Below are 57671 nucleotides of genomic sequence, written 5' to 3' on the forward strand. Positions count from 1 at the left end.
GCTTGTTGAACACTTCGTGTGTCAGGAAAGTACTTGTTCTGTTTAATCCTTGTGGATAATTGATTTGTGTTGCCAAAGCAGTAACGGTTACCGTTTCTTTGCCTGCAGCTTCTGCAAAAATAGCCAGGATTGTATTGATATCACTGATGCTCGTTGTTTCGTTGAAAGCAATAGCGATAGTATCATTGTCAATATAGTAGAAATTGAATTCATTGCGCTCTGCGATAGCTTTTACCTTTACAGCATCTGCTTTTACTACGATTGTATCGAAGAAAGCCGTGTTCGTTTGGTAAACGCCCAATTGATTCAGTGCTTCAGCAGTCGTAACGGCAGAAGCATGTACTTTATCCGCAATATATTCCAATCCTTTTGGACCGTGATATACAGCATACATTCCAGCCATAACGGCTAAAAGTACTTGTGCAGTACAGATATTTGAAGTTGCTTTTTCGCGTTTGATATGTTGCTCACGGGTTTGCAATGCCATACGAAGGGCACGGTTTCCGTTGGTATCAACTGTTACCCCGATGATTCTTCCTGGCATGCTTCGTTTGTATTCTTCTTTGGTAGCGAAGAAAGCAGCGTGTGGTCCGCCATAACCCATTGGGATTCCAAAGCGTTGTGTGGTACCTACTACTACAGCAGCACCCATTTCTCCTGGAGAGGTTAATTTTACCAAACTTAAAATATCTGCAGCAACAGCTACCTTGATTTCATTAGTATTGGCTTTTGAAATAAATCCGGCATAATCGAATACCTGGCCGTATTTACCCGGATATTGTAATATTGCTCCGAAGAAATCAGCACCAAAGGCAAAATCTTCATGGTTTCCTACAACTAGTTCCACCCCGATTGGCGTAGAGCGCGTTTGTAAAACCGATAGGGTTTGTGGCAGTATTTCTTCTGAAACGAAAAATTTATTAACGTTGTTTTTTTTCTGGTCACGTGTCCTTACGTCAAATAGTAAAGCCATCGCTTCAGCAGCAGCAGTACCTTCATCCAAAAGGGATGCATTCGCGATCTCCATTCCGGACAGTTCGATTACGGTAGTTTGGTAGTTCAATAACGCTTCCAGACGCCCTTGTGCAATTTCTGCCTGATAAGGGGTGTAAGCAGTATACCATCCTGGGTTTTCAAAAACATTTCTTTGAATAGCTGCAGGAACAATAGCAGGGTGGTACCCCAAACCGATATAGGATTTGAATACTTTATTTTTATTTCCCAACTGTTGGATATGGTTTAAAAACTCATATTCCGTTAAGGCAGGTTCAAGATTTAGAGGCGCTTTCAGACGGATATCATCCGGAAGGGTTTCATAAATTAATTGTTCTATCGACTCGGCGCCAATAGTATTCAACATATGTTGTAAGTCATTTTCTCTCGGACCTATGTGTCTTAAAGCAAAAGCATCTGTTTTCATTGAAAATTTGAATAAAGTTGTGTTTTAAAGAGTGCGAAATTAATTATAAATCTTAAATTTAATGGTTTTTTTAACAGTGATTTTTGGGAAATTTTCAACTGTAAGGGCTAGTTGTTAACAGTTTGATTATTTTTGCAACTATGAGGGCGATAAAATCGATTTTTGACTTTTATTTACATGGCAGTATTCACGTAGCTATGGCTGTTTTGGCGTTGGTTTTAATGACCAACCACATGTTTCAGAACCCTTTTGACTACGCTATGGCAGGCTTTGCTTTTTTTGGGACTATTTTCGGATATAACTTTGTGAAATACGAGAGCCTGTTCCGCCTTAAAAAGCCAGGCCGAAAACAGTTACAGGCCATTTTGGGGATCAGCCTTTTGTCGATGTTGGCCAGCGCCTTTTGTTTTTTAGCCCTGCACCGAAACACACAGATCACTGCTGTCATTTTCTTCGGGCTTACATTTTTATATACCGTTCCTGTATTTTCAAACACTAAAAACATACGGAACTGGAGTGGGGTCAAAATTTATATGGTCGCTTTTTGCTGGGCGGGCGTCACGACCTTGTTGCCCTTAATCGAGGCTGGAACTACAATTATATCCGATGTTATCCTGAAGTTCGGGCAACGGTTTTTACTGGTAATTATATTGATCCTGATTTTTGAAATCATAGATCTTAAAAATGACGATCCAACCCTGATGACAGTGCCACAGAAAATAGGCGTTCGGAAAACGAAAATGCTGGGCCTTTTTTTACTACTTCCTTTTTATGTATTGGAATTTTTGAAAAGTACTGTTGATATAACGCAATTATGGATCAACATTGTATTGGTTATTGTGACTGCTTTATTTACCATTTTTGCAACTCCGGAACGCTCCAAATATTACACTTCTTTTTGGGTGGAAAGCATCCCGGTTTTCTGGCTGCTACTGGTTTGGCTTTTCAGCTAATTCTTTTAAAACCGTATTGCGCTTTTGAAGAAATCCATAAAGGTATTTCCGAAGCACTAACCGATCGAATAGCGCACCGAATACCCCAAAAGGCATTTCATAATACAGGGTGTCGGTCATCAGTGTGATACCGTTGTCATAGTGGAAACGATGTTCGTGCCGGAAGGATTTAAAATGGCCTTTGGTCATGACATCGACAAAGTAGTCCGGATAATCGAGTATCGGAATATGGCTGGTGTGATAGCGGATAATTCCAAAATGCCGGCCGCTCCAGATTACCGTTTCTCCAAGCCCGATAAGCCCCGAAGTCGTACCCGAAATAGCCTGTTCACCGGTTTGAGTGGCAGATAGGATATGGATGTCGATATTGCGGGAAAGATCAAAAATAATTTCTTTTGGGGCGCGGATATGCGTTTGTAGTGTGAGTAGCGTCATTTTATAAGTTTTTTAGAGCAGTTTCCAATGTGCCAAATTGAAATTCAAAACCATTTTCCAGCAAACGTTTGGGAATCACATTCCTGCTTTTTAATACCAGCTCGGTCTCCGTGCCAATTAACGCTGCGCCAAAACGCAGCAATGGTGCTCCAATGGGGATACCTGTTTTCACGGAAAGGCTATGGCGCAATTTTTTCATGAAGTTACTGTTTCGGATTGGTTTAGGAGAAACTACATTGACCACACCACTGATTTGGTTTTCGATAATATATGCTATAGCCCTGGCAAAATCATGCTCATGAATCCAGCTGACAAATTGTTTACCATCACCTTGTTTGCCTCCAAATCCCAGTTTGGTTAAGTTTTTAAGGGGCAGATAGGCTCCTCCATTTTTTCCTAATACGATAGAAGTGCGCAGCGCAGTCTTGATTGTTTTAGGTGTTTCAACTGTAAAAAAGCTTTTTTCCCAGGCTTTCGCCACATTCATAGAAAAATCATCACCTATCTCACCGCGTTCTTCATCCATCTCCCGATCAGTAGCATGTCGGTAAATTGTAGCAGTAGAAGAATTCAGCCAGTGCAGTGGTGGATGCTGGCATTGTAATACTGCCTGGTTCAAAACAGCAGTACTGTCGATACGGGAGGCAAGGATTTCTTTTTTATTGGATTCCGTATAACGGCAATCGACAGATTTTCCGGCGAGGTTGATGAGTACCGTTGCATTTTCGAGTTCTTTTTCCCAACCCGTTAATGTTTTGGCGTCCCAGTATACAAAATGAACATTCTCCTGATTGGGAATCGGGTTTCGGGTAAGGATGGTTACGGTATCAAATTGGCTTTTAAAATGAGCAACCAATACCTGTCCCAGGAATCCGGTGCCGGCAGCAATGATTAATTTTTTCATGATTATAGATTTAAAATGATAAGAAGTGCAATAATCCTATAGGCTATCCAGGTATAGCAGAGATAATGTGGAAGTCCCAATAATTGTATCCTGCGATAGTGTTCCGTGAACATCAGGATGACAGTAATGCCGAACCATCCCAGTAATATGGACTGAGGTACTATCATAAGCATGTGCAACAGCAATAGTGGAAGGAGCAACAAAGAACCCATCACCGAAACAGTCATCAGGTTACCAAAATAGGTAGTGATGGTTTTAAAATCAAATTTTAAAAGGAAAATAGCCTGAAAACATAATTGTCCAAAAGCTAAAAACAATTCCCTGCCGAAATTACTTTTTGGAAGTACCGTAAGATTATTGGAAAAAGAAAATAGGGTAACAGCTGTACATAGTACTGCAAAAAGAATATAAAAATAGCGGTATTTGTAATTGAAAGCCGGGATGCATTGTAAGGTCTTTTCGGTTGTTGCCTGACCTGGAATAATTACTTTCCGGTTGTAGGAAATAAAAGAATAGATTTTTTGCAGCAGATAGTGAATGGGTTTTATATTTCCTATCCTTTGCAGCAGGGGAAAGGAATAACCGATGATGTGTAAAAGGCTGTCAATGCCATAACGCACGGTTTTATTTTCAGTATCTACCAGTGCAATTTCATTAATGGCACGATTACAATCAACAAATTGCTGTTCTTCAGCACTCATCGCTGTAAAAGGTTTTTTACCATTGTGATCCAGCATTCCTGCTTGCACAAAACCAGAAGTGTAGGCTTTGCAGAGCGGGCAGTCTTCATCGTACAGTAAGATTTGGTTGTGGAGTGTTTTCATTGGTCAGGAATGTTTTGTTTTTATATTGAAGTTTCAGAAAAAAATGAAACTTCTGTTTAAATTTTTTTATTTCATGATTTTTAGAACAAGGCGCCCTAACCAGTTGTCTTTGAATTCTGTTACTTTATCCAGCATGTTATCAGCTTTCAATACAAAATCATACAATTTGCCTGTCTGTTCTACAAAATGACGGGTTTCGATTGACTTACTGGCATCAATAGAAGAAACATCTTTTAAGACTTTAAGTGCAGGTTTGATTTCACGCTTGCTTCTTTCCTGGGCAATTTTTACAGCCAGTTCATCCAGGTTTTTTTCTGCAGTGAAAAATTCTTTACGTTCTCCGGATTTGTATTCCTTGTAGACAATGCCCCAGTCCATTAGCGCCCGTAGATTCATACTGGCATTACCACGGGAAATTAATAATTCCGCCATAATATCTTCCATAGAAAGAGGTTCTGGAGCAATCATCAATAAGGCATGAATTTGTGCCATCGTCTTATTGATACCCCATTGAGAGCCTAAAGCGCCCCAACTTTGAATGAATTTATTTTTAGCTTCTTTGAATTCCATAGTTCAAATGTATGTAATGTTTTTAAACTTTCAAAAAATAATGAAACATATTTTAAGATTTATGTTGAGGTTCTTTATTTAGGTAACAAACAATAGCCTATAAAAAAACCGGAAGTGCTTTCGCTTCCGGTTTTCTCAATATTAGTTTGGTCGGTTGAGGTATACCCAACCGGTACGGGCTTCGCCATTTTTGAAGCGGATGTAATAATAATAAGTTGCGCTCGGGAGCAGTTTACCGTTGAAACTTTGCCCGTGCCATTGATCTTCATAATTATCCTGTTCGAAGACTTCGCGACCGTATCGGTTGAATATTTTCAGTTTGAGGATATCCATACCGCTCAGGTCAAAATTATCATTCTGATTATCATCATTTGGAGATAGGCCTTTTGGGATTTTACAAAGGCTTTTTTTGACATAAAGTTGCTGAGTGACGGTACAACCGTTTTCCATAGTAACCTCAACGGTATACATCCCAGCCTCCATGCCAGTAATGTCAATTGACGCTGCGGTACTGTAAAAGTTGTTGGGGCCACTCCATAAATAGGACGCTGTATTTGGATCGTAAGAGTTATTGATTGGGAATACCGAAAGGCTATAATAATCATTGTTGCATTTGGCTTGCATCCCAATTTCGAATACTGCTGTATTCGGTGATGCGGTAATTGTTTGCCGGCTACTGCAACCATTATAAGAGACAATGACTTCATAGGTGCCGGTTTCAAAAACTTCAATAATAGCACTGTCTAATCCATCGGTAAGTACCCCTTCGTAGTACCAGGAAAAGTGCGCCAGTGCAGGGTCAAAGTTTTCAGCAACAATAGTAATGATACCACTTTGTCCATTACAAAAGGAAACGGTTTCCGATTCAAAATGGAAGGCAGGATTAGGCTGTACCACGATAGTGACTGAAACCATTTCAGAAGGGCAGTTTCCAGTAGTTACTACGAGATTATAAGTTCCGCTCATTTCAGGCGTTACAGGCTGAAGTACAGGATTTGGGAGTGTAGAAGTAAAGCCATTAGGCCCCGTCCAGGAGAATCCCATGCCAATGGCAGTCATATCCTGGATGGTAAGCGGTAAAGAGCCACCACTGCAAACCGAATCGGGTGCGATGATTACAGGAGTAGGAGTTGGAGGGCTAAGTGTAATACGGATAATGGCTTCATCGCTACTGCCACAAAAGCCATCAACATGGTATTTGAAATCATAACTTCCAAAAGGGGTAGTTTCAGGATTCCAGACATTTCCGGATAATGTGCCGCCCGGTGTTAGTTGTTCCCAGCTTCCGCCAGCGGTATAGTTACCACTGAGCGAACTGATGAGGTTGACTGTGCTCAGAGTGCCACAAATTTGGGTTTCATTATCGGCACCGGCATTGGGTAAGGCATCGGCGGAAATTTCATAAGTCAGTACCTGGTTCAGGCAGGAATTTAGGTTGGCAGGGTAGCGAATGGCAACATGATAGATGCCGGCAGCCGTAACAGTATTCAGTGGGGTAAATTGTAATGTTGCAGTTGTGCTTAGAATTGTATTTGGAGCAGTATCACGATACCATTGGTATTCCAGATAAGGAAAATCGGTAACGGACAGCGTACTGTTTTGTCCCTCACATAAAGTTGGAATGATACTTAAAACGTAGGGTACAGAGACGTCATGGAGTAAATTGGTAATATTTCCACAACTGTCTTCAATCTGGAAATTATACACTCCGGTGGCGAGATTACTAAAAAGGGGATTATCTCCATTGTCCATCGGAAATGGCTCTCCATCCTTTGTGGTAATCCTGAAAATAAGGGTGCCATTGCCTGTCGCGTCAAGCAATACATCGGAAGCTCCGGAAGTACAGGCGAAATTAAGGGCATCATTAATGATTGGTTTGCCGCCCACACGAAACTCCTTTAGGATATGATAGCACGGTAAAAGTGATGTTGTAATACCATTATCATAAAGTTTGGAAACGGTAATGATCCTGTACAAGCCTTCTCCTCCAACATTAAAATTAGTCATGGTGTTGATTAAGACTGTTGAGTTTATCGCTGTTGGGATGGTATTTTCGGGATAGGGCATGCCGGTAGAAGGATCTGTCCATTCATTGGTAAGTTCATTTTTCTTTTGCAGCCAAAAGCCGTAATTCTCCAGGGAATTATTGTTAGTGTGTTCCAGAAACAAATCAAAAGAGGAACAATGATCAGTTACGGTCGTTTCGGTGTAGCCGGAGTAACTTCCAATAAAAAGAGTTAGGACTAATTGGGTGTTACACCGGTCTATCGTTTGCAGTTGGTATATCCCTGCAGGTAATGAATTCATGCTGAAGGTACCATTGGCAATATTATAGGTAACATCATGTGGATAACTATGAGCATACGACTGAGGACCTGAGAGTAGTATTGCAGAGGTTAGAAAAACCGTTCCACTGCCTATCTGCACCGATCCGAAAGTACCATCACAGCCGCCAAGGTATTTTATTCCCGGGGTCTGAGGGGCATAATTACCAACATTCAGGGTTCTGACATAGGAATTGCCACAAATATCGACTAACGTTACATTATAGGAGCCGCTGACCAATATGCCTTCCATTGCAACAGTGCCATTAGAAATATAGGCTGACGCATCAAAAGGATAAGGGTAAGGCATTCCGGAAGGTCCGGAATTGAATACGATCGAAGCGATAGGTGTGCCATCGACTGAGGCGGTAAAGAGTGTTCCGGTACAATCGGGATAAGAAGCGCCCATTCGAACCTCGGAACCATTCTCCACCACAATCTGGCTTGTGGCTACCCTGCCACAAGCGTCGGTAACTTTGATATTATATAATCCTTCGGGTACCGTATGCTCCGGAGTTCCGTATTTCACAATGCCCGTAGCCCCGGGGACTGAAAAATTGGGATGTAATGGATTAAAATCAGTAGGGATAAAGCCCGCTGGTGCAGTAAGAAATTCAACCTGTACCGGCATCATGAGGTTTGTGGCATTTATGGTTATCATTTTGCCACCGCAAAGTCCCACCATTACAGCAGCGTTAGCCCGGAAGGGCTGGTTTACAATGTTGTTATTTCGGACATATGCAGTACCACAGGCATCTGTAATCACCATATTATAAGTATAGGTACCTTCAAAATAAGGGATAGTACTCGAATAGGGACCCTGTCCGTAGGGAGGTGTAATGCCGCCTGACAGATGATACCCTGAAGTGCCGTTGATAACAGAAGTAGTAATTACTGGAGCACCTCCACCAGGAGGAAAAGCGGTAAAGGTACAGGTGAGCGGATAAACCATATAATATCCCGGCTCAACATCAATCCTGAAATCGGCAATAATGCGGTCACATTGAGGAAGGAATTGCATGGAAAATTGAGGTTCCAGGATCGCAAAGCCGTCAGGGGAAAGGTTCGGGGCCATAATGGAAAATGATCTTACAAGCGCATCTCCACAGGCGTCAAATACACGTACCAGATAATTACCAGCAACTAAATTATTGAAAACACCAGTAGGCTGAAGTGGCCTGATTACCGGACCTGAGAAAATCTCGTAACTCACAGGATTCCCTGAAACAGGTACGGTGCTGATAGAGCCATTATTGCCACAAATAGCATCGCTCCCGGTTACTGTAAAATTCAGCGTACTGATCTGGCTGGTGATAGTCACGTCTTTTTGTTGGCTACTACTTTGGCTGCCGAGGGTCTGGGTGGCTACAATCCTGTAATTTCCGGAAGTTTGCCCGGATAAAAGTGCTGCAGATAGGGTGGCTATTGGCACTGTAGTATTGGGTAATTTATATACTGAATATACAATTGTTGCTCCGGGTTGGGTTCCGGATGTCGTAAAGCTGAGTGTCCCATTACCCGCGCAGGTTTCGGGTGTAACCGTAACGTTCAGTGTAAAATTGGGAAGCTGTGCTAATCCCGATATGGTATAAAAAAAGAACAGAACGATAATAATAATCTTGGGGTAGTTTTTTATCATAGTCAGGGGAACTTGTTTTCAAATATATATAAAATTTAAAAATACTATAAGAAAATTCCGAATTGTTTTAAGATTAAAGGCTTGATTTACTAAAAACTAAGCATTAATCGTACTGATGGATATCACAAAAAAAAGGATTGCCTGATAGTATCAAGCAATCCTTTAGTATGAAGGGATAAAAAATTAAAGCAGTCCGGCGCGTTTCAACAAAGCATCGGGTTGTGGCTCCTGTCCACGGAAGCGTTTGTATAATACCATAGGATGTTCTGTTCCGCCTTTGGATAAAATATGCTCCCGGAATTTAGCCGCGACTTCCGTATTAAAGATGCCCTGTTCCTGAAAATATTCAAAGGCATCGGCGTCGAGTACCTCAGCCCATTTGTAACTGTAATACCCGGAAGAATAACCACCCTGAAAGATATGGGAAAAGGAAGTACTCATCGCATTTTCTTTTACATCCGGATAAAGCGCTGTATTGGCGAATTGTTCCGTTTCAAAGGCTTTTAGGTCGGTGATGCCATTGGGATCCTGGCCGTGCCAAGCCATATCCAGCAATCCGAAACTCAGTTGGCGCATCGTAGCGATACCTTCCTGGAAACTGGCACTTTCTTTAATCTTCTGGATGTATTCGATGGGGATGATTGCTCCGGTTTCATAATGGTGTGCAAATAATGCCAGTGCTTCCGGCTCATAACACCAGTTTTCTAATACCTGGCTTGGAAGTTCCACAAAGTCCCAATAGACGCTGGTTCCCGATAAACTCGGATAGGTAGTGTCGGCAAGCATACCATGTAAGGCATGGCCGAATTCGTGGAATAAGGTGGTAACCTCATTAAACGTTAATAAGGATGGTTTGGTTTCTGTCGGTTTGGTAAAATTACAAACGATAGAAATATGTGGACGTTCGTTGGTGCCGTTTTCGACAAACTGTGACTTGAACGATGTCATCCAGGCTCCGTTTCTTTTGCCTTTGCGCGGAAAGAAATCGGCATAGAAGATGGCGACAAGTTTGCCATCTGCATCGTTTACCTCATAGGTTTTTACATCCGCATGGTATTTGTCAATTCCAGTGACTTCAGTAAAGTGCAGTCCAAATAGGCGTTGTGCTACCGTAAAGGCTCCATTTAATACATTCTCAAGCTTGAAATAAGGTTTTAGCTTTTCATCGTCCAGGTTGAATAATTCCTGTTTTAGTTTTTCGGAATAATAGGCGCCGTCCCACTTTTCGAGTTGTTCGATGCCATCTGTTTTTTTAGCGAATGCGGCCAGTTGTGCAAATTCTTTTGTGGCTGCCGGTTTGGCTTTTTCCAAAAGGTCATTCAGGAAACGGTTTACTTTCTCAGGACTTTCGGCCATACGTTCTTCCAATACAAAATGGGCATGCGAATTATACCCTAATAATTGGGCTCTTTCAAAACGCAGCTGTGCGATTCGCAATACAATTTTCTGGTTGTCGTATTCATTGTTGCCAAATCCTTTGGCGCCAAAAGCAATGGCCATTTTTTTGCGCAGTTCCCGATTGTCAGCATAGGTGACAAACGGAATATAACTTGGATAGTCCAGGGTGAAAACCCAACCTTCTTTTTCGAGGCTGGCCGCCAATTCTTTTGCAGCTTCGATAGTACCTTCCGGAAGTCCGGACAGGTCTTTGGCATCGGTGATGTGAAGTTGGAAAGCGTGGGTTTCGGAAAGGACATTCTCTCCAAATTCCAGGCTGATTTTAGAAAGTTCTTTATCAATTTCCCGCAATTGATTTTTCTTGTCTTCAGAAAGGTTGGCCCCGTTTCGGGAGAAACTTTTATATTGTTTGTCCAGTAATGTGATTTGTTCTGCTGTCAGGTCCAGTGTCTTCTTTTGGTCATACACCGCTTTGACACGTGCAAATAATTTTTCATTCAGGCGGATATCGTTGCCAAACTCTGATAAAAGTGGAGAAACTTCCTGGGCTATTTTTTGCAGCTCATCATTGGTTTCTGCCGAATGCAGGTTGAAAAATAACGATGATATACGATCCAGTGTGGCACCGCTATAAGCCATGGCTTCGATCGTATTTTTAAAATTTGGTTTTTCGGGGTTAGCGATGATGCTGTCGACTTCTTTTTTTGCGGAAGCGATTGCTGCCTGAAATGCCGGAAGATAGTCTTCATTTTTGATTTGCGAAAAGGGGGCAGTATCGTGCTTGGTGTTGAATTTGTTGTTGAGAATGCTCATTTGTAGTATACTTTGATTTTATAATTCGGTATGGTTTTTAGGCCTTACACGTTGGATTAACATACAATAAATTGTGGATAGCAGCGTGCTGAAAAAACAGGAAACTATCGTGCTGATCAAAGTTAAGGAAATTTGGAAAGCGGCTGATAGGGTTTGGGATTAATTTATCGACCTTGTCGGAAGTTGGCACTGTTTTTTTGCGGAAGCATCAAAAGGGGAGATGCAAAAAATCCTTTTAACCGATTCCCCCGAATGATCATTGGGACAATAGGTAAAAGGATTTTGGTCTTGTAGTGGTGATCCTACGGTATTATTTCAGGTTTTCGGATGCTTTGATTACCGCTTGCTTCAGGGATTCCTTGTAAGCGATGATACGATCCAGTACAGGTTTATTTTGGCTGCCGATAATTTGAGCCGCTAATATTCCGGCATTTTTAGCACCATTCAGGGCTACGGTAGCTACAGGAACACCGCCCGGCATTTGTAAAATGGATAAAACACTATCCCAGCCATCGATAGAATTACTGGATTTTACCGGAACACCAATTACCGGCAGTGGAGACATGGAAGCGACCATACCCGGAAGGTGTGCGGCACCACCAGCACCAGCAATAATTACAGTGATACCACGGGTATGTGCATTTTTGCTGAAATCAAATAATTTTTCAGGAGTACGGTGTGCCGAAACGATATCCACTTCGGTTTCAATGTTGAATTCTTTTAAGATGTCAATGGCATCCTGCATCACAGGCATATCTGAGATACTGCCCATTATTATGGCTACTTTCATAGTTGTTGTGTTAGCGTATGTAAATTGCTGTCCTTAGCGGCAAGCAGGCTTTTTTATTTTAATGTACAGATCACACGAATCGCATTTTTAACTTCTTCGGCTATAGTACGGGCTTTGGCGATATCTTCATTTACTATAGTGACATGTCCCATTTTCCGGAAGGGACGGGTTTCTCTTTTGCCGTAGATGTGTGGTGTTACGCCGTCAATCGCAAGAATTTTTTCGATATTTTCATAAACGACATCACCGGAATACCCTTCGGCACCAACAAGGTTTACCATGATTCCCGCGGCTTTACTATCTGTATTACCTAAAGGAAGGTCCAATATGGCTCTCAGGTGTTGCTCGAACTGTGAAGTATAACTGGCTTCAATAGAATAGTGACCCGAATTGTGCGGCCTTGGAGCAACTTCATTGATCAGGATCTGGTCGTCATGTGTCTGGAACATTTCGACAGCTAATAATCCCACGTGGTTGAAGTGTTCTGATACTTTCAGGGCTATGGCACGTGCAGTATTGGCTACAGCCGAATCAATACGTGCCGGGCAGATAACATATTCTACCTGGTTGGCTTCGGGATGGAATTCCATTTCAACCACCGGATAGGTTTTAATTTCTCCTGAAGGGCTGCGTGCAACAATTACGGCAAGCTCATTTTTAAACGGTACCATTGTTTCAGCGATACATTCCACATCCGGAAGCCCGTTGAGGTCTTCGGCGGTACGAATGATCTTTACGCCATTGCCATCATAGCCAAACTGGGCACTTTTCCATACAAAAGGAAAGGTGTTCGGGTACTGTTGCAATTCGGCAATAGAATTGAATCTCTGATGTGGTGCAGTCGGGATATTATGGGTAACATAAAAATCTTTTTGTTTCCCTTTATGCTGTATCTGTTGTAATGTTTTTGGAGACGGATATACTTTTATGCCTTCTGATTCCAATTTTTCGAGGGCTTCAATGTTAACCAGTTCGATTTCAAAGGTCAGCACATCTACTTGTTTTCCAAAATTGTAGACAGTATCAAAATCCATCAGGTCGCCCACGAAGAATTGATTGCATGCCATACGGCCGGGAGCTTCCGGGCTGGGGTCTAAAACATAGGTTTGGATATCAAATTTACGGGTTTCGGACAACAGCATTTTGCCAAGCTGTCCACCACCTAATATGCCGAGTTTAAAATCGGATGAGAAGTAATTCATGTTGTTGTGTTTGTGCAAAGATAGTCAACTGGGATACAATTTGAAAATAGGACTATTGGAAATTGAAATGCCTCTTGTGGATCGTATCAAATTGTACAGGGCAATGTAGCCACTATCGTAGCGGCCTTTTGCTGTAGTTGTCCAAAGCGAAAGCGGTATTGCCGATACAGGAGAGTACAAAAGCTCCGGCTGCACTGCTGAATACGGAAAAGTCTAAAGGAACTTTTACGGATAAGGATAGAGTCATGGTGAGTCCAAAAGCAAGTAAAAGTATTCCGGTTGCGAATGCAGTGCGCTTTGTTTTATAACCTGTTACTAACAGTAATCCCAGGAGAATTTCCAATGCAGTGGCTATGGTTCCCAGTACAGTGGCAACTGAAAGGCTTACAAAATAATTAAGCTGGTGGGTATACGCAATAAAATTTTCCCAGTTTCCCCAGGCTACATTGGGAGTTCCATAAGTGCCCCAAAGGCCAAACCGGTCCGCTACGGCGGAGAGCATGGCAATTCCTAAGGCCAAACGCAATGCGGTTCCGGCGTAGGGAGTGAAGTCTTTTTTCATGCCCTAAAATTATGCAATAAAAATAGTTTTTGGTTCTTGGGTTACTTGTTTTTTTGCACGTTGATAAAAATCCCATTATAAAAATAAAATCAGGAGGGAATACAATAATTTATATATTTGTGTAAATGTTTACGTAAATATATACTTAAATGGAAAATGTAATAACAGGATTAGGATCTTTTGCGATTGGGACACGGTTGCGTCGGTTGCATGAATCGTTGTGGAGTGATATGACACTTATTTACAAAGAGCATGGATTGCCGTTGGAAGCCAAGGATTTTATCCTCTATTATGTGCTGAGTACCAGAAGCAGTATGAGTATTTCTGACGTTGCACGGGAACTGAACCTGACCCATCCTGCGATCATCCATATTGCCAAAAGCCTGGAAAAGATGGGCTATGTTGATTCTGAAAAGTCCCCTACCGATAGCAGGAAGCGGATGCTGAAGCTAACGGCCAAAGGGCAGGAACACCTGGTGCACTATAAAGTGCTCTGGGATGATATTTCGGGCCTGAACCGGGAACTGTTTGAGGAGCAGGTACAGCTTTTGCAGCAAATAGAGAAACTCGAAGCATTGCTAAAAGAAAAGAATTATTACCAAAGGTACCATAGCATACAGCTGGCTAAAGCAACCGAAAAATAAGATTTTAATACACTTATATTATGAAAACTCATTTATTGGATAATCCGATCTGGAATGCTTTGGAAACGGTACATCAGGCATTTGCAACAGGGACGTCAATGGTACAGAAATATGCAGACGACAGGCTTCCTTTTATGGCAATGCAATACTACGATGGATTGCACTTAGCCGCTATAGCACCGTATTGCCGAAGGGATGAAATTATTTTTATAAAAGATGCGTTAACGACCATTCCGGCCGATTGGGCTATTGTCGATCGCATCAATTGCCTGCAGATGGTGTATACTCCCGAAGCTGCTGTTCTATTGCCTGCTGTGGAAGAGGAGGTACGGCTGACGGCTGCAGATCAGGAGGAGTTGTTTGAATTGGTACAGCTGGTACAGCCCGGATTCTTTAAGCGCAATACCGTTGAACTGGGTAATTATTATGGTATCCGTAGTGGGGGAAAACTGGTTGCAGTAGCCGGAGAACGATTTAAATTGGACGGATTTACGGAACTGAGTGCCATATGTACCCATCCGGAATATACCGGGAAAAGGTATGCGCAACGGCTGATAACGGTATTGTGTACTGAAATTTTAAATCAGGGCGCTGTTCCTTTTTTGCATGTGGTTGATTCCAATACCCGGGCGATACAAATTTATGAACGGATGGGGTTTCAAAAACGAATTGATTTCCCGTTATTAAAACTACGCTATTTGGGTACTGGTGGGTGAAAGGCTTGCTAAAAGAAACGCTTTTAAAATTTATGATAAGAATGGGCGTAGGCACAATGATGCCTGCGCCCAGATTTTATATTGCCAGTTTTTTAGAGAAATAAATACGGTCATGCCCTTGTGGGAAGTTTTTTAGGGTACCTACCACTTCATAGCCATTTTTGGTATAGAAGTTGGCTGCCTGGAAATCAAAAGTGTCCAGCATGGCAATTGTTGCTCCTTTTGCCGCAGCGGTATTCTCTACATGCTGTAGCAATTGCCTTCCAATGCCTTTATTGCGATGGGCTTCGTCTACCCAAAGGATTCTTATTTCCAGCCCGTTCCAGTAGCCAATCCCGGACAATAGTCCTCCAATCACTACACCATCGTCATCTGTCGCAACATAATCCAATGGTGTCCAGGTAGCGGCTAAGGCGGCTACTTTGCTGAGGTTGTAGTCATTGGTACCTTCAATGATTGTTTTTATGTTTTCCTTTTCGCAGGGTATGATGGTCATGTTATTGGTTGTTTTGGAGGTTGTGGGTAGGATTTAAACTTATGGTGTTATGGGGTTTAGTCTGTATATTCCAATATATCTGCGGGCTGGCATTCCAGCACTTTGCAGATGGCTTCGAGTGTGCTAAACCGGATCGCTTTTGCTTTTCCGGTTTTCAGTATGGAAAGGTTTGCGAGTGTCAAGCCTACTTTGTCGGAAAGCTCGTTCAGTGACATTTTCCTTTTGACCATCATCACATCTAAATTTACGATTATCGGCATAGTTTATATGGTTAGTTCATTTTCGGTTTGCAATTCTATTCCCCTGTTGAATACCTGTGCTACAATAAAGAGTATGGCGGCCATCAGTATAAATTCGGTACCGCCTTCCAAATATTGCTGTAGGTTGTTTAAAACGATACCTTTTTCCATCAGCCATTTGCTGTACTCTTTGGCTAATACAATGAGTATCCCGGTTCCGAAAGCAATGTAGCTAATTTTTGCTATTATTGCAGCGATATCGGGGCTAAAGGGATGCACGAAATTGATCTTTAAAAAGATGCGAATAACCAAATAGGTAAGGTAAGCCCGTAATGCATATTGCAAAATGAGTGCGCCTACCATAAGGACATAGTGGGTGGTGCTGGATTCATAAAGATCGGATAAATTAAGTCCGAGATACAGATTTTTAGCAGCGAGCGGATTAGTGAAGAGGCTCATAAAAAAGGTGAACAGCAGTGCGCCAGTTTGCATGCAGCAGCCAATGAATACAATCCACGTGAGTATATTCATGGTTGCTAATGCTTTTTTGGTTTTTGTTTTCATGATACGTTGTTTTAAAATTATATATCAAATATAGATAAATATTTATTGTTTTTCAATAAATAAGTATTCCTTAGCGATAAATTTAAAATGATGGGGTTATGGGCGCGAAAACGAATTGATGAATTTGTATTCCTATAAGCCAATAGGAGGTGTGATACAATTCTAGAAGCCTTAGTCTATTTAGGGTTCTGATTATCAGCAGGCATGGTTTTTCTGCTGATAAAAAAATAAAAATTGCTTTTGGGTATCGAAAAATAATAGTAGATTTGGACTCCTGAATGCCCAAGTGGCGAAATTGGTAGACGCACTACGTTCAGGTCGTAGCGCCTTCGGGTGTGCTGGTTCGAGTCCAGTCTTGGGCACCAAAAACCTCTTCAGCAATGAAGAGGTTTTTTTGTTTCTAAAATTACCTCTTTTAATCCTTTGGTTTGTGGGTGTGAGGTTTCAGCCCGGGGTGCTTTGGCTGATTTGGTGGGTTGACTCGTCTTCTTTCATCCGGTGTTCCATCTGGTGTTTTTGGTTTTGGCCCTGGTTTAATGGCTTCGGTTTTTTCCATACTATAGTTATTAGTTCATAATTTATTTCATAGGTTTTTTAAAACGCTATGTATTGTAAACAAATAACGCCAACAAAAACATCATTGCATTACGGAAAAACAGAATCATCAAATTTTTTATGCGAAAATGAAGCAACTCGTTTACAATAGATAGGATGTATTACTATATGCAAAAGACAGCTGTACACGGTATAGCTGTCTTTTTTTCGGGAAATCGATTGTTTTAATTCGGAACTCCGGAAGGTTTTTTAGGTAGTTCTGCTTCGGCCAATAGCAGGGGTTTCTGTGCGCCGGGATTGCTTTTCGGGATTGCGGTGTCAATGACATTCTTTAGAAAGGCTTTGTCATTTCTTAGATCTTCTACTTCGCGTTCCAGCAATTCAATCATGTGGTTCTTGGCTTCAACGAGCCAGTCCGGTGCGCGGTCGTAAACAGGCTCAAAATCCTGGGAAAAGAAATTTTCACTGATATTAAACTCTTTCTCATAAGTTGTGCCTTCAATGAAATAATAAACGGATTTGTTTGCTGCATGTGCTAATTCGATTAAAAAACTAACACTAATATCTTTTCTTTTAAACCTATTCTGCAGGCTCTGAGGCTTAATGTTCAGTCGTTCGGCTAAGATTTTCATCTTAATGTCCGCCTTTTTTACCTTTTCTTTTAAAATTTTTCCATTCATACGAAAACAAATTTGTTTATTATAAATAAATTGATTTACTTTGTGGGGTAGAAATTTTATCGTCGAATGGGATAGGCTTCCAGAAAAACGAGAGTACTAATATATGAAAAATATTTGTACTATAGGTGTTTATTGATTTTTTATTACTAAAGCTGCTTTTTAAGTTTTGTGAAAAGCAGTGTCAAATTAATGTTGAGTAAATAAAAATGATGTTTATTGTGGGATCATAAACACCAAAAATAGGTACTGGAAGGAGGAAAGATGTATTGTAGGTTGGAGTTTTGTTCCGTCTTCTTCCAGTTACCTATTTTAAAAATTAAGACACGGTAAGAATGATTTTACCAATGTGTGTACTGCTCTCCATCAGGCGATGTGCTTCGGCAGCTTCGGCCAATGGAAAAGTTTTATAAAGTATTGGTTTTATTTTGCCATCAGCTACGAGTGGCCATATAATGCGCTCGATTTCTTCGGCCAGTTCGGCTTTGAAATTGACATTCTGCGGTTTTAGCATACTGGCGGTAATTTGTAGCCTTTTGCTCATCATCACCCGGATATCAATCTCTGATTTGGATCCCTGCATACTGGCAATAAAGGCAAGGCGCCCGTCCATATTGAGGACATCCAGGTTCTTTGGGGTATTGTCCCCACCGGTCATATCTAATATTGCATCAATGCCTATGGGTTTTAATTCGGCTACAAAATCTTCGGTTTTATAGTTGACGGCTTTTGTAGCACCCAACGCTTCGCAAAACCTGCATTTCTCATCACTTCCGGCAGTAGCATAGGCTTTTCCTCCTAATGCAGTCACCATTTGTATGGCAGTTACCCCAATGCCACTGGTGCCTCCATGGATCAGGAAATGTTCCATTGCTTTAAAGGAGGAACGCTTGAAGACATTGTACCAGACGGTAAAGATGGTTTCGGGCAGGCAGGCGGCTTCTTCAAAACTGAACCCGGCTGGAATGGGCAGGCATAAACGCTCGTCTACGGTTTTATATTCGGCATAGCCACCACCGGCTATCAGGGCGCAAACGCTGTCGCCTACTTTCCACCGTTCGGCTTCGGGGCCTACGGCTTCTATGACTCCGGCTACTTCAAGCCCGGGGATTTCATTTGGAATTTCGGCGCCATAGGTAGCACTGCTTCGGGAATGAATGTCGCTGCGGTTGACTCCGGCAGCATGTACTTTGATTAAAACCTGATTACCTATTGGGGTTGGTTTGGGTACGTCCAGGAGTTGTAATACTTCGGGACCGCCACGTTTGGTAATTGCAATTGCTTTCATAGTATCTGTATATTGGTTCGTTACTGGGTTTGGGCCATATCTGGCAACGGTCACTGGGTTGTTGCCGAAAACAGGGGCTTTACCCAAAGATACGGATTATAAAATAACGGCTATAGTGGCCGGAGTGGTTTCGATAGGGTATTTTTCTTTTTCGAAAGGATAGGAATTATCGTTGAAAGGAAATGTTATACTATCGACAGAGCAAGGTTTTATTTCGAAAGTATCTGTGTTGTTTTCGATGGCTTTAGGGTTACTATCGACAGCATAAGATTCTATATTGAGAGTATCTATATTCTTATCGAAAGGGTAAGATCATTTAGCGAAAGCCTAAGGTCGTTCTTCGGTAGGTTGAGTAATGTTATTGATAGGGCAAGGTTGGATGTAGAAGTAATAAGATCATCTATAGTTCGGATGGGGTTCGCTATCGATAGGGTAGTAGAGGATATCGCTATGCTATAAATGGATTTGAATTTGCAGAAGCGGTATTCCATCCTGTGCTGTATTTGTTTTGAGGGTATAAAGAAGCCTGCCGTAAAGGGAGATTCGTTCTTTTATAACTCCATACTGCAGGGTAAACAATGTTAAATCCTGGAAGGGCCGGTGCCATAGGCTTTTTTAAAGGCAAAAGAGAAATGGGAGAGGTCCTCAAACCCGACTTCAAGATAGACTTCCTTCGGTTTCATCTTCTTTTCCTGTAACAAATAATGGGCTTCTTCGAGCCGCTTTTTCTGCAACCATTTGTTGGGTGTGGTATGAAATATTTTGTGGAAGTCACGCTTAAAGGTCGCGAGGCTACGGCCACTGAGGTAGGCGAAACGGTCGAGGTGGACGTTGAACCGGAAGTTGTGCTGCATGAATTCTTCGAGGTCTATTTTTCCGGGCTGGCTGAAGTCGAACAATAGATTACGCATGTCGGTATCCAGGTGGAGTAAGAGCAGAATACCTTCTTCGATCTTCAGGTGGATCAAGGCTTCGGATGCGCTACCTTCTTCATAAAATCCGAGGGAATCAAAATAGCCTTTGAGCATGGCATTCGCCGGGAGTACCTGTATGGTGGGGATGCTGTGGCTTTTTGCGGCAGCAGTATTGGGATGAGCCATACTGAACTGGCGTAAGGTTTCCTGGCTGAGCCGGACGGAGATCGAGCGGAATTCGCCATCGGCACCCAAATTCTTGGCGGCTTTGGTAAACTGGTTGCGGCCTACAAAATAATAATCCCCTTCCTGACAACTCACTTTATGCCCGGCCAATTGAAATTCCATCGTGCCTGACACTACATGACCCAAAACATGGTCTTCGACAAAATGTTCGGATTTGGTGTATTCGCTTCGGTAACAGGAATAGGTAATGGGTTGTGGTGCAGCGGCAGTTTTCATAAAAAAGGCTTTTAAGCAGTACAAATATCGGAATAAAAGAACTGGTTTATACCGGAGTGCTGGCTGATTTACGAAGGCGAATTTATTTTACAGCTTGCTCCCGGATGCATCTCAACCGGAAATAAAAAAAAAGGACAGTACGTTTTAAGCGGGTGATTTTCGGAAAAGATTTTTATATTAGTGGTTCTTTAATTTTAGGGCTGATGCTACTATGTCAGTAACTAAATACCACAATGTCAATTGTCGGTCCCCAATAATTGTACTGGTATCGGAAACTAAATCCAAATACAGTATGACCAAAATACTTAGAAAATACCATTGTAAAGATGTGGACCTGTTGGTCGCATCGGCTATTGTACTCGAAAATGCAATGACCCATAAAACGACCCTGCAATCCCGGCGTTCCAATTGGGCAGATCCATTTTTTGATGATCTCCTCGCGGAAGTTGACTTGGCGATGCAATCCCTTTTAGGGGTCGATTCTGCCAAAAACTTGCGTGCGGCTACGACGGAAATCCGACGGCTGCAGGAGGATTCGCTCCGGATCCTCGCTCTTGTCAAAGTACAGTTAGACGTTGACTTTAAGCCGGATCCCCTGCGTCGCAGGGCTTTGCTAAAAGAACTGGGCTTTGGGAATCTCAGGCAGGCCCGCAATGGAAGCCAGGAAGCGCTGATCCAGTTGCTGCATCAATTTCGCCTGACCCTTACTCCGGCACTGCAACAGGAAATTGTAGCCAAAGGTACTGCAGCCGATTTGCTGGAAACGTTAGGGCAAAATGCGGATGCACTCGTGGCACAAAATATACTCCAGGAAACCCATAAAGGATTCCGAATTGCCCAAACAGCGGAAAGAACGGCAGCCTTCAATGCTCTTTACGAAAAGATTATCGGGATCTGTAAAGTGGCACATGCTTTTTTTAAAGGCAATCGGGTGGTACAGCAGCAATTTAGTTTTAGCAAAATAGTATCGGGATTAAAGACCTAATTATGGCAGCATCAAAATATACGAATAGCAACATACGGCTTCAAACGTGGGATTATCGGTCACAGGCGGCCTATTTTATTACGATCTGTACTCAAAATAGGATACCGCATTTTGGTACAATCAGGAATGGGAAGATGGAGCTGTCTCCAATTGGATCATTGGCAGAACGGTTTTGGCTTGAAATTCCAAATCATTTTCCGAATGTCATTTTGGATGCGTTTGTCATCATGCCGGATCATATGCATGGAATACTCATTCTTGGAAAACGATTGGAATGCACTGAATATACCGAGGATTATAAGAAATCGAGACGGGTAGGCACTGGGGAATTAAGCGGTCTGAATAAAGTCCTGTCCGACAGGTCGCCCAAAGGCGGATCGGTATCGGTGATCATTCGGTCGTATAAATCGGTGGTATCTAAAAATGCACGCCTTATTGATCCGGGATTTCAATGGCATAAATTATTCTATGATGTGATTATCCGCGATCAGCATCATTTTGAAAATGTGCGGAATTATATTGTGCGGAATCCGGAGAATTGGAAGCGATAATTTTATCATATTGCACGGGGGTCTGTTGCAGTGCAACAGACGTACGATAAATTTTATGCGTGATATATACATTGCACGCGTCATTTTTATATTGTTTGCATCAAAAATTCGGCATAGAAATCGGGGATATCGCTTTTCCGGATTGCTTCGATTACGGCTGTAACGGGATAGGGAATCTGGATGATCTCAGGGCGGATACCTTCTTCGTCGATCTCCAATATTAGGTAACTGGCCAAAGGCTGCCCTTCTCTCGACCTGCCCACGGAACCGCAATTGATGGCCATTCCACCTTTGGAATCTGCGGTTGCGGGAACTGTCCGGATATAGGATTTGTGGGTGTGTCCCATAATCACCATATCGGCCTGGCTATCATTCAGCATCTTCCGGATATCATCGATATCATGCTCTTCATAGATATATTCGTTATTGCTCCGTGTGCTCCCATGCACCAACAGGATATCGGTCTCTTTTCCGGATTGGCTGATTGTAAGGCGCAGGTGTTCCGGGAGTTGGGACAGGTATTCTTTACAGTCGGGGGCAATGCTTTGTTTGCTGTAGTTGATCGCGGCATTTCGGGCAGCGGCTTCTGTGGGATTGTGCTTCAGCAATGGTGTGATGTCCAGGTTAAAGGCGATGCGTTCGTCGTGGTTCCCCATCAGGCAGGGAATCCCGAGATCGCGGATGGTCCGGATGACTTCATTATGCCAGGGGGCGAAGTCGATCAGGTCGCCAAGGCAATACAATTGATTGATATTTCGGTTTCGGATGTCGGCCAATACGGTTTCCAATGCGGGAAGGTTGCCGTGTACATCACTAAATATAGCTATGGTATTCATTTAGGTGTTGCGTTTTGAAAATAGTACAATCAGCAGTGCGATGCCGCTCCACAATAATAGTTGCCAGGTAGAAAGATCCCATTGCCCCAGTTTCCAACTGAGCAACCCGAAATAGGTTCCAATGGCTGCCCCAATAAAATAGGTCGTCATGTAGATTGTATTCAACCGGCTGTGGGCTTCTTCATGCAGGCTGTAGATGCGCGTAAAGTTAGTAATCTGTGTGGCTTGTACACCAATATCCAGGAAGAAAATACTAATGACCAGTACGGGAATGGAATACGGAAAGAGTTTAATGAGCAGGATGCTTCCAATGATCATCGATACGGTAATCAGCAGGGAACGCTGTACATTGCCTTTGTCGGCAAGCTTCCCGAAATAGGGTGCTACCAGTGCGCCTCCGATGGCGATCAGTCCAAAGAGGCCGATGGTTCCGGTGTGGTAACTGAGCGGCGGGCTGCTGAGGTGAAAGGTGAGGGTGGTCCAGAAGGAACAGAAAACGCCAAAGGTAAAAGAGCCCAACAATGCGGCCTGGCGCAGTACGCGGTATTCTTTGACCAGTGCCAACGTGGATTTTAGCAAATGGAAATAATTGCCTTTAAATTTAGGCGGTACTTCGGGCAGGTATAATTTTAAAAGTACCGTGACGATGAGTACCATCCCGGCTGAAATACCAAAGACATACCGCCAGCCGAAAGCTTCGGTGATGAGTCCGCTGATGACGCGGGCGCCCAGGATACCGACTAATATCCCACTAAAGACAATACCGACATTCTTTCCCCGGTTGTCTTTCCCCAGTGTGGCGGCCATCGGTAAGATGATTTGCGCAGGCACGGAAAAGAGGCCTACGAAAAAACTCAATACATATAAGACGGACAGCGAATGGGTACAGGCGACGAGCATGAGGGTTATCGTCAGTAAGACACATAAGGTCAGGATCAGGTTTTTGCGGTTGAGTTTGTCTCCTAATGGTAGCAGGAAAAACATGCCGAGTCCGTAACCGAGTTGGGAGAGCATGGCGATCTTGCCAATCTGGCTTTCGGTTACCTGTAGGGAGAGGGCAATTTCTTTTAAAATAGGCTGGTTGTAATAGATGTTGGCAACGATTACTCCGGCGGAAACGGCCATCAACGGAATGATTGCGGGACTGTATTGGGATTGACGCTCGGTCATGGGGTGTATTTTTTTGGCAAAGCTACTGTAGGGATCAGACTAAAAATTGTACATTTAAACTGTATTTTTGTAAAAACCATCACATGGAACGTTTTATTCAGCATGACCCTCTTTTTATCCGGCATTTTACAACGGAAGTGTGGCCTTTTCCGGTACACAACCACAATCATTTTGAACTGGTATTCATCCATTCGGGCAGTGGTTTGCATCAATTGAATGGGAAGGAAATCCGGTACCAGGGACCTTGCCTGTTTTTACTGGCTCCTGCGGATTACCATCTTTTTGTGATCGAACAGGAAACGGAATTCAGTGTGCTGAAGTTCAATAACCGCTATCTGGATGGAATGGCTTCGAATGTGCTGCTGTACGAATGGAACAAGCTGATCGACCAATTGGTGGTGGTGGGTAATGCTTTTGGTACGGAGCTGGTGCAGTCACCCGAAGAACTGGACCGGATTCATCACCTGATGCGCATGATTGTCCGGGAATGGGAGGGTAGTGCGGGTAGTTCTAATGAGGTGCTGTTGTACCTGATCCGGAGTGTCTTTGCTATTATCAAACGGAACGCATTCCAGATTGTAAGCCCCGATCAGATGGTGACTGAAAACCGTTTGGTCACGATCATGAATTACATCCATACCGTCATCAGGGCACCGGAATTGTTAAGCCTCAAAGCACTCTCAGCTCACTTTAATACGACTCCCAGCCAGCTGAGCAGCCTTTTTAAGCGGCAGATGGGTATTTCCATCAAGCAATACACTGACGATTATAAGTTTAAACTGATTGAAAACCGATTAAAATTTAGCGATGTTCTACTGAAGGAAATCAGTAATGATTTTGGTTTTACTGACCTGAGCCATTTTAATAAGTTCCTGAAAAACCATACCGGGAAGAATCCGAAGGTATTTCGGAAGGAGGTTTGAAACCACTACTTTTTATAGCATTATTTTATATTTTTTCTTCCACAACAACCCAACTCTCTTTTTTGGTTATGGTTACGCCATTATTGGTTAAATGTCTGCTCATAGATTTGTGGTAAGTGTACAATAAAAAACAGATATTGTTAAATTTTTCAATTTCCCTATTATTGGGGATAGTATGGTGTGAGATATTTCGTTTATTTTGACATAGTTTTAGAGGTAGAACGTATTGAATGCGAGTTTGTTAGTACGGAAAACCGAAATTTGAGGTAAGAATTATAAGATCAGGACATTGGAAAACGATAATGAGATGACAGAACTACAAAGTACTACGGGAATTCCGGTTCCCAAAAGAAAACCTGCTGCACCGGTAGCTACTACGAACCTGGCGAAAGTAGCGGTGAAAAATTGGTATGAAACAGAACTCCGTAAACTACAGGAGCGTCAAAAGCAGGATTTGCCACCGGTAACCGGTGTACTGCCAGGCTTGTCTCCGGAACAATCGGCCAATTAAAAGACAGGCCAAAATCTTTGGAATCCTAAGAGATACCACTACTTATTAGGCTTGCTGCCATTAGTGCAATTCCCGTTTTATTCTGTGATATATATTTTCTTACTGGGAATGTCGATGGTCAGGACTTTGCCTAGCCAATCGATACTGGTTTTACCTTCATAAATCAGGCCGTCCACAAAGGCTACGTCTAAGCCATCCTGTTTACACAATTTATTAACTGTACTTAATTTGGATAACTTACCGATGTAATAGTTATTCTCCTTATTGAAATCGCTTTTCACAGGAACGGTTTTAAAATCTGCTTTATTCAATGCCAGCGGATCCATCAGTTTAGAGCTGAACCAAAATGAATTCTTTCCTGCTCCACTATCCAATATGGCCTGGATCTTTACTGTATCATTCAATTCGATGTAGGTAAAAATGTCAATAGCTTTTCCGGCGTAATCGGCTATTTGGATGTCGATGCTTTTTTCGTTTTTTGTGGACTTATTGAAAAGAATCTTTTTGTTGGTATAGTCAATAGTAATAGGGGTGTTCCTGAAAGGCTGTAATGAAATAAGCCCATCGATGTCTCCGAATTCAAGGTCTACAATAGCGTATTGCTGGTTTTTAAATTCTTTGTTATTGATTTCGATACTGGTAGCGTTATAGAGATCCAGATTTAATTCTTCACCAGTAGCCCGGTGCCCTACAAAAAAATTATTGGTTTTTTCGGGTGTGATTTTTTTAGAGAACTTAGTAAAAATGGCATTCAGTCCCGCTCCGGTGTCTAAAATAAACTTTCCTTCTACATTATTTATTTTTGCTTTGATGATGATATGGCCACTTTCATTGATTTCAAAAGGAATTTGGGCATTTGTTATTGAGGTGGAAAATAAAAATATAAAAAATAGGGCTGCTGAAAATAATTTTTTTGTCATCGTCGTTTTTTTTATCTCTGCTAACGTGGAGCAGATAGGGGTTTGTTTAGGATTTATGGAGATAGTCCTCGCTGACTACCAAAAACGAAGTTATAAAAAATAATGGCTAAAACAAGATTAAAAATAGTTTCAGGCCTGGCTTTTTTTGGGTTTATTTTTAGTGTATGGATTTTTTATCAATATTCTTTATCAGTTTTTATAGGTTTCCATGAGGAGGCTGTTAACGCTGCGCAGTATCGTTATGATAGATCGGAAATAATTTTATAAATTTACGCTTATATATGACAGTTGAAATACTAAAAAACAAAGAAGACTATGAAAATTTATAAGGCTAATAAAAGAGGGTTTCTACTGGTAATTGCACTTTTTCTTTTGATTCCTTTTGTCGTTTTTTGGTTTTTAGAAACGAATCGATTTCTTACTTTACTGATTCTCTCGATCCCCCTCTTTTTATTGCTTTGGATTTATTTTGACACCAGTTATAAAATTGACGGCACTACCTTATTATACCGCTCTGCATTTATAAGAGGTAAAATAGATATTCATTCCATCCATCAAATTACGGTTGGAAAAACGATGTGGTCCGGGATTAAGCCGGCTTTGGCCAAAAACGGATTGATCCTAAAGTATAATGCCTACGACGAAATTTATATTGCACCAGTAAGTAATGCCGAATTGGTTGCTGACCTTCTGGTTATAAATCCGCAGATCAAAATTATTGAGACCACTTTAATTAGTGGCTGATCCCTTTTCTACATTTAATATAGTAAAAGGGCTGGCTTTCATCGATTTCGGTGATTTCAAATAATCCGGCATTGCCAAATTCTGCTGTTATGGATTCGGTATCATAAAAGAACATTTTGACACCATCAAATATTTCGTACCGATCGGCACTGATATAGTTCCCCTGCCCATACGTTTTGGCTTTTTTCGAAATGGCCGTGAAGACCATCCAGGCATTTTCAGACAGTTGATTGTAGCAGTCACGAATTAGTTTTTCCCTTTCACTGCTGTCCAATAAATGAATCAGGCCATAACAAAACAGGCCATCATAGTGGTGGTTGTCAAATGGCATATCAGTTACAGCGCCGTGGTAGATCACCATATCGGTTCCGTAATGTTTCCGGGCCATTTCGATAGCTGTTTTTGAAATTTCAATCCCGGTTACTGTGATGCCATTTTCTTTAAAAATTTGAGCATTCCGGCCATAGCCTATCCCTGGTATCAGGATGTTTGTTACGGATTCCCGTACAAAAAAATCTTTGGTCAGGACAGCTGATTTTGCGGGTTCAAATCCCCACATTTCCTGCTTTTCGCCAAAGGCTGATTCCCAAAATTCGGTTTGTCCCGTTTTATTTTTCATACTATTTCCGGATCTTATTGAAAGCACAAGGTAGAAAGAAATACCGGATTACGATAAAATAGAGCTACAGTATTAAATGTACGCTATGTTTAGTTTTCTTCGTATCCGATGGAGTACAACTCGGTCTTTTGATTTTTTATTTTCAGGTGTATCGTTTCTTTTTGCACTTCCACCTGATCGTACTTCAGCTCCCGGAGCACTTTGTTGTGCTGGCTGATGATCCCGTATTTGCCGTTGGCTTTTGCAATAAATGTAGTGGCATTAAACAGCGGCTGTAAATCGTCGTAGGCGGGTTGGATCAGGATTTCATTGTTCGAATTGAGCATGCCCCAGTATGTCCCGTCACTGAAGATCTGGTTTTTTGACTGCCGCATTCCATACCCCCATTCCTGTTTTTTGAAAGTGATGTTATCGGGTAAATAAACGTTCTTTGAAAGATCAGTGTAGTGCAGGAGCTGGGCTTTACCATCTTTGGTACAGAAGATAACAGTTCCGTCAATGGTATAAAAACGATAGGCTTCGGGAACAACTGGTTTGGCATCGTAATCATAGATTCCATCCAGGTCATTGGCATTAGTTACATAAAAATAGGTATAGGTAGGGTCGGAATGTATGTTTTTGTACTGTACCGGTAATATGGTTTTGTTGTTGTTATCCAGTAGGCCATATTGCTGTTTTGTAGCTACCAGGAAGCGATTGTTGGGATAGGCTACGACCAGGTCATAGTCGAATGGCGTGACGATAGCATTGTCGTAGGACAAGAGGCCATATTTGTTTTTCTGTTTGGCGATTATCTTGTCATTGGCGAGTTCGAGTTCGTCATAGGTACATGGAATTGAAAATTGCCCTTTGTTATTGACTAATCCTATTTTATGGGTTTTGCGGTTTTGAATGGTGCAATAGCCGTTTTTATAGCTGGTGATGGTATGATTGGGAATGGGAGGAAAAGCGAGTTTACCGTCCGGAGCCATAATACTGGTCGATTTATTGGGTAACTCCACCATCGCATAGCCATTATAGAAACGTTCGATATTGGTATAATTGAATTCGGTTATCTTTTGCCCACGGGTATCAAAAATAGCTTCCAGATTGTTTTGGGTGACAATAAAACGGTTTTCATTGGCCTCGGTAATATGACTGTATTTCATTGGGATAACCAGTATGTTCAGGGAATCTATGACACCATATTTATTACCCAGCCCTACAACGGAATACCCATTATAAAAACTGCTGACATCATCATATTGAATTGGGATAATGACTTTGCCCTTTCGGTTGATAAAGCCTCTTTTCATAATGCCTTTAATGGTATAGCCGGCTTCAATCCTCAGGCTGTCCCTACGATTAATATGTATGTAATTGTAAATTGGAGGTACGAGTTCATTACCCAGGCTATCGACAATACCGTTTTTGTTTTTGGCATCCCGAACAATCGCCAGGCCATTTTCGAGTCCGGATACATAGGTGTATTTTTGGTTCAGGCTTTCTTTAATTCCTGTTGACATTTGTGCTAATGCGGGAGTAGCCATCAGTAGTAAGAGATAGGTTTTCAGTTGGTTCATGCTGTAGTAGGATTTAGGACATACTTCCAAATATACGGAACTCTCCCGAAGTTGTATCGCTGGAAATAGCCAAATAGTTATTAAAAAAGCCCCTTGCGGAGCTTTGATAGATTAACTAGATCGGTAAAAAAATATTATTGTTTTTCAAAGGTGGATTCGGTACCATCAGCAGCGATAATGCCATTGAAGAGTACCAGTGTTTTTCCGGACAGGTTGGCCAGTTGTTTTTCCCCTTTGTTAAAAGTAATGCTATAATTGGCTTTGGTGTTGTTAACGGGGACATCCTGTTCCGGTGCCAGGACAAAAGTACCGCTATCGACTTTTTTACCATCGCTGTATTTTTCGAATGTTTCCCCCTCAAATTTGTAGGTGTTGCCATTTCCGGCTTTGAAATCAGGATTGACTCCGGCGACCTGTATTCCGGCCACATGGCGGAGTTCCCAGGTTCCGTTCAATTGAGAGGCTTCGGTTTTCTTCTCACAGCTGATCAGGCTAAAAAGAATAATTGTGCTGAGTGTTAGTTTCAAAATGCTTTTCATCGTTTTTTGTATAATGGTTAGGGTTGGTATGCTGTTGCAGACGAAGTTACACAAAATAAGAGTTATCCGGTTGGTCGTTCGTATAATTTCGGGAGGAATGAAATGCGCAAGCCACGCTTGATAATACTAATTTATAAATCAGGTATTAGTACGTGGTATAGGGATAGGGCATAAAGGTAGCTTTGAAACTTAACCTTTAAATAAAAAGAGATGAGTTTTTTAGATAATGCAATTAGTTCAATTGGGCAGGGACTTGCCATTACGGCAGCTCAGTCGATATCCGATTCTACGGGTGTTGATGTTGGTGGTACCTTGGGATTTTTATTTGGAGGTGGCCAAAAAGCCGGTGGAGAAAATATTGGTACACTTGAAGCAACCATCCAATCTGTGTTTGGAGGTGGAGGTAGCAGTCCTGATGCAACAGTATTGGCTCAGTTGTCGAGTACCCTGAGCCAACAACAACAGGCAATAGCCAATTTAGGTGTCCAGATTACCGGGATCGCAAATGCATTGAGCCACTTAGAAGGTGAGATTGCAGGGATTGAATCCATGTTGACAAAAATCAGTCAGCACCAGCTTTTTACGGATTGGAATACCATTGATATCCAACTTACCGAATATATAAAAGCAATTGATTCCTGTTACATGGAATATGGTATGTATGTGAGCCAATATGCGACCACTCCTGTGAATGAAGTAACGTATTTGGTTCAGGCTATTTTCGACCCTAATACCGGTCCATTGGTAGGTATGAAAACCATCAATGCACTACTTATGGGTGGCGGTGGCCAATCCAAAGGTGCGCTTCAATTGTGGTCTATAATGGTGACACCCTTAATTCAGGATGGTACTTTAGATTATCGCCTTGCAGTGGAGCAGTATTTTCAATATTATCAAAAATTAGCATATGCTGAACTTAAAGCCGCTAATTTATTGATGGAGGCTTATATTTATAATGGCGATAAAACCAGTGCGGATAATATCTGGTCAGTTTACCAATTGCAGTTGATCCAACAAGAAGATATTTTTATCAATGGGCTTATTCCATTGGTTTATAGCGGAATAGTGGGCGGCAGTGCTGTAGGACAATATAAAGGAAAGAATTTTACCTTTTTTGGAGCTGCAATGGAACTCAATCCAGGAGTGCAACAGGTGGTTGGAGATAGTGATCCGGGTAATGCATTTTATGCACCATCGAATATTTTTCAACTGGCGGAACAGTTACTGGCTAATTTATCCGTTACTGCTGCGACCAGTCGTCGTATTGTAGTGCATATGCTTTATTCATCGGGAGTAGGTATTCCAACATTGCTTTCGGGGCTGCAGCTCTCACTTAGTGCTGGAAATTCAGGAACTACTATTACGCCTATTTCGGACACCGTACTGGGTGGGCCATTTGATTTTCCTAATGGAGCCGGTGGTTATATCATATATCCAGATGTTAATTTCTATACCGGTGCCGGTTTTTATGTGAAACGTTATGTGTATAATGAAACTACGCAAAGTGGACTTGCCGATACGGGCACTTATACGCTTAGTAATTTAAACGGGCATGATGGCCTCTTACCGATACAAACGTATGCTTCCCAAATAACGCCTTTTCAGGAGAATTCTGTAATTGCATATAATCTGGAGGTTAATCCTGTATCAAAATTCGATTTTATGAACTTCATGGCTTATAGTGTGCCTATGACTGTGGTGCCGATATGGTAATTTTAAATTATGGTAATCAGAATGTGTAGATGAGCATAAGACCCAAACGATTGCTGATTTCCGGCTTATATGTACCAGGATCTGGATTAACCAATGTGATTTCAGTGCTGATGCGTGAACTAAGTGCCCACTACGAACTTCGCGGCCTGGGTTTTCAGTTTTTGGATTTTCCCGCCAGTAGCGATAGTATTGTTGAGGGTTGCCCGATGCACATTACCGGATCGCAGTTTCGTGTCTTTATGCCAGATCCGGGATGGTTGGAAAACTGTATGCATAATTTTAGGCCGGAAGGCATCGTAGTAATAGGGCCACCTTTTTTAACCCTGCACTTTTTAGGGCAATTGCAGGATTACAGGACACAATGTCCCATTATATTGTATTTGCCTTTGGAAGGTAAGATTGTGAACCCGGATATTATTGGCACTTTAAAGTTGGTAGATCACTGTATACTGTATACTGAGTATGCACGATTGAATATGATTGCTTTATGTGAAACGGCCGTAAAAGCAGGGGTAGATTTTCGCAGGCCTGTATTTAGTGTGGTGGGTCATGGTGTAGATACGGCTGACTTTTTTCCAATTTCGGAGCGTATTGATGCTGGAGGGAAGCAAAAAGCAAATAGTGCACTAAAAGAACAGCTTTTTCCCGGGCAGCCGGAACTTCATGATTCTTTTATTATACTGAATGCTAACCGAGCGTACTACAGGAAGCGGCTCGATCTCACGATAGCAGGTTTTGCGCTATTTGCAAAGGAGCATCCGAAAGCTTATTTGTATTTGCACACGGGAACTACTGCTCTTAAGGAGCGTATCCATTTGCAGGAGCTTATCGATAATTCAGGTGCTAGCAAACAGATTTTACTGAATGTACTGAATCCTGAAGGAGAGAAAGTATCTACCAGCCGATTGAATTTGCTGTACAATCTCTGTGATGTAGGTATAACCACTGCTATGGGAGAGGGGTGGGGGCTTGCGAGTTTTGAGCATGCCGCAACCGGAGCACCACAGATTGTACCCGATCATACCAGCTTCAGTGAAAACTGGACAGGAAAGGGAATTCTATTGGATATCAGTAGTACGGAATATGTGTTTTATGAACTGGCAGACATGTATGTCGTTGCTCCAGAGTCTGTTGCGGAGGCTTTGGCATTAGTGTGTACAAATCGGATGCATTATGACCAAATGGCGAAGGCAGGGTATGATTATGCTAAAGCACCCTCATTGGCATGGTCAGCTGTGGCACTTAAGTTTACAGAAATACTGGAAATAGCTTTAATTTGAGAGTCGAAATTCAACCAACTCAAATCGGCTGTCTTGAAAAAGGCAGCCGATTTGTTTTTAATAGCCCTGTTTATATATATAGTGTAAATAGAACACGAAAAATCTGAAAAAGTATGTGAATCTAGATCATCCCATGCTGGTTGGCAATTGCGACCAGTTCGGCTACATTTTTAGCCTTGCATTTTTGTAATATATTCTTGCGGTGGGTGTCTACGGTGAGGGCACTCAGGCAAAGCTCTTCTGCAATCTTGATACTGGTTTTCCCTTCGCCCAATAGTTTTAAAATTTCGGATTCCCTTTTTGTCAGTTTCGGGAATTCCTGGATTTCATTTTTTAAGGGTTTGCTGATGATGACTTTGACCTCGTTGCAAAACGCAATATTCCCCATGCTGACCTGTTTGATCCCATTGCTGAGTTCTTCCAGTGATGCATTTTTGAGCATGTAGCCACTGGCACCATTTTGTAAGGATTGCATGATCATACTCCGTTCCGATCGATTGCTGAGCATGAGTACTGAAGTGGCGGGAGAAATCTCTTTAATGATCTGGCACAACTCAATTCCATTGGTATCGGGTAGTGTGATATCGAGTAATACGACTTCTACCGGATTGGTTTTGACATAGGATACAATTCCGTTTCCGTCCACAAAGCAGGCGATGATACTGAGGTCTTTTTCATTTGCCAGTAACTGCCTGAGGCCCTCAATTACAATAGGGTGGTCGTCGACAATAGCGATGGTAATACTTTTAGGCGTTTCCATGAGTATGTAATTCGATGTTAATAGTCGTTCCTTCTCCCGGTTGGGAGTTGATTTCCAGTTTTCCTTTCAGGTATTCCACCCGGTTCCTGACATTGTGCATTCCCATTCCTTTTTTATCGCGAATGTCTTCCCAACGGAATCCAATTCCATTATCTTCTACCGTAATAAAAAACGTATCATCACTCTGGCTGCATTGCAACAGGATGTTGGTGGATTTGCCATGTTTAATGCTGTTGGAGAGTAATTCCTGTACGATACGATACAGGTTGAGTTGCACTGCAAGGGGAATTCCGGGCTGGATATTATACGTTTGAAGGTCGATGGTCAGCCGGTCGTCCATATAAAATTCACAAAGGTCTTTTAAGGCCGTTTCCAGTCCGAATTTTAGTAGGGATTCCGGCATCAGGTTCCGGGCCACACTTCGTAATTCGCCTACGGAGCGGTCGAGCTGCTGGGTGATTTTATCAAAATCATTTCTTTTTTCCTCGGTCAGGTTTTTGGACGCCCAGCCGGAGAAGTTGATCTTTACACCTGCCAGCATCCCACCAAGCCCATCGTGTAAGTCTTTTGCGATCCTTTCCCGTTCGGTTTCTTCTCCTTCGAGCATGGCTTTGGCAATCTTCAGTTGTTCCTCATGTTCGCGTTTTTGGATTTCCTGCTTGTGGTTGATTTCCTTCTGGCGGATTAATTTTTTATTATTTAGGGAATAACTATAGGAGAATAAAGCGATGATGAGCAGCAGGCAGCAGATACCGCCCAATAGCCAGGAATATTTCCTATTGGTACTGGCAGCAAGAGCCTGTTCGGCTTTCTCGGTTTGTAATGTGCCAATTTCCTTTTCGCTTTCGACATTACGGTACTTGGCTTCCAATGCAGATACGGTTTCCTGTAACCGGACTCCGGAAAGGCTATCACTGAGCGTGCTGTACTTTTTCAACCATTGGTAAGCGGCATCTTTATCACCAATCAGCTCATTTATTTTCATCAGTTCGGCATAGATGGTTTTGGAATTATTGGCATCCTTGGTAATCGTACCTTCCTGTAGCAAATCCATCAGTAGTTTTCGTGCTTCTAGATAGCGTTTTTGGTGCATAAAAGCTTCGTATTTACGAAAGTACAGCATTTGCAGCATTTGCGCCTGATTGTTTTTACGGGCCAGGGCAATACCCCGGTCGGCACTTTTTAAAGCAGCTTCAAAGTTAGCTTTTGAAATAGCATACTGGCATTCGGTAAGTTCATAAAAAGCATAATTGACTGATTCGGGATAAGGAGCCAGGATGGCTTTTGCCCCATCCAGCATTTTTCGGGCTACATCTTTTTTATTGGCATAAATGAGATTGGTCGCTGCCCCGATATACGCCAACAGTAAAGTCGATGATCTCGGGAAATCTTTTTCGAGCAGGTCAATGGCTTTTTGGTTATAATCTTCTGCCTCTTCAAATTTAGCGTTGTACATCAGGATCGTCCCGAATTGGGAATAGTAATGGGCTAATCTTTCTTTGTTACCGGACCTTTGTGCTAATGGAATGGTTTTTTCGGTTAATATTTTCATCACAAAAGGATAGCCTTCTTTGTCTTTGGACATGATTGCATAGTTGTACCATGCCGATGCCTGAAGTACTAAGGCGGCTTTGGTATTGAATTTCGCAAGGGCGATCTGTGCTTTTTTATAGGAAGCTGCGGCTTTTTCTTTGTTCCGGGTCGTATAAAATTGCCCTTCGTAGAAAAAATATTCCGCATTCAGGTAAGGCGAATTCCCGCTGTATTTTTTGGCTTGCTGCAGGTAATAGCGGCCTTTGATGGTGTCTCTAACCCGCCAGTAATCGGCTAACAAATATTGAGCATCTGCTTTCAGGCTGTCGGAAACCTGTGTTTTGATACTGCGGTTTAAACTATCGATATAGGATTTTTCATTGAGGGGTAACATTTGCTGTGCCTGTATGGGTAACGCCTGTAGTACTGTAAAACAAAGAATAAGAAGAAATCGAATGTGCATGTTGCGGATCGTAAATATTTAAGCCACTAAAATAGAGATAGTCTGCCAGAAAAAAAATACCTAAAAACAGGTAGTGCTTTTTACTCCTTTATCGGTATTGTACACAAAGGTAGAAATGGCAATCTTTGAAAATAGAAAGTAATGCCTTACGAAATGGCTCATGCCATCGACTTTTGCTTCTATGGAAGTAGCGGTAGCAGTAGCAGTTTGTAGTGTATAAAAATTGTATAATTAAAAAAGAAAAGCAAAATGAAAAAAGCAGTAAACAAAAAATCAATGATGCAGAAAATGGCACTTTTATTCTGTACTATTTTATTTGGAACCCTTGCAGGTTGCAGTAGTGATGATAGTGGTGACCCTACTGTTACACTTCCAGAAGGTAAAAATATAAAACTGACCCTGACAATGACAGGGGTAACGACAGATGATTTTATTTCTTTTGTGGCTGCCGGTGGTACTCATAACCCGAACCAGACTACAGTCTGGAAATTAAACGGTGTTTCACAACCGGGAGAAACGGCCATAAGCCTGAATAAAAATAGTTTTACAGGTGGTACGACAACGTATGTACTGGAATCAGAAGTACCCATGGCTGCTGTTGCGGTTGGGATGCAGTTTATCGCTACCGCAAATCCTACTCACAGTTTTACCTTCAGTTATAAAGCGGAAGTAAATGGAGTTGTAGTAAAAGAGGAAAATAATGTAACTGTAGCGCCTAATGCCGATTATAGCCACAATTATTCTTATTAATTTACCGTTGTGACACTAAAGTGTTACTGCAGAAAGCCCTGTAAATGTTTATTTACAGGGCTTTTTTAGGTTAGGCTTTTGTTGGTTATTCTTTGTGCAACAGGAATTCACGACCGGATTGTTTCAATGTCATTGATTGGTCGGCATGGAATTCCATTTCGAGCTGGATCGAAGGTTTACTGAATTTGTTTGGGCCGGTTGCCTGCAGTTCAAAAGCAGTTTGCCCGGACGCCTGTGCAGTTAACTTAGTTCCGGATGTGGCAATTTTTATTTTTAGAGGCATGCCTGTGCCGCTGTAAGTTCCTTCAAGGACGGTAAAGGTTCCGGGATCAGGTGTATAGGTGGTATTGAAACTTGGATAGGTATACGGTTGATCATACAGGACATTTAAAACGGCAATAAGATATTGGCTGCTTGTCATTTCCTGGCCATTGAGTATCAGGGTGACTCCCAATTGGTCTTTGGGATTATAGGCTACAATCGTGTGGCTGCCATACGTGTCACCTCCATGACCGTAAAAAGTCTGTTCCATAAAAGGGAATTGCATCTGTCCGCTCCCGAATCGGTTTTTGGCTACCGGCTGCATAATGGCGAGGCTTTTGGCACTAATCAGTTTGTTGGAATACAGCGCCTGCATAAACGTATTCATATCTTCGGGCGTAGATACCACATCACCCACTCCGGCCACATTGGGGAAATAGAATTCTTTGATTTCTTCCCAGGCCATTCCGTATCGGAAGGATTTTGCTACCCCTTTGTTAGAATCGCCTACGGCTATTGACCGGGTATGCTGAAGGTGTAAAGGTTTTATAATTTGTTGTTCCAGGATGGCTTTGTAGCTTTTGCGGTATTTTTTTTCCAATATTTTGGTAAGCAGAAAATACCCTGTGTTGGAATAACGGACACTATCACCGGGTTGAAAAGCGACGCCCTGTCTTTTGATCTCACTGAAAATTGCACTTTCGGTAACAGGCTCTGTAAGCCAATACATCAGGCTGTCATTTTTGAAAACATAATCTTTTAAACCGCTTTTGTGCGATAGCAAATCGATAATGCTGATGTTTTTTGCATTAGGAACCTCCGGGAAATAATTCGCGATTTTCTCGTCCAGTTGTAGTTTTTTGGCATCTACCAGTTGGTAGATCAGAGTAGCGGTCAGCATTTTGGTTACTGATCCGATATGATAATTCACAGGCGTTTGGTCTTCCGGTTTAAGTTTCTTTTGTCCAAATTGTTTAGAGTAGATTGTTGTACCGCCTTTTGCGATGGTAATATTTCCGATGCCCTGGTTGTTTTTTTCAAGATAGCTGATCAGACTGTCTATTTTTTTGGTGTTGTTATCCTGGCTGTAAGTAGTTAGTGTGAGTAAGCTCAGTACAAAAAGGAAGAATTGATTTTTCATTGGATTTGATTTTTGATTGATTGATGATTGCGTTACCTAGTATAACGATGTTTGAGGCTAATTTTTTTTACTTGAGGTATTGTCTTTTGAGGCGAAGCCCGAAAGTTATGGCAAAATAGAGGACAATAACTGTGAGTAGCATTACCGGGATAAACCAGTTGCCAAGCATTTCGTTTACATTTGGATTTTCTGTTGTGGCAGTAGTATTGTAGCCAAAATAGAAGAAACGTGATTCTTTATAAAACATCCCTACCCTTTTAGGATCGAACAGTTTGGCCCCTATCAAAAAAATAAATGCGAAGAGCATCAGGTACAATATACTGAAGATCAAATAGGAAATTCCATTGGTGATATTGAGTGCCAATGCTTTAAAAACATGCACCGGATTGAAGGTTTTGGTGGCCTGATTGAGTTTCCGGCGGGCTACCATTGGTAATAATACCTGTTCCGGAGCACCAAGATTTTGTAATATGGCTAACAGTCGGTCGGTTTCAGCTTCGTTGGTCGGCTGCTGTAACGATTCATAGATATGGCTGTTGAATTCCATCAGTATGTCATTCCGGTCTTCGGCAGAAAGGCTGGTTGTCATCCGTTCAATACGCCTGATATAATCCTCGTAAATTTTTGAGGCCGTTTTGTTTTTAAAGGTTATTCGTTTCATTTTGTTATTTTTTGAATGGATGCACCGAGTTCGTTCCAGAATATCTTCATTTCCGCTAACGTTTTTTCTCCTGTGCTGGTGAGTGTATAATATTTTCTCGGGATACCGGAGGGTTGTTCTACCCATTTGGAAGTGACTAACTCATCATCTTTCAGCCGGTTTAGCAAGGGATACAAAGTACCTTCTGCTATGGTCAGTGTGGTGTGCCGGGTAACCTGTTCAATGAGTTCATAACCATAAAACTCATTGTCTTTTAACAGGTTGAGCAGGATAAAAGCCAATGTGCCTTTTTTGACCTGCGATTTCCATTTTTGTACAAATTCGTTGTTCATGGGACAAATATAACTAAATACATAGTATAACAATGTACTTAGTTTACAGATTTATTTATTTTTTATTAAAATGTAGCGCTTGTAATTTTATCTGATGCCATAATGATATTGTAATAGAGTGTATTATGGTTTTATATAGCTAATAAATGGTTTAGAAATTTATCTATAATAAATAACCTTTATAGTGGGATAATTAATTAAACAAGTAATTAGTTGTTTAATTGAAGCTAATGCTTAATTTTGCCCTCGATAAACGGAATCAAGTGCTGTTTATCACTATAGTTTTAGTGTAACATGTGATCCTAATATCCTGAATATGCCATTTGAAAAGCCCATATCCGAAATCCATCCTATCGGCGATCCGCCCTGCAACAATCCTGTTTATTTGATTCCGTACTGGAATGTACTTTGGAAACCTTACTTATAGGATGAAGCAATCGCTGTCGTTTTTCCGGCACCTGATCCTATTCCCCATTTAGAACTATCGAAATTGTTTTTTAAGACTCCCAGCCAGGATACCTGGATTGTGGAGCGGGGATATGCATGCGTAAAATTTAAATCATTCAATATTTTTTTACAGATGAAACAGCAAGATTACTAACACATTACAGTAGGTACATACTACCGATACGTCCCAAGTGGGGATATAATTTTAATAAATAAATACATAATGAAAAATACTATTATGACAGCACTCCTGGGAGGAGTGTTATGTATGGTTTCCTGTGAATCCAAGAAAACAATGCCGGCAGAAAGTCCCGGTACTTATCCCGTACTGACTTTAAGTCCGCAAAGTGCGGCACTGTCAATCGAATATCCGGCCACTTTGGAAGGAGCAAACGGTAGAAATCCGTTCTAAAGTGGATGGTTATATCGAAGCGGTATATATTGAGGAAGGTGCACTCGTAAAAAAAGGACAGCCTTTATTTAAAATAGATGCCAATAGTTTTCAACAAGATGTTTACCATAAAAAAGCTGCGGTAGCTGCAGCAGAAGCCGGTTTAGAAACCGCCAGTATCCAGGCACAACGTACGGCAGTGCTGGCAGCTCAAAAGATTGTCAACTCTTTTGAACTTACAGCTGCAAAAAATACGGAACGCATGAAAAAAGCAGAACTGAGCCAGGCCAGGGCAGAACTTTCTGCAGCCCAATCAAAACTGGCGTTTACCAATATCGTGAGCCCTATCAATGGTGTAGTGGGAAGTTTACCCTATAAAATAGGTAGCCTGGTCAGCAGTACTTCACCCAACGCGCTGACTACCGTGGCCAATACGCAACGGATCTATGCCTATTTTTCCCTGAGCCAGCAACAGTTGAATGCTTTTTTACAGCAATACCAGGGCAACCAGGTACACGATAAGTTTAAAAACATGCCAGAAGTATCCCTGATTTTAGGGCAAGGAGAGCCGTATGCCATGAAAGGTAAAATACAAACCTTAAGTGGAGTGCTGAATGCCAGTACGGGATCGGCCAATTTTAAAGCGGTATTCCCTAATCCGGATGGATTGTTATGGAGCGGTGCCAGTGCTACGATCCAGATTCCTACCCAATTTTCTGCTGCCTTGTTGATTCCTAAAAAAGCAGTGTTTGAACTGCAGGGCAAATATTTTGTCTTTACAACAGATGCAGCCAACAAAGTGCATACTACTGAAATAATAATTATGGAAACGGCTACCGAAAAAGACTATGTAATCCGGGAAGGACTGAAGGCTGGTGACCGTATTGTGACCGAAGGCCTGGGTAATTTAAGAGACGGTATGGTTATCAATCTACAAGTTACTTCATCAAATAAATAAAGACATGTTAAAAAAATTCATTGAAAATCCGGTTTTGTCTACGGTCATATCGGTCATCATAGTGATTCTCGGATTGTTGGGATTATTCTCGTTGCCGGTTTCACAATATCCGGAAATCGCACCACCCACTGTTGTTGTAACGGCTGCCTATCAGGGTGCCAATGCGGATGTAGTGATGAAAAGTGTAATCGTTCCGTTGGAAGAGCAGATCAATGGGGTCGAGAACATGACCTACATGACCTCAACCGCAAGTAATAATGGTAGTGCAGCAATTACCATCTTCTTTAAACAGGGCACTGATCCCGATATGGCAGCGGTAAATGTCCAGAATCGGGTAACCAAAGCCACAAGCCTGTTGCCCGCCGAAGTCATTAAAGCCGGAATTACAACGAGCAAGCAGCTCAGTAGTACAGCATTTAGTTTTTTGATCTATAGTACTGATGGGAAATACGACCAGAAGTTCCTCGATAATTATTTGCGGATCAATATCATGCCGCAGATGAAACGTGTGGAAGGCGTAGGAGGAACCGAGATTTATGGTACTCAGGAATATTCGATGCGGATCTGGCTGAAACCGGATGCTATGGCCAGCCATGGACTGATTCCTGCCGATATTATTGCAGCACTGCAGGAACAGAATATCGAAGCAGCTCCTGGAAAAATAGGAGAGAACAGCCGGGAGTCGGTACAGTATGCCTTAAAGTTTACCGGGCGTCTGGAAGACCCCACTCAGTTTGAAAATATCATATTACGTAGTGGTAAGCAGGGGAATTTACTCCGCCTGAAAGATGTTGCCCAGATTGAATTTGGTGCTTTAGATTACACCAGTTCACTGATTACACAGGGGAAAGTATCGACCGGTGGCTCTGTGAGCCAGATTTCTGGTTCCAATGCACGGGAGCTGATTATTGCCTGTGAAACGATACTAAAAGAAGCCGCGGTAGATTTTCCACCCGGAGTGGAATACCATACTTTTTTGAGTGCGAATGATTTCCTGGATGCTTCGATCGAAAAAGTAATCCATACGATTATTGAAGCCTTTATATTGGTTTTTATCGTTGTCTTTATTTTCCTTCAGGACTTACGATCAACACTGATTCCGGCTATTGCAGTACCGGTAGCGATTATTGGAACGTTCTTTTTTCTGAAACTTTTTGGCTTTACGATCAATCTGTTAACGCTTTTTGCTTTGGTGCTGGCGATCGGGATTGTCGTGGATGATGCCATTGTGGTAGTGGAAGCGGTACATGCGAAACTCGACCAGGGGGCACAATCGGCTAAAAAAGCAACCATGCACGCTATGAGTGAAATCAGTGGGGCTATCATTTCCATTACGCTGATTATGTCTGCTGTATTTATTCCGGTAACTTTTATCACCGGTTCTGCGGGTGTATTTTACAAGCAGTTTGGACTGACCTTAGCCGTAGCGATTGTTATCTCGGCAGTGAACGCCCTGACGTTAAGCCCTGCGCTTTGTGCCTTACTGCTAAAACCGCATGCTCCCGGTCATGCTCCGAAGCCCAAAGGGTTCCTGCCAAAATTTTATGCGGGGTTTAATGCGGCCTTTGATGCAGTAACCCATAAGTACATCGGTGCTGTGCGGTTCCTGATCCGAAGAAAATGGATTGCTTTGGCTGGGATTGCAGCTTTTGGGCTGTTATTTTTTGTACTGATCAAAAATACGCCTACGGGATTTGTACCGAATGATGATGGAGGGGCAATTTATGGGAATGTAGTATTGCCACCAGCAGCAACTTTAGAACGTACCGAAGCGATTAACAAGGAGGTTGATAGTATTGTCCTCAGCATTCCTGAAGTAGAACTTTCTTCCACCTTGTCGGGAATGGACCTGATCCATGGAGCCGGAGGTTCGTATGGCGCGTTATTTATCCGGCTGAAACCCTGGAATGAACGTACTAAAAAAGATCAGGATGTTACGGCGATTGTCAATCAGTTATTTGCCAAAACGGCCCATATAAAGGGCGCCAATATCATCTTTTTTGCCGCTCCTACCTTACAGGGATTCGGAAACAGCAATGGTTTTGAAGTACAGTTACAGGACAAAACCGGAGGGGATTATGTCAACTTTGAGAAAAACATCGACAAGTTTATGGGCGCTTTGAATAAACGTCCGGAAATACTCTATGCAACCAATCCTTTTAATATCCGGTTTCCCGAGTTGGAAGTAAGTGTCAATGTGGCTAAATGTAAAGATGCCGGGGTGTCGGTACAGACTGTTTTAACGACCTTACAAGGTTATTTTGGGGGAATTTATGCTTCGGATATCAATAAATTCGGAAAACAATACCGGGTAATGCTGCAGTCACATGCTGATTTCAGGGCGAAAGAAGAAGATATCAATAAAGTTTTTGTCCGAACTGATGCGGGAATGATGGCACCGATAGGTGAATTTGTAACGCTGCGAAAAACGTATGGCCCGGAATTTATCAACCGTTTTAACCTGTTTACTTCTACGACGGTTACCGGGGCGCCCAATGAAGGGTACAGTTCGGGTGATGCGATCAAAGCTATTGAAGAAGTAGCAGCCCAAACGTTAGACCGCGGATATGCTTACGAGTTTTCGGGACTGACCCGGGAAGAACTGTCCAGTGGGAATCAGACGGTATTGATTTTTGGGCTTTGCCTGCTCTTTATTTATTTCCTGCTGAGCGCGCAATATAAGAGTTACATCTTGCCGCTTTCGGTACTGCTTTCGCTGCCCATAGGGTTGGCCGGGGCATTTGTGTTTGCCAAATTGTTTGGGATTGATAATAATATTTTCCTGCAGATCAGCCTCATTATGCTGATTGGTTTACTGGCTAAAAATGCGATCCTGATTGTGGAATTTGCACTCCTGCACCGCCTGAGTGGCAGGAGTATTGTCCAGTCGGCTATTTATGGGGCAAAAGCACGGTTGCGGCCAATCCTGATGACTTCGTTTGCCTTTATTTTCGGATTGATTCCGCTTATGCTGGCTACAGGTGCAGGTGCACTCAGCAATCGGTCTATTGGTACGGCAGCTGTAGGAGGAATGCTTATTGGGACACTCTTTGGGGTTTTCGTAATCCCGGTGCTCTTTATCATTTTCCAATCCTTACAGGAAAAAGTCAGCGGGATTAAAGCACCAACGCATCCCATACGCCTACAGCAAGAAGAAGTATAAAACTAAAAAAGGGAACAGCATGCAGCAACTGTAACGTTGTTGCGTGCCCACTACCAAAAGCTCTGGAAATACGGGCTTTAATACAGGATAAACGATGAAAAAATATAATTATAAATTACTAATTACCCTATTGGTAATGGCAGGCCTGTTCGCTTCATGCAGGGTCACAAAAAAGTATGCAGCACCCAAGGCTGTCGTTCCGGAGAATTACCGGGAAACAGTAGTTACCGATACGCTTACCATGGCGACGATGCCGTGGAAGGAAGTATTTACCGATACGGTATTGCAGCGATTGATCGGGCAGGGATTAGCAGCGAATGCAGATTTGAAAATTGCTGTGGAACGGATCAACCAGTCCAAAGCGAGCCTGAGGATGAGCAAAAATGCTTTCCTGCCTTCACTAAATGGTACGGTATCGGTTAAAGAATCCCGACTTGCTTATCCGCAGGGATTCGGACTTTTTAAACAGGCTACCCAATACGATCTTGGCCTGAATACGGGTTGGGAAATTGATATCTGGGGAAAGCTGAGCAGTGGGAAACGGGCTGCTGTAGCGGATCTGCTGGGCAGTGATGCTGCAAAACGCGCTATAGAAACACAGCTCATTGCAGATATTGCCCATTATTATTATGAACTGCTGTCATTGGATGCCCAACTGGATGTAACCCAAAAAACGGCAGCCAACAGAGCGGCAGATGCGAAGGCGATTGCATTGCTTTTTGAGAATTCCATTTTGAATGGTGTGGCTGTGGTACAAAGTGAAGCGAACTATTATGAAGCAGAACTGGATATCCCGGACCTGTTACAGAAAATACGGAAAACGGAAAATGCTTTAGCGGTACTGCTGGGACAAACTCCCGAAGCAATCGGGCGGACTACGATAGCAGAGCAACAATTGGTATATGACCTGAAACCTGGTATTCCGGCACAACTGCTGGCCAATCGCCCGGATGTCCAGGAAGCGGAATATAATTTCAGGGCTTCTTTTGAAAATACCAATGTGGCCCGGGCTTCTTTTTATCCGGCTCTTGCGATTACCGGGGCTGGAGGATTTTCGAGTTTTGGGCTTAGCAACTGGTTTACAAATACCGGGCTTTTCGGGAATATTGCCGGGGGGTTAACCCAGTCCATCTTTAATAGAGGCAGTAATAAAGCACAGCTAAATATTGCGGCGTCCAGGCAAAAGCAAGCGTTGTATGCCTTTGAATTGTCATTGCTGAAAGCCAGTCAGGAAGTGTCAGACGCCTTGTCCAGTTACCAGAATGCCGAAGCGAAAAGTATAACCCGTAAAAAACAATTGGAAGCACTTACAAAAGCGGTCACTTTTAATAAAGAACTCCTTAATAACAACCGAAATACCAACTATACCGACGTACTGACGGCAGAACAAAATCTGTTGAAAGCCCAATTGAAGGGGATTACCGACCAGGCCCAGCAATTGCATGCTGTGGTGAGTTTGTACCGGGCACTCGGTGGGGGATGGAACTAAATATTAGAATGTTTTGCAAATAAAAAAACGGCTGTCTTACTGAGACAGCCGTTTTCGTATTAATACCCTTGATTTTGGGAAAATCCTTTGGTGACATCCATGGTCTCCTGTGGGATTGGGAATACCCTTCGGTACGGGGGAGAGGCAGGTTTTGCCGAAAAAGGCAGGTCGTACTTTCCGAAACGGATCATCTGAGGGCGACGGTACATTTCCCAATACATTTCAAATCCTAATTCTTTATATAATGTGGCAGCATCCAATGATCCTATTGGTGTACCGGGAACATTGCCAAACAGGGCTTCTCTTGTTCTGCTCGTGCGCAAAATATTGACGTCGGCTAAAGCAAGTCCGGTTTGTCCTTTGCGGAAATAGGCTTCGGCCCTCATGGTATAAATTCCTCCCAAACGGTATAATGGAATATCTACATTACTGGATCCATTCCCTTCTTCCGGGTCAAATTCAAATTTGAATACACGAACTCCACGATTGATCTGGTTTTGTGCAAAAATCGCTTGGGATGGGTTGTCGAAATTCAGTGCCGGTGTGAAGTTCATCGGTGTAGCACTGCTTTTTTCCATGAACAGTTCGGATACTTTAATACGGTTGTCCGGGGTCATCTCAAAATTACCGGAGCTGGTTAGTTTAGGTCCGTATTGTGGCCCTTCCATCAGACCGAAATTAAAATGAAACCAAGGCAGGCCTCCGCTGTTGGGTACGATATCACTTGCAGGAACACTGGTGGTCGTGGCATTATTCATGAACCAGGTACCGTCACTGTATTGAACATAACGGTGGAATCTCGGGTCATTATGGTTTCCTTCCCAACTCGCATAAAATTCAGGAGTGGTACAGGCCGCATTTGTACCACGGTTGGCTGGTGAAGTTCTTTGGTTCCGTTCCATAGAAACATAAGCAAAATCATTATCTCCATTGCGGATGTAATCAATTTTCTGAACGACAACAAAAATAAGTTCTGATCCACCGGAATTGTCAATAGAGAAATTCTTGAAGTAATTGCTCTCCAGGCTGAATTTACCGGAATCTGTCAGTAGCGAAGTATAATAGATAACACGGTCCATATCGGTACCGGTGCCACTTACAGCAGGCTCATTGAAATTAAATGTAGAACCTGCATTGTACCGGTCTTTGAATACGGCACGGTTGAGGTACATCGTACTTAGCAATCCATAGGCTGCTTCTTTGGTAAAACGGCCATTGTGGGTGGACTGCTGTCCCAGTTCGGCTAAATCCGGAAGTAAGGCTTCTACTTCCAATATCAGGTTATCAATAGCGGTATCAGCATGCAATATCTGTATGGGAGCATTGGTAGAATAGGGATCGCGAAAGGGTGCCTGGCCAAATAAATCCAATGTTGTATAGGTATAATAGGCTAATAGCCCTTTGGCTTCCGCTAATAATAATGTTTTTTGTTCGGTATTGCTTTCACTGATGCTTTTTATGGCGGTCAGGGAACGCGTGATCCCGTTGGTAAGCATGTTCCAGTTACTGGTCACGATAGCATTGTCAGGCCCCCAGGTGAATTCATGCATGGAGCGCCATTTACCACCATCTCCCCAGTCACTACCGCGGGTGGGTAACATGGCAACATCGGAAGTATATTCCTGTAAGGCAAACACACCACCGTGGTCTACAAATGTACCATCGCCCAAACGGTCATACGCTGCAGCCAGGGCTCCGGCAGGATTGGCAACTTCACCACCCAGGACTTCGTCTAAAACTACCTCATCCAGGTTGGTACAACCGGCAAAAAATAAGGATAGTGACGCTATAGTGATCGTTCTGATATTCAGTATTCTATTTGATTTCATGATTATAATTTTAAGGTTGCACCTAATAAAAATGTTCTTGACGTAGGGTAACTGGAATAATCGATTCCGAGGGATTGATTACCACCATTGGATTTCGGGCTGTTGATTAACGGATCATATCCGGTATAGTTGGTAATCGTTAGCAGGTTCTGCCCGGTTACATAGAGCGTAAGCCCCTGCATCCATTTCAGTTCCTTGATGTCGAAAGTATAGCCTAAACGTGCAGTATTCAGTCGGATAAAATCAGATTTTTCAAGGAAGAGGGTGGACAATTGCGGTGAATTGGATGGGTTGGCACCCGATTCATAGTAGCCGGTAGCCACGTTACGGTCTGAAGAGAGGTTGTTGATGTTTAACGCATTTAGGCCGGTATTGTTCAACAGATAGCCTCCGGTTTGCCCGATGATTGAAAAAGAGAAATCAAAGTTTTTATAACGCATCTGGCTGTTCAGTCCGTAATTGAATTTCGGTAAGGCACCTTCAATGATCACCCGGTCTTTACTGTTTATGACTCCATCGCCATTGGTATCCCTGAAAATATCTTTGCCGTTCTCATCAAATCCGTCATGTTGTAAGAGGTAGAACGATCCGGCAGCATATCCGCTTCGGTAAATATTCGCGTACACACCCGATTGTCCCGGTCCGGAAATGGTTCCCGACAGGATTTCCGAAACCGGAAGCCCTTTGATTACATTATTCAGTGTGGCACCATTGACATCCAGCGACCACTTGAAATCTTCGGTATCCACAATGTGGGATCCCAACATAAATTCAAAACCTTTGTTGATGATTTTTCCATCGATGTTGACCCAAATCGTATTGGTAGGGCTCAATACCTGTGAAGGTATATTCAATATGGCATCGGTTGTTGTTTTATTAAAATAATCCAGTGTTCCATACAAACGCCCTTTCCAAAAACTGAAATCCAGTCCTACGTTGTATTGTGTTACCACCTCCCATTTTAAATTCGGGTTTGGGGTACGGGCCACCGATACACCATTGACTAATTCCAGGTCATCGTAGAGGTAATACCCATCCGGGCCTGAAAGCGCATAACTGGCTTTGGTGATTTTGTTTTGTACTTCCTGGTTTCCGGTTTGTCCCCAGCTGGTGCGTAACTTCAGGTTTTCAATACTGCTGGATGCATTCAGGAAATTTTCCTTGAAAATATTCCACCCTAAGGCAAAAGAAGGAAAGTATCCGTACTTGTTGTTTTCTCCAAAACGGGTAGATCCGTCGGCACGCATCGAAGCGGTTAAAAGGTATTTGCCATTAAAGGTATAATTGACCCTTCCAAAATAGGACTGTAATTCATTCTCCTGTGCGAAACCGGCTACACCCGACTGTACACCTGCAAAACCGGGATTGTTTCCTGGATTGATGCCCACATTCTGGTCGGAAACGCCGTCAATGCTAAAGCTGCTTCCGGAACGTTCGAATTTCTGATAGGAGAAACCAGCCAATGCTTCAAACTTATGTTTGTCTGCCAGCAGGTCATAGGTCAGGTAATGTTCGACAAGGGAATTTTTAGACTCCATGTTGTTTTGAACGTATTTCCCTTTGGGGTTGAGGTCGGTAAGGTTCGGATAGATCGTGGTATTGCGTTCTGCAATCGAGCGGTCAATACCGATATTTAATTTGTATTCCAGCCCTTTTACAATGCGGAATGAAGCTTCCATATTCCCCAATACGCGTAATGTCCGGGTCTGGTCTTCATAGATGCTCAATAAATAAGCAGGATTGTAATGCGCATTCATATTGAAGTTGGTATACGCGCCATTTTGATCAAATACCGGGCGGGTAGGATTGGCCATAAGGGTATGAATAATCAGCTGGCCATTGGATCCCCCATCATCACTGGTCGGCACCCCGTTATCTTCGGTTTCACTCGCTGTCAGGTTGACTTTTACTTTAAGGCGTTTGTCATCCAGGAATGATTCCGATGCATTGATACGACCCGAAGTACGTTTGAAACTGCTTTGGTTTACAATTCCTTCCTGGTTCATCTGGGCGAGGGAAGCATAGTAATTCCCGGAATCGGTTTGTTTGGCAAAAGACAACGAATTGTTCTTTGTGATGGCTGTACGGTAAATGACGTCCTGCCAATCGGTACTGGCACCATGATCAAAAGCAGGATCGGTAATTGCCGTCCGGTAGGTATCTGCGGAAAGCACATCCAGTTTTTTGGCGACAGTCGATAGTCCCATGTAGGTATCTAATGTCAGTGTGGCTTTTCCTTTGGATCCTTTTTTGGTTGTTACAATGACCACTCCATTGGATCCCCTGGCTCCATATATAGCAGCAGCAGAGGCATCTTTTAATACGGTAATCGATTCAATATCGCTGGTATTCAGGAAATTCAATGGATTTTTGGCTGCGGAAGATCCAAAGCCCACATTGGTTCCACCCGGACTCACATCATCATTGGATAACGGTACTCCATCGACTACGAAAAGCGGTGTACTTCCGCTTCGGATAGAACCGACCCCACGGATGCTGACATTTACTCCGGCTCCTGGCTCGCCACTGGATCCTACCACACGTACTCCGGCCACTTTTCCCTGTAACAGGTTATCTGCGGATACATTGATTCCCTGTCGGGACTGATCGGCATTCAACTGTGTCACCGCTCCGGTAACATCGGCCTTGGATTGTTTTCCATAGCCAACGACCATGACTTCACTCAGGTTAGCTGCATCGGGTTCCAACTGGATGGTAAGTGTTTTCCCCGTCACCGTCACTAATTTGGTTTTATAGCCTACATAGGATACGGCCAGTGTTTTTCCTTCTTCGACAGTAATTTCAAATTCTCCGTCTACATTTGTTATGGTACTGTTGTTCTTCCCGGTTTCTGCAATAGTGGCTCCCGGAAGTGGCAGTCCGTTTTCGTCCGTAATTTTTCCTTTTACGATTTGCTGTATCAAAATTTGATTGGCAGCAACTGTAGGGATTTTTTTGATCAGCACCAGTTTGTCATTGATGGTATAGCTGAAATGGGCTTTATGGGATAAATCGTTCAGCACATTTTCCAATGGTTCCGTATAGGTGATAGTATAACTTGTCTGATCTTCGATTACAGCTTCCCCATAGCTGAATTTATATTGTGTTTGGCGGCTGAGCTGTGAAAAAATAGAAACCAGTGTCGCTTTGGCGGAATTGATTTTTGCCTTTGGTGGTGCATTTTTCAGTTCTCTGCTATATCCGGCATGAAAAGAAAGTAATGCCGGGACTAAAAGCAGGAAGCTTTTAAGTTTAAAAGAGGTAATTTTAAAAGACATGATTTAAGGTGTTGGTTTTACGATGCTTACTAAGGGCTGCTATTAGTAGTGTAATTGCGGCTTGTTTTTTTGATTTGTAGTTAGTTGACTTTTACTGTATTCCCATAAGTTTCAAATTTTAGATAGGTGATATAATTTATTTGTTGTAGGATGCTTTCTAAGGATGCTTTTTGTGCCACGAATACGGTGACGCGTGTATCAGGAATAGTTGTATTGGCTAACTGGAAGTTCACACCATACTTATAATGAAGGAGTGAGAACACTTCTTCCAGCGGTACATTATTCAGGGTGATATCCTGTTTGTACCAGTTGTTAAGCAATGCTTTGTCTGCTTTTTGTCTGGTCAGTTTTTCAGCTTCAAATGAAGCTTCTTCCCCGGGAATTAAATCGATACTGGCAGTGGCAGTGGTAACATTTACTTTTCCGGTGACTACCGCTACATGGCATTGTTTACCAGAAAGCTGGATGTGAAAGGAAGTTCCCAGTACTTTTGTTTCGAGCTGGCCGGAGGTAATGATAAAAGGATGCTGTGCATCTTTGGCAACATTAAAAAAAGCATTTCCCTGTAGCAGTTGTACTTTTCGGGTCGCTCCAGTAAATTGGGCAGGATAGTGAAATTTGGAATGTGCGGCCAGGTAAATTGTTGAGCCATCGCCCAGTTTCAGGGAATCCGGGGCCTGCATTGTGGTAAACGTCAGCATTTTTTCGACAGTGCCGGCTTTGGGCTTGAGGAGTATTCCGAGTCCCAGGAGTAAGAGTATACTGGCAGCGGCAATATACCGGAGATAATGCACCGGACGCTCTTTTTGGTCGATGTGTTTCAGGATTCCGGCATATATCTTTTCGGATACCTGTTCTTTATTTCCCATTGTAGGGGTGTCCCATTCCGGGGTCTTATATTCTGAATGCATAAAATCATTCAATACATTTTCTTCCGCTTCTGAAGTACGTTTCCGGTTGCTTTTCTCAATAAGATATCCGAGGATATGTTTGCTTTTTTTAATCATCATTAGGGTATAGTTACCTATAAGTACCGTAAGTGATGAATCGTACCATCGAAAATTATTATGAAACCGTTAACACAAGGTTATGATAAAAGATGAGCCAGTACACTGCTCAGGACTCCTGCCCAGGCATGGTCTTTTACGCCGGAACGGAGTTGTTTCAGGGCGAGTGAAAGCTGATTTTTTACAGTTTGTTTGGATAGGCTTAATTCGGTAGCAATCTGTTCGATAGACATTTCCTGGAGTTTGTGCATCAGGAAAATTTCTTTTCTTTTTTCCGGGAGCCTGTCAAGAAGTAGGTACAGCTGATCGGCCAGTTCAGAATCGGCTGGCGGTAGGTTTTCGATCAGGTAATTTTCAAATTTGTCTTCCAGAACAGTTTTATCCATCCGGTTCATTCTGTAGTTTTTAAAGATCTGGTTTTTTACGGCGCGAAAGAGGTAATGATCCATCGCCACAATTTCAACCTCTTTTCTTCTTTCCCAGAGGTCGATAAAAACATCCTGGACTACATTTTGTGCCAGTTGTTCATCCTGGGTCATTTTAAATGAAAACACATTTAATTTTTCCCAATATTCAGTATATACTTTTTCAAAGTCTTTACGGTCTTCCATTTTAAAAAGGCATAATATCGGTGAGGTGCAAAATACGGGATTGTATTGGCGTCCTGTTTTTCGTTAAAGTTATGTTTCAATTAATTAAAGGTTTACCCTCTTTTAAACCAACGGAATTTTTGATTTGTTTTTTTTAGACTAACACTGGCTTAACCTGAACCGCTTAATTTTACCACCATTATGTACCGAATAACCATTTGTTGTAGGATGTGTTAGGACGTACTTTCTACTATAGGCTTCTGCCCGGATTGTACCCACAAGTACTATTTACTCATTACATTTTAATTATACCACGTATGAAGTCTATTACATTGCTTACCGCTTTCCTGTCTGCAGCAGCAGTTTTTCAGGCCAATGCACAAAATGATACTCAGCACCTGAATAAGATTCAGGTTATCGGGTCACACAACAGTTACAAAAATGCTATTGAGCCGGCATTGCTAAAGGTGCTGATGGCAAAAGATTCTACACATTCGCTCCGCGGCCTCGAATATGAGCATATTTCAATTACGGATCAGCTGAATATGGGATTGCACAACCTCGAGATTGATGTGTATGCCGATAGTAAAGGAGGAAAATATGCCCACCCAAAAGGCCTTGAACTGGCGAAGCCAGATCGTGCTTATGATCCACAGGGTGTGATGCACCAGCCGGGATTTAAGGTGTTGCATATTCCGGATATTGATTTCCGGAGTTCCAGCCTGACCTTTGAAGCCTGTCTGCAGACTTTACAAAAGTGGTCGGATGCGCATCCGGGACACGTTCCGGTTTTTATCACACTGGAACCGAAAGATGGAAGCGCTAACCGGTTTGGTACCCAACCGGAAAAATTTACCCCAAAATTATTTAAGGAACTGGATGGCGTAATCAGGCGTGTCCTGGGATCGGATAAACTGATTGTGCCGGATGATGTGCGGGGGAATTATGCTACACTGGAAGCAGCCGTACTGGCAGGCAACTGGCCCACAATGGCACAAGCCAAAGGGAAATTCCTTTTTATATTGGATGATAGCAACGAGAAACGGGATTTGTATAAGAAAGGGCATCCTTCCTTAAAGGGACGTACAGTATTTATCAATGCGGAACCGGGAACGCCCGAAGCGGCAACTTTATTTCGCAATGATCCAGAAGATAGTACTATCCCGGGGCTGGTTAAAAAAGGATACATCATCCGAACCCGTGCCGATGCCAATACCGAAGAAGCCCGTGCGAATGATTACACTCATTTTAAGGCGGCCCAAAATTCCGGTGCGCAAATTATAACGACAGATTATTACCAGCCGAGTACATTTTTTAATTCTCCCTACCATGTGAAATTTGACGATGCAACCTATGTAAGGCCGAATCCCGTGAATGGAAGCGAACAGTAAAGAGTCAGCGTACTATTCCAGGACTTAATAAAGAGCGGTTCCCTTTTTGGTAAGGTGCCGCTCTTTTTTATTGCGGCCGTAAATCCTGGACTGCCCCGGATTTTAAATCCACCTTAAAATGACTGGAGGGTGCACCACTTAAAAACCGGTTCAATATGGTAAGGAAAAGCCCTAATTTATCCTGGATAGGATCTCCTTTTTGCTGGTATTTAAAAAAGGAAGCGGCAAGGTATTGATACTGCCTGATCCGTTCCGGACCTATATCGGATAGTGCAAGCTGATCGGCACTGCGAATACGGTAAAAGTCGGTGATAAGGTCGAGCCCGTTCCACTGTTCAAAATCACTAAGTACCAGTTTATTTTGTCCTAATTCTTTTTGTGTTTTCTGCAGGCCTTTTTTCCACTTTTTCAGATTGCCTTTTTTGTGCAGGAGTGTTGTAGCATAATCATCGGAACTCATCCGGGTGAGTGCTAACAAATCGGCACCACTTACCTGTAACATGAATTCTTTAAATGCTTTGGGCCAGTCATCGGGTAAAAATCGGAGCCGTACCAGTTCCTTCAGGTGCCAGTCGGTAAAGGCGTGGTAATTTTTAGCTTCAAGTATCGTAGGATCCCATAGTTCAGGATGGTTTTGACTTTTCAAAAAGGCATATTCCATACGGTATAAGGCAAATAACTCATCAAACCGGGGCACAGTATCGATGGATATTGTATTCACTTCCAATATTCCGTCAGGTTGTACCGTCAATACTTTGTAGGCAGGAATATAGGCTGCAAGTGAGGGTGTTTGTATGTTGACCAGTGTATTTCCTTTCTTCGTTTTTTGGATTCCGGTATCGTTAAGGTGCATGTGCCCGCCAAAATGAATTTTTAATCCTGCATCTGCAAAAGTCTGTGCGACTTCTTCTGAAGGGACGCGGTTGAGTTGCCATTTGTCTGGCCCCATCAGTGCGCTAATAGCTTCGGAGGCTCCATCGTTAAATTCGACCATAGGGTAATGACTGAAAGCGATCAGTGTCTTGCCTTGTTGCTCCGCTTCCATCGCTATTTTATGTACCCATTCCACTAAATGTTTTTTATGTGATAGGACCTGATTGTAACCAATCCCAGCCTCGGAATAGCTTTTTGAATTTTTGGGATCGCTGGCCTTCGTGTCTTTTGGGATATACACATTACCATCTATGGCAAGCAGCCAAAGTCCCGGGGTTGGTTCTACAAGATAACTCACATCCGGTACGGTATAACCGGGAGCCACTTCATAAGTTCTATTGGACAATGCTGCCGCCGTTTGAGCTTTAGCATACGAATAATTTCCAGTGGAGTAGGTGCTAAAAGGAGTGGGCCAATAGCGGTAGCTTTCTTTCGGGAAGAAACCGAATTCCTGCAAATGATCGGTAATGCCCGAATAGCCCATTTTGGTAATATCACGGGTGATGACAGCAGGAAGGATATTTGAATCGGGTTTGTAATTCCCGGTGGTACTGAAAATCGGCTGCCGTTTCCCGCCTTCCCCGAGAAAATCATCTTTTCCCGATTCCTGAGCGAAAGGGCCTACAGGGTCATGGTTTCCGGTAGTGATAAAAAACTGTATGTTGTACGTTTCGGTATAATACTGCAACAGTTGCTGAAGGCCCCGAATGTGGAGTGGCTGCCCGTCGTCGCTGTAATCTCCGGGAAGTGCGACATAATGAATCCCACGCTTTGCAATATCCTCTAAGGCTGCCAGGAAGGCAAAATAATTCTCGTTAAAGATCCGGGTGGAATGCAACTGGGATTCCATCGTCCGTAATAAGGTGTATTTTCCAGTAGTAGGATTCCAGATTCCTTTATAAGGATTGTCCTGTAGCGTCCCGTATAAATCCTGCAGGTGTACATCGGCCAGGAAGGCGATTTGTACTGTATCCGTTTGTTGTTGTGCGAGAAGAATGATAGGGGTGGTGAGTAAGAAAAGGGTAATGAGAAATCGATTCATGGATATAGGACTAAGCAACGCGTACAGACAATCAGGGAATTGTGTATGGCGTTGTATTAATCTGCTAGGATAGGCAAAAAAAGGGTAAAATAATTTAAGCCAATGTTATATAACCGGAATGCTTGTGTTAGGGGATAAGGCTCATCCTGTGACAGTGTAAAAATTAATTGCGTTGGATATTGAACTTCTCCCGATAAGCCGTAGGCGTCATTCCCACATTTTTCTTAAAGAGCAACCGGAAGGTTTTGATGTCATTATAGCCTGATTCCTGCATTACATCCAAAATGCTGCAATGGGATTGTTCCAGGATTTTTTTGGCAGCTTCGATACGGGTTTTCTGCAGGTATTCGATTGGGGTAATTCCCGTGGCGAGCTTAAAGCGCCTGGCGAGGTTTCTCCTGCTGGCAGGAACATCGGTGATAATTTCTTCGATTGTATTGGCACTGCTGAAGTCAATGCTAATTTTTTGCTGGGCCATTTTAACGAGATCGTCGCCATGATTTTCCGGAGGAGCAAAAGTACCGAAGTAATTCTGCTGTGCACGGTCAATATCTATAGAGAATATTTTGGCGGTACGGACACCCATTTCACGGCTGCAATAGATTTCAATCAGCCGGATCATCAGGTGAAAACTGTTTGTAGCACCACCGCTGGTATACAGCCGGTCTTTTTCGGTCACTACCGCATCCGACTGCAGGTGTACTTTGGAAAAGCAGTAGAAAAAGCATAACCCGCATCAATATGTGTGGTTGCCGGGCGATCGTTTAATAATCCGGTAGCAGCCAATAGAAAAGCACCCGTACAAAAACTGGCCAAAGCGGCGCCTTGCTGGTACTGTTGTTGCAGCCACGGAATCAGTTCAAAATTTTGTTGCAACTCTGTTAATCCTTCCGATCGAAAAGCAGGAAGCAGGATCAGGTCATATATTTTGGTGTCCGCCTGTTGTAGTATGTACCCCGGGTAAGGTGCCGGTTCCCACTGTGGTGCATGAACGAGATCGATGCTAAAAAAGGGAGGCTGTCCGCTTTCCTGGTAAAAACGATTGACCGTTTCAAAAACGTCCAGAATCGCTGCTACACTTAGCAATCGGTGATCCCGGGTCAGTACTATGGCTAATTTCATATTCCTAAATTTTGATAATGCTATTACAAATGTATGAAATTGAAGGATAGGTGATTTGGTGTTTCAAATGACAAACTGATTGCAATTAAACGATTTGGTACGCACTTCTTACTCCTTACATCTTCCCCTCTTCCTAAACACCTTCTTTAAAATGTCTCAAATCCCCCTTATAGTTGACTGTAATAGACAGTCGACCGTACGGAATTCTGTTGTATTTTTACATTATAATTATTTAGGCTTTTTAATTGTATAATTAGTCGTCTAATTATTAAATAAGTAGTTATTCGTAAATTTACTAACCAAATCTATTTGTATGGCAACTCAAGTTTTTATTAATTTACCCGTAAACGACCTCAAACGATCTATTGCTTTTTTTACGGCATTGGGGTATCAATTCAACCCACAATTTACGGATGATAATGCTACCTGTATGATCATCAGCGATACTATTTATGTAATGCTTCTGGTGAAGCCCTTTTTTAAAACGTTTACACCAAAAGAAATTTCGGATGCATTTAAAACTACGGAAGTTTTAATCTGTCTTTCTGCGGAAAGTCGGGAAGCTGTCGACGATTTGGTTACAAAAGCGGTGAAAGCGGGAGGTAAGGCACCGGCAGCGAAACAAGATCAGGGCTGGATGTATGGCCATGGCTTCGAAGACCTGGATGGCCATTTGTGGGAAGTAATGTATATGGACCCAAATGGAATGCCGCAATCATAGTTATTAATCTAATCTTATACAACGTATGAAAATAGCAATTGTAATTGTTCGTATCCTGTTGGGACTTTTATTTCTTTTTGCTTCGGTGACCTATTTTATGCATGCTACACCGCCACCTGAACTACAGGGGAATGCAAAATTGTTTACAGATGGGCTTACTGCTTCGGGATATATGATGCCTTTGGTGAAAAGTATAGAGCTGCTTTGTGCCATCGCTTTCCTGAGTGGTCGTATGGTCACGCTGGCGAATATTGTAATCTTACCCGTAACCGTAAACATCCTGATGATTAATATTTTCCTGCTTCCGGAAGGGCTTCCCATTGCCCTGGTCGTTTTTTTGGCAAATCTGTTCCTGATTTATGCGTATCGTGACAATTATAGGACTGTTTTTCGCCTGAAACGAAATGAAAACAATACACTTACATAACTTTATTATTTACAATTTTTATGGCAACAATTAATCCGTACCTTAATTTTAAAGGTACTACAGAAGAGGCATTCAATTTTTATAAAACAGTTTTCGGAACAGAGTTCATCGCACTACAGCGATTTGAAGGTGCTCCGGGCTGTGATGGAATGCCTGTAGAAGACCAAAACAAAATCATGCATATCGCACTGCCGATAGGAAAGGATAATGTGCTAATGGGAACTGATGTGACTGATGCGA

General features: G+C 42.5%; 54 protein-coding genes and 1 tRNA gene (2 of these 55 only partly in view). 20 read left to right on the forward strand and 35 right to left on the reverse strand.

Features of this window, described 5'->3' with window-relative positions; all coding sequences use genetic code 11:
• Positions 1-1420: the 5' end (the start) of an aminomethyl-transferring glycine dehydrogenase gene (gene gcvP, locus FK004_RS08220; protein ID WP_108736832.1), read on the reverse strand. 1430 nt of this gene lie to the left of the window's left edge; only the first 1420 of its 2850 coding nucleotides appear in the window; its start codon is at positions 1418-1420; the stop codon falls past the left edge of the window.
• 140 nt (positions 1421-1560) lie between these two features.
• Here gcvP and FK004_RS08225 point away from each other — a divergent pair, with 140 nt between their 5' ends.
• Entirely contained in the window at positions 1561-2373 is an 813-nt protein-coding gene (locus tag FK004_RS08225; protein WP_108736833.1) for a hypothetical protein, read from the forward strand.
• Here the strand turns inward: FK004_RS08225 and FK004_RS08230 are convergent.
• The 9 genes from FK004_RS08230 to FK004_RS08270 all read right to left on the reverse strand — a co-directional run bounded on the left by FK004_RS08230 (position 2350) and on the right by FK004_RS08270 (position 13834).
• Complete coding sequence (locus FK004_RS08230) at positions 2350-2808, reverse strand: SRPBCC family protein (protein WP_108736834.1); 459 nt, start codon at positions 2806-2808, stop codon at positions 2350-2352. The genes FK004_RS08225 and FK004_RS08230 overlap by 24 nt on opposite strands.
• 1 nt (position 2809) lies before the next feature.
• Positions 2810-3712: a TIGR01777 family oxidoreductase gene (locus tag FK004_RS08235; protein WP_108736835.1), complete on the reverse strand. Its 903-nt coding sequence runs from the start codon at positions 3710-3712 to the stop codon at positions 2810-2812.
• Positions 3713-3714: 2 nt separating this feature from the next.
• Positions 3715-4536 (reverse strand): DCC1-like thiol-disulfide oxidoreductase family protein, encoded by an 822-nt coding sequence (locus FK004_RS08240; protein ID WP_108736836.1) that lies wholly within the window; start codon positions 4534-4536, stop codon positions 3715-3717.
• Positions 4537-4602: 66 nt separating this feature from the next.
• Positions 4603-5106 (reverse strand): GbsR/MarR family transcriptional regulator, encoded by a 504-nt coding sequence (locus tag FK004_RS08245; RefSeq protein ID WP_108736837.1) that lies wholly within the window; start codon positions 5104-5106, stop codon positions 4603-4605.
• A 141-nt stretch (positions 5107-5247) separates the two neighbouring features.
• Positions 5248-9069, reverse strand: a complete 3822-nt coding sequence (locus tag FK004_RS08250; RefSeq protein WP_108736838.1) for a T9SS type B sorting domain-containing protein — start codon at positions 9067-9069, stop codon at positions 5248-5250.
• Between the two features lie 183 nt (positions 9070-9252).
• Positions 9253-11280, reverse strand: coding sequence for a M3 family metallopeptidase (locus tag FK004_RS08255; RefSeq protein WP_108736839.1), 2028 nt, complete (start codon positions 11278-11280; stop codon positions 9253-9255).
• Positions 11281-11590: 310 nt separating this feature from the next.
• Positions 11591-12070, reverse strand: coding sequence for a 5-(carboxyamino)imidazole ribonucleotide mutase (purE, locus tag FK004_RS08260; RefSeq protein ID WP_108736840.1), 480 nt, complete (start codon positions 12068-12070; stop codon positions 11591-11593).
• A 53-nt stretch (positions 12071-12123) separates the two neighbouring features.
• On the reverse strand, positions 12124-13272 hold the full coding sequence (locus tag FK004_RS08265; protein ID WP_108736841.1) for a 5-(carboxyamino)imidazole ribonucleotide synthase: 1149 nt from the start codon (positions 13270-13272) through the stop codon (positions 12124-12126).
• A 112-nt stretch (positions 13273-13384) separates the two neighbouring features.
• Positions 13385-13834, reverse strand: a complete 450-nt coding sequence (locus tag FK004_RS08270; protein ID WP_108736842.1) for a DoxX family protein — start codon at positions 13832-13834, stop codon at positions 13385-13387.
• A gap of 149 nt (positions 13835-13983) precedes the next feature.
• On the opposite strand from FK004_RS08270, the gene FK004_RS08275 reads away from it, so the two are divergent.
• Together FK004_RS08275 and FK004_RS08280 are read left to right on the forward strand one after the other, a co-directional pair.
• A complete protein-coding gene (locus FK004_RS08275; protein ID WP_108736843.1) occupies positions 13984-14478 on the forward strand; it encodes a MarR family winged helix-turn-helix transcriptional regulator in 495 nt (164 codons plus the stop codon).
• Positions 14479-14498: 20 nt separating this feature from the next.
• The gene (locus FK004_RS08280) at positions 14499-15194 is read left to right on the forward strand and encodes a GNAT family N-acetyltransferase (protein ID WP_108736844.1); all 696 of its coding nucleotides are present in this window, start codon (positions 14499-14501) and stop codon (positions 15192-15194) included.
• Positions 15195-15270: 76 nt separating this feature from the next.
• Here FK004_RS08280 and FK004_RS08285 read toward each other — a convergent pair whose 3' ends face one another.
• Genes FK004_RS08285 through FK004_RS08295 form a run of 3 tightly spaced genes read right to left on the reverse strand, consistent with a single transcriptional unit; the run spans position 15271 to position 16493 of the window.
• Positions 15271-15690 carry a GNAT family N-acetyltransferase gene (locus FK004_RS08285; RefSeq protein ID WP_108736845.1) on the reverse strand — a complete coding sequence of 140 codons (420 nt, stop codon included), beginning with the start codon at positions 15688-15690 and terminating at the stop codon, positions 15271-15273.
• A gap of 56 nt (positions 15691-15746) precedes the next feature.
• Entirely contained in the window at positions 15747-15950 is a 204-nt protein-coding gene (locus FK004_RS08290) for a helix-turn-helix domain-containing protein (RefSeq protein WP_108736846.1), read from the reverse strand.
• A 3-nt stretch (positions 15951-15953) separates the two neighbouring features.
• Positions 15954-16493 (reverse strand): DUF2975 domain-containing protein, encoded by a 540-nt coding sequence (locus FK004_RS08295; protein ID WP_108736847.1) that lies wholly within the window; start codon positions 16491-16493, stop codon positions 15954-15956.
• Positions 16494-16773: 280 nt separating this feature from the next.
• On the opposite strand from FK004_RS08295, the gene FK004_RS08300 reads away from it, so the two are divergent.
• Positions 16774-16858: transfer RNA gene (locus FK004_RS08300), tRNA-Leu, on the forward strand.
• A 50-nt stretch (positions 16859-16908) separates the two neighbouring features.
• Here the strand turns inward: FK004_RS08300 and FK004_RS19325 are convergent.
• From FK004_RS19325 to FK004_RS08315, 4 genes are all read right to left on the reverse strand, one after another.
• Positions 16909-17049: a hypothetical protein gene (locus tag FK004_RS19325; protein WP_170108549.1), complete on the reverse strand. Its 141-nt coding sequence runs from the start codon at positions 17047-17049 to the stop codon at positions 16909-16911.
• A 223-nt stretch (positions 17050-17272) separates the two neighbouring features.
• Positions 17273-17728 carry a helix-turn-helix domain-containing protein gene (locus FK004_RS08305; RefSeq protein WP_108736848.1) on the reverse strand — a complete coding sequence of 152 codons (456 nt, stop codon included), beginning with the start codon at positions 17726-17728 and terminating at the stop codon, positions 17273-17275.
• Positions 17729-18044: 316 nt separating this feature from the next.
• Positions 18045-19013, reverse strand: coding sequence for an NAD(P)H-quinone oxidoreductase (locus tag FK004_RS08310; protein ID WP_108738787.1), 969 nt, complete (start codon positions 19011-19013; stop codon positions 18045-18047).
• Positions 19014-19594: 581 nt separating this feature from the next.
• Positions 19595-20389 carry a helix-turn-helix domain-containing protein gene (locus FK004_RS08315; protein ID WP_108736849.1) on the reverse strand — a complete coding sequence of 265 codons (795 nt, stop codon included), beginning with the start codon at positions 20387-20389 and terminating at the stop codon, positions 19595-19597.
• A gap of 292 nt (positions 20390-20681) precedes the next feature.
• Here FK004_RS08315 and FK004_RS08320 point away from each other — a divergent pair, with 292 nt between their 5' ends.
• Complete coding sequence (locus FK004_RS08320; protein WP_108736850.1) at positions 20682-21374, forward strand: hypothetical protein; 693 nt, start codon at positions 20682-20684, stop codon at positions 21372-21374.
• 2 nt (positions 21375-21376) lie between these two features.
• Positions 21377-21925, forward strand: a complete 549-nt coding sequence (locus FK004_RS08325; RefSeq protein ID WP_108736851.1) for a transposase — start codon at positions 21377-21379, stop codon at positions 21923-21925.
• An 86-nt stretch (positions 21926-22011) separates the two neighbouring features.
• Here the strand turns inward: FK004_RS08325 and FK004_RS08330 are convergent, their stop codons facing one another.
• A complete protein-coding gene (locus FK004_RS08330) occupies positions 22012-22761 on the reverse strand; it encodes a metallophosphoesterase family protein (RefSeq protein WP_108736852.1) in 750 nt (249 codons plus the stop codon).
• Positions 22762-23931, reverse strand: a complete 1170-nt coding sequence (locus FK004_RS08335) for an MFS transporter (protein WP_108736853.1) — start codon at positions 23929-23931, stop codon at positions 22762-22764.
• Positions 23932-24014: 83 nt separating this feature from the next.
• Here FK004_RS08335 and FK004_RS08340 point away from each other — a divergent pair, with 83 nt between their 5' ends.
• Both FK004_RS08340 and FK004_RS08345 read left to right on the forward strand, forming a co-directional pair.
• A complete protein-coding gene (locus FK004_RS08340; protein ID WP_108736854.1) occupies positions 24015-24854 on the forward strand; it encodes an AraC family transcriptional regulator in 840 nt (279 codons plus the stop codon).
• Positions 24855-25161: 307 nt separating this feature from the next.
• Positions 25162-25365, forward strand: a complete 204-nt coding sequence (locus FK004_RS08345; protein WP_108736855.1) for a hypothetical protein — start codon at positions 25162-25164, stop codon at positions 25363-25365.
• 77 nt (positions 25366-25442) lie between these two features.
• Here the strand turns inward: FK004_RS08345 and FK004_RS08350 are convergent, their stop codons facing one another.
• Positions 25443-26285 (reverse strand): aspartyl protease family protein, encoded by an 843-nt coding sequence (locus FK004_RS08350; RefSeq protein ID WP_108736856.1) that lies wholly within the window; start codon positions 26283-26285, stop codon positions 25443-25445.
• 315 nt (positions 26286-26600) lie between these two features.
• Here FK004_RS08350 and FK004_RS08355 point away from each other — a divergent pair, with 315 nt between their 5' ends.
• Positions 26601-27029 (forward strand): PH domain-containing protein, encoded by a 429-nt coding sequence (locus FK004_RS08355; protein ID WP_108736857.1) that lies wholly within the window; start codon positions 26601-26603, stop codon positions 27027-27029.
• On the opposite strand, the gene FK004_RS08360 is transcribed toward FK004_RS08355, so the two are convergent.
• The 3 genes from FK004_RS08360 to FK004_RS08370 all read right to left on the reverse strand — a co-directional run bounded on the left by FK004_RS08360 (position 27019) and on the right by FK004_RS08370 (position 29749).
• On the reverse strand, positions 27019-27648 hold the full coding sequence (locus FK004_RS08360; RefSeq protein WP_108736858.1) for a class I SAM-dependent methyltransferase: 630 nt from the start codon (positions 27646-27648) through the stop codon (positions 27019-27021). The two genes, FK004_RS08355 and FK004_RS08360, sit on opposite strands and share 11 nt — an antisense overlap.
• Before the next feature lie 89 nt (positions 27649-27737).
• Positions 27738-29210: a WG repeat-containing protein gene (locus tag FK004_RS08365; protein WP_108736859.1), complete on the reverse strand. Its 1473-nt coding sequence runs from the start codon at positions 29208-29210 to the stop codon at positions 27738-27740.
• A 134-nt stretch (positions 29211-29344) separates the two neighbouring features.
• Positions 29345-29749 (reverse strand): hypothetical protein, encoded by a 405-nt coding sequence (locus FK004_RS08370; RefSeq protein WP_108736860.1) that lies wholly within the window; start codon positions 29747-29749, stop codon positions 29345-29347.
• A gap of 210 nt (positions 29750-29959) precedes the next feature.
• On the opposite strand from FK004_RS08370, the gene FK004_RS08375 reads away from it, so the two are divergent.
• The gene (locus tag FK004_RS08375; RefSeq protein ID WP_108736861.1) at positions 29960-31462 is read left to right on the forward strand and encodes a hypothetical protein; all 1503 of its coding nucleotides are present in this window, start codon (positions 29960-29962) and stop codon (positions 31460-31462) included.
• 29 nt (positions 31463-31491) lie between these two features.
• Positions 31492-32742 carry a glycosyltransferase family protein gene (locus FK004_RS08380; RefSeq protein ID WP_108736862.1) on the forward strand — a complete coding sequence of 417 codons (1251 nt, stop codon included), beginning with the start codon at positions 31492-31494 and terminating at the stop codon, positions 32740-32742.
• A gap of 121 nt (positions 32743-32863) precedes the next feature.
• On the opposite strand, the gene FK004_RS08385 is transcribed toward FK004_RS08380, so the two are convergent.
• Complete coding sequence (locus tag FK004_RS08385; protein WP_108736863.1) at positions 32864-33502, reverse strand: response regulator; 639 nt, start codon at positions 33500-33502, stop codon at positions 32864-32866.
• On the reverse strand, positions 33489-35498 hold the full coding sequence (locus FK004_RS08390) for a sensor histidine kinase (protein ID WP_108736864.1): 2010 nt from the start codon (positions 35496-35498) through the stop codon (positions 33489-33491). The genes FK004_RS08385 and FK004_RS08390 overlap by 14 nt, the downstream gene beginning before the upstream one ends.
• A gap of 249 nt (positions 35499-35747) precedes the next feature.
• Between FK004_RS08390 and FK004_RS08395 the strand changes: the two genes are divergently transcribed.
• The gene (locus FK004_RS08395) at positions 35748-36248 is read left to right on the forward strand and encodes a hypothetical protein (protein WP_108736865.1); all 501 of its coding nucleotides are present in this window, start codon (positions 35748-35750) and stop codon (positions 36246-36248) included.
• An 85-nt stretch (positions 36249-36333) separates the two neighbouring features.
• Here the strand turns inward: FK004_RS08395 and FK004_RS08400 are convergent, their stop codons facing one another.
• The 3 genes from FK004_RS08400 to FK004_RS08410 form a co-directional block, all read right to left on the reverse strand.
• Positions 36334-37650: a serine hydrolase domain-containing protein gene (locus FK004_RS08400; RefSeq protein WP_108736866.1), complete on the reverse strand. Its 1317-nt coding sequence runs from the start codon at positions 37648-37650 to the stop codon at positions 36334-36336.
• A 67-nt stretch (positions 37651-37717) separates the two neighbouring features.
• Positions 37718-38311: an HAAS signaling domain-containing protein gene (locus FK004_RS08405; RefSeq protein ID WP_108736867.1), complete on the reverse strand. Its 594-nt coding sequence runs from the start codon at positions 38309-38311 to the stop codon at positions 37718-37720.
• Positions 38308-38643, reverse strand: coding sequence for a PadR family transcriptional regulator (locus FK004_RS08410; RefSeq protein WP_108736868.1), 336 nt, complete (start codon positions 38641-38643; stop codon positions 38308-38310). Before FK004_RS08410 ends, FK004_RS08405 begins: the two co-directional genes overlap by 4 nt.
• A gap of 670 nt (positions 38644-39313) precedes the next feature.
• Here FK004_RS08410 and FK004_RS19190 point away from each other — a divergent pair.
• The 4 genes from FK004_RS19190 to FK004_RS08425 all read left to right on the forward strand — a co-directional run bounded on the left by FK004_RS19190 (position 39314) and on the right by FK004_RS08425 (position 45091).
• Positions 39314-39502, forward strand: a complete 189-nt coding sequence (locus FK004_RS19190) for a hypothetical protein (protein ID WP_157956060.1) — start codon at positions 39314-39316, stop codon at positions 39500-39502.
• 1 nt (position 39503) lies between these two features.
• The gene (locus tag FK004_RS08415; RefSeq protein WP_157956061.1) at positions 39504-40439 is read left to right on the forward strand and encodes an efflux RND transporter periplasmic adaptor subunit; all 936 of its coding nucleotides are present in this window, start codon (positions 39504-39506) and stop codon (positions 40437-40439) included.
• 4 nt (positions 40440-40443) lie between these two features.
• Positions 40444-43602, forward strand: coding sequence for an efflux RND transporter permease subunit (locus FK004_RS08420; protein ID WP_108736870.1), 3159 nt, complete (start codon positions 40444-40446; stop codon positions 43600-43602).
• 94 nt (positions 43603-43696) lie between these two features.
• The gene (locus tag FK004_RS08425; RefSeq protein ID WP_108736871.1) at positions 43697-45091 is read left to right on the forward strand and encodes an efflux transporter outer membrane subunit; all 1395 of its coding nucleotides are present in this window, start codon (positions 43697-43699) and stop codon (positions 45089-45091) included.
• A gap of 59 nt (positions 45092-45150) precedes the next feature.
• Here FK004_RS08425 and FK004_RS08430 read toward each other — a convergent pair whose 3' ends face one another.
• The 4 genes from FK004_RS08430 to FK004_RS08445 form a co-directional block, all read right to left on the reverse strand.
• Positions 45151-46920: a RagB/SusD family nutrient uptake outer membrane protein gene (locus FK004_RS08430; protein WP_108736872.1), complete on the reverse strand. Its 1770-nt coding sequence runs from the start codon at positions 46918-46920 to the stop codon at positions 45151-45153.
• 2 nt (positions 46921-46922) lie between these two features.
• Positions 46923-50198 carry a SusC/RagA family TonB-linked outer membrane protein gene (locus tag FK004_RS08435; RefSeq protein ID WP_108736873.1) on the reverse strand — a complete coding sequence of 1092 codons (3276 nt, stop codon included), beginning with the start codon at positions 50196-50198 and terminating at the stop codon, positions 46923-46925.
• Positions 50199-50278: 80 nt separating this feature from the next.
• A complete protein-coding gene (locus tag FK004_RS08440; protein ID WP_227871689.1) occupies positions 50279-51208 on the reverse strand; it encodes a FecR family protein in 930 nt (309 codons plus the stop codon).
• 77 nt (positions 51209-51285) lie between these two features.
• Positions 51286-51816: a sigma-70 family RNA polymerase sigma factor gene (locus tag FK004_RS08445; protein ID WP_108736875.1), complete on the reverse strand. Its 531-nt coding sequence runs from the start codon at positions 51814-51816 to the stop codon at positions 51286-51288.
• A 296-nt stretch (positions 51817-52112) separates the two neighbouring features.
• Here FK004_RS08445 and FK004_RS08450 point away from each other — a divergent pair, with 296 nt between their 5' ends.
• Complete coding sequence (locus tag FK004_RS08450; RefSeq protein ID WP_108736876.1) at positions 52113-53186, forward strand: phosphatidylinositol-specific phospholipase C1-like protein; 1074 nt, start codon at positions 52113-52115, stop codon at positions 53184-53186.
• 67 nt (positions 53187-53253) lie between these two features.
• Here FK004_RS08450 and FK004_RS08455 read toward each other — a convergent pair whose 3' ends face one another.
• From FK004_RS08455 to FK004_RS19425, 3 genes are all read right to left on the reverse strand, one after another.
• Positions 53254-55161, reverse strand: a complete 1908-nt coding sequence (locus FK004_RS08455) for a metallophosphoesterase family protein (RefSeq protein ID WP_108736877.1) — start codon at positions 55159-55161, stop codon at positions 53254-53256.
• 163 nt (positions 55162-55324) lie between these two features.
• Positions 55325-55840 (reverse strand): GlxA family transcriptional regulator, encoded by a 516-nt coding sequence (locus FK004_RS19420; protein ID WP_227871690.1) that lies wholly within the window; start codon positions 55838-55840, stop codon positions 55325-55327.
• Positions 55840-56283 (reverse strand): DJ-1/PfpI family protein, encoded by a 444-nt coding sequence (locus FK004_RS19425; RefSeq protein ID WP_227871691.1) that lies wholly within the window; start codon positions 56281-56283, stop codon positions 55840-55842. The genes FK004_RS19420 and FK004_RS19425 overlap by 1 nt, the downstream gene beginning before the upstream one ends.
• A 313-nt stretch (positions 56284-56596) precedes the next feature.
• Here FK004_RS19425 and FK004_RS08465 point away from each other — a divergent pair, with 313 nt between their 5' ends.
• The 3 genes in view from FK004_RS08465 to FK004_RS08475 are tightly spaced (at most 25 nt apart) and all read left to right on the forward strand, a layout consistent with a single transcriptional unit that may run on beyond the window.
• Positions 56597-57004 (forward strand): VOC family protein, encoded by a 408-nt coding sequence (locus FK004_RS08465; protein ID WP_108736878.1) that lies wholly within the window; start codon positions 56597-56599, stop codon positions 57002-57004.
• 25 nt (positions 57005-57029) lie between these two features.
• Positions 57030-57431, forward strand: coding sequence for a DoxX family membrane protein (locus FK004_RS08470; RefSeq protein WP_108736879.1), 402 nt, complete (start codon positions 57030-57032; stop codon positions 57429-57431).
• A gap of 20 nt (positions 57432-57451) precedes the next feature.
• Positions 57452-57671, forward strand: the 5' portion of a protein-coding gene (locus FK004_RS08475; RefSeq protein ID WP_108736880.1) for a VOC family protein. Its footprint extends 209 nt past the window's final position; the window shows 220 of its 429 coding nt (coding positions 1-220); it begins with the start codon at positions 57452-57454; its stop codon lies beyond the right edge, outside the window.

Source organism: Flavobacterium kingsejongi (assembly GCF_003076475.1).
Taxonomy (GTDB): Bacteria; Bacteroidota; Bacteroidia; order Flavobacteriales; family Flavobacteriaceae; genus Flavobacterium; species Flavobacterium kingsejongi.

Bases quoted from the DNA above. Each gene is read 5' to 3' on its own strand.
- FK004_RS19190 (WP_157956060.1), top strand. From the start codon at position 39,314: ATGAAAAATACTATTATGACAGCACTCCTGGGAGGAGTGTTATGTATG.
- FK004_RS08355 (WP_108736857.1), top strand. From the start codon at position 26,601: ATGAAAATTTATAAGGCTAATAAAAGAGGGTTTCTACTGGTAATTGCA.
- FK004_RS08380 (WP_108736862.1), top strand. From the start codon at position 31,492: ATGAGCATAAGACCCAAACGATTGCTGATTTCCGGCTTATATGTACCA.
- FK004_RS08235 (WP_108736835.1), bottom strand. From the start codon at position 3,712: ATGAAAAAATTAATCATTGCTGCCGGCACCGGATTCCTGGGACAGGTA.
- FK004_RS08335 (WP_108736853.1), bottom strand. From the start codon at position 23,931: ATGACCGAGCGTCAATCCCAATACAGTCCCGCAATCATTCCGTTGATG.
- FK004_RS08270 (WP_108736842.1), bottom strand. From the start codon at position 13,834: ATGAAAAAAGACTTCACTCCCTACGCCGGAACCGCATTGCGTTTGGCC.
- FK004_RS08275 (WP_108736843.1), top strand. From the start codon at position 13,984: ATGGAAAATGTAATAACAGGATTAGGATCTTTTGCGATTGGGACACGG.
- FK004_RS08465 (WP_108736878.1), top strand. From the start codon at position 56,597: ATGGCAACTCAAGTTTTTATTAATTTACCCGTAAACGACCTCAAACGA.
- FK004_RS08285 (WP_108736845.1), bottom strand. From the start codon at position 15,690: ATGACCATCATACCCTGCGAAAAGGAAAACATAAAAACAATCATTGAA.
- FK004_RS19325 (WP_170108549.1), bottom strand. From the start codon at position 17,049: ATGGAAAAAACCGAAGCCATTAAACCAGGGCCAAAACCAAAAACACCA.
- FK004_RS08245 (WP_108736837.1), bottom strand. From the start codon at position 5,106: ATGGAATTCAAAGAAGCTAAAAATAAATTCATTCAAAGTTGGGGCGCT.
- FK004_RS19425 (WP_227871691.1), bottom strand. From the start codon at position 56,283: ATGAAATTAGCCATAGTACTGACCCGGGATCACCGATTGCTAAGTGTA.
- FK004_RS08225 (WP_108736833.1), top strand. From the start codon at position 1,561: ATGAGGGCGATAAAATCGATTTTTGACTTTTATTTACATGGCAGTATT.
- FK004_RS08315 (WP_108736849.1), bottom strand. From the start codon at position 20,389: ATGAAAACTGCCGCTGCACCACAACCCATTACCTATTCCTGTTACCGA.
- FK004_RS08330 (WP_108736852.1), bottom strand. From the start codon at position 22,761: ATGAATACCATAGCTATATTTAGTGATGTACACGGCAACCTTCCCGCA.
- FK004_RS08385 (WP_108736863.1), bottom strand. From the start codon at position 33,502: ATGGAAACGCCTAAAAGTATTACCATCGCTATTGTCGACGACCACCCT.
- purE (WP_108736840.1), bottom strand. From the start codon at position 12,070: ATGAAAGTAGCCATAATAATGGGCAGTATCTCAGATATGCCTGTGATG.
- FK004_RS08455 (WP_108736877.1), bottom strand. From the start codon at position 55,161: ATGAATCGATTTCTCATTACCCTTTTCTTACTCACCACCCCTATCATT.
- FK004_RS08470 (WP_108736879.1), top strand. From the start codon at position 57,030: ATGAAAATAGCAATTGTAATTGTTCGTATCCTGTTGGGACTTTTATTT.
- FK004_RS08445 (WP_108736875.1), bottom strand. From the start codon at position 51,816: ATGGAAGACCGTAAAGACTTTGAAAAAGTATATACTGAATATTGGGAA.
- FK004_RS08360 (WP_108736858.1), bottom strand. From the start codon at position 27,648: ATGAAAAATAAAACGGGACAAACCGAATTTTGGGAATCAGCCTTTGGC.
- FK004_RS08450 (WP_108736876.1), top strand. From the start codon at position 52,113: ATGAAGTCTATTACATTGCTTACCGCTTTCCTGTCTGCAGCAGCAGTT.
- FK004_RS08410 (WP_108736868.1), bottom strand. From the start codon at position 38,643: ATGAACAACGAATTTGTACAAAAATGGAAATCGCAGGTCAAAAAAGGC.
- FK004_RS08230 (WP_108736834.1), bottom strand. From the start codon at position 2,808: ATGACGCTACTCACACTACAAACGCATATCCGCGCCCCAAAAGAAATT.
- FK004_RS08370 (WP_108736860.1), bottom strand. From the start codon at position 29,749: ATGAAAAGCATTTTGAAACTAACACTCAGCACAATTATTCTTTTTAGC.
- FK004_RS08255 (WP_108736839.1), bottom strand. From the start codon at position 11,280: ATGAGCATTCTCAACAACAAATTCAACACCAAGCACGATACTGCCCCC.
- FK004_RS08310 (WP_108738787.1), bottom strand. From the start codon at position 19,013: ATGAAAGCAATTGCAATTACCAAACGTGGCGGTCCCGAAGTATTACAA.
- FK004_RS08250 (WP_108736838.1), bottom strand. From the start codon at position 9,069: ATGATAAAAAACTACCCCAAGATTATTATTATCGTTCTGTTCTTTTTT.
- FK004_RS08345 (WP_108736855.1), top strand. From the start codon at position 25,162: ATGACAGAACTACAAAGTACTACGGGAATTCCGGTTCCCAAAAGAAAA.
- FK004_RS08430 (WP_108736872.1), bottom strand. From the start codon at position 46,920: ATGAAATCAAATAGAATACTGAATATCAGAACGATCACTATAGCGTCA.
- FK004_RS08295 (WP_108736847.1), bottom strand. From the start codon at position 16,493: ATGAAAACAAAAACCAAAAAAGCATTAGCAACCATGAATATACTCACG.
- FK004_RS08290 (WP_108736846.1), bottom strand. From the start codon at position 15,950: ATGCCGATAATCGTAAATTTAGATGTGATGATGGTCAAAAGGAAAATG.
- FK004_RS08375 (WP_108736861.1), top strand. From the start codon at position 29,960: ATGAGTTTTTTAGATAATGCAATTAGTTCAATTGGGCAGGGACTTGCC.
- FK004_RS08340 (WP_108736854.1), top strand. From the start codon at position 24,015: ATGGAACGTTTTATTCAGCATGACCCTCTTTTTATCCGGCATTTTACA.
- FK004_RS08365 (WP_108736859.1), bottom strand. From the start codon at position 29,210: ATGAACCAACTGAAAACCTATCTCTTACTACTGATGGCTACTCCCGCA.
- FK004_RS08405 (WP_108736867.1), bottom strand. From the start codon at position 38,311: ATGAAACGAATAACCTTTAAAAACAAAACGGCCTCAAAAATTTACGAG.
- FK004_RS08435 (WP_108736873.1), bottom strand. From the start codon at position 50,198: ATGTCTTTTAAAATTACCTCTTTTAAACTTAAAAGCTTCCTGCTTTTA.
- FK004_RS08425 (WP_108736871.1), top strand. From the start codon at position 43,697: ATGAAAAAATATAATTATAAATTACTAATTACCCTATTGGTAATGGCA.
- FK004_RS08420 (WP_108736870.1), top strand. From the start codon at position 40,444: ATGTTAAAAAAATTCATTGAAAATCCGGTTTTGTCTACGGTCATATCG.
- FK004_RS08395 (WP_108736865.1), top strand. From the start codon at position 35,748: ATGAAAAAAGCAGTAAACAAAAAATCAATGATGCAGAAAATGGCACTT.
- FK004_RS08240 (WP_108736836.1), bottom strand. From the start codon at position 4,536: ATGAAAACACTCCACAACCAAATCTTACTGTACGATGAAGACTGCCCG.
- FK004_RS08325 (WP_108736851.1), top strand. From the start codon at position 21,377: ATGGCAGCATCAAAATATACGAATAGCAACATACGGCTTCAAACGTGG.
- FK004_RS08305 (WP_108736848.1), bottom strand. From the start codon at position 17,728: ATGAATGGAAAAATTTTAAAAGAAAAGGTAAAAAAGGCGGACATTAAG.
- FK004_RS08390 (WP_108736864.1), bottom strand. From the start codon at position 35,498: ATGCACATTCGATTTCTTCTTATTCTTTGTTTTACAGTACTACAGGCG.
- FK004_RS08350 (WP_108736856.1), bottom strand. From the start codon at position 26,285: ATGACAAAAAAATTATTTTCAGCAGCCCTATTTTTTATATTTTTATTT.
- FK004_RS08280 (WP_108736844.1), top strand. From the start codon at position 14,499: ATGAAAACTCATTTATTGGATAATCCGATCTGGAATGCTTTGGAAACG.
- FK004_RS08400 (WP_108736866.1), bottom strand. From the start codon at position 37,650: ATGAAAAATCAATTCTTCCTTTTTGTACTGAGCTTACTCACACTAACT.
- FK004_RS08440 (WP_227871689.1), bottom strand. From the start codon at position 51,208: ATGATGATTAAAAAAAGCAAACATATCCTCGGATATCTTATTGAGAAA.
- FK004_RS08320 (WP_108736850.1), top strand. From the start codon at position 20,682: ATGACCAAAATACTTAGAAAATACCATTGTAAAGATGTGGACCTGTTG.
- FK004_RS08265 (WP_108736841.1), bottom strand. From the start codon at position 13,272: ATGAATTACTTCTCATCCGATTTTAAACTCGGCATATTAGGTGGTGGA.